This window comes from Burkholderia arboris, from assembly GCF_902499125.1.
GTDB lineage: Bacteria > Pseudomonadota > Gammaproteobacteria > Burkholderiales > Burkholderiaceae > Burkholderia > Burkholderia arboris.
Map to the genome: position 1 here is coordinate 54,525 of NZ_CABVPX010000025.1, position 55,496 is coordinate 110,020.

The following is a 55,496-nucleotide window of genomic DNA, read 5'->3' on the forward strand; positions in this document are numbered from 1 at the left end:
CGCGGTTTCTTCGAGGATCAGCTGTGCCGCTGGCGCGTGTGCGACGGCCACTGGGGCAAGGATCCCGCGTGCCCGAGCGCCGCCCAGTCGGAGACGCGGCAGTAACGCGTCCTGCGTATGCCGCCCGGTCTTGTCCGCGCCGCCCGTTGGGCGGCGCGTTGCTTTGGGGGCAGGGAAGCTGCCGGTATGATGCGGCCTGAGACTGTCACGCGTGCGTCACGCCCGTCGGGCATACGTCTCCTTTCCTTTCCCGGCGCGGGCTCGCGACCCGCGATGCGCGGCGCGGCGCGCGCCGCACGACCTTCGACACGATGGACCTGATCGTACAGACTTACGGCGCGGATACGTCCGGCATGGTGTGCGGATTCCGCTTCGTTCCGGGCGGATCCGGCGCGATGCTCGATGCCGACGCGGCCGCCGCGTGGCTGCGCACGTGCCGCGAGCACGGCGCGGGCGCATCGGGCGATTTCGTCTGGCTGCACTTCAATCTCGCGCACGGCGCGAGCGAGCGCTGGATGCGCACGCATCTCGGGTTGCCCGACAGCTTCTTCGAATTCCTTCACGAAGGCTCGCGTTCGACACGCATCGAGCAGGAAGACGGCGCGTTGCGCGCGATCGTCAACGACGTGATGTTCAACCTCGAGCTGACGCCGTCGGAGATCGCGACGCTGTTCGTCCACGTCGAGCGGCGCATCATGGTGACCGCACGGCTCAAGCCGTTGCGTTCGGTCGACACGCTGCGCGCGTGCGTGCGCGACGGCGAGCAGTTCCGGTCGCCCGCGGAGCTGCTCGTGCACCTGCTGCGCGACCAGGCCGACCTGCTGAGCCAGATCATGCGGCGCACGAGCGTCGACGTCGACCGCATCGAGGATCGCTTCCTGTCGCAGCGGCTCACGTCGAGCCGCATCGAACTCGGCGCGATGCGCCGCACGCTGACGCGCCTGCAGCGCATGCTCGCGCCGGAGCCCGGCTCGATCTTCCGGCTGCTCGCGAAGCCGCCCGCGTGGCTGCATATGGAAGACGTGCAGGAGCTGCGCGAATCGACCGAAGAGTTCTCGCTGGTGCTCGCCGATCTCGCGGGACTCAACGAGCGGATCAAGCTGCTGCAGGAAGAGATCGGCTCGCGCCTCGACGAGCAGAACAACCGGACGCTGTTCACGCTGACGCTCGTGACCGTGATCGCGCTGCCGATCAACATCGTCGCCGGCTTCTTCGGGATGAACGTCGGCGGCGTGCCGTTCTCGGAGAACAAGCACGGCTTCTGGATGATGGTGCTGCTCGTTGCGGGCTTCACGGCGCTGGCCGCATGGTGGGCGTTCCGGCGCCGCAACGACCGCTAGCGCAAGCGCCGCATCACCGTATCAACGCAGCAACGCGATCGCGCGTTCGCCGATCACCATCCCGAGCAGGCCGACGAGCGCAACGAGCGGCGGGGCCGGCGAGCGCACGTGCAGCAACGCGTACAGCACGCCGACGCCGAGGCCCACCGCGAGCGAGGTCACGTAATCCATCATGGCGGTCTCCCGTGCGGTCCGGCGTCAGGGCTTGAGGATCACGCGCTCGCGCGCGCCGGCCAGCACCGCGCGGTAGGCGTCGCGCGCGCGCTCGAGCGGGTACACGTAGTCGTCGCCGATCGGGAACGGACGCAGCGTGCCGTTGCCGAAGCCGGGCGCGAGCGTGTCGAGGATCTGCGCGACCGCGTCGCCGCCGAGCTGCAGCGAATCGATCCCCACGAACGTATGCTGGCCGCGATAGAACGCGAAGATGTCGAACGGTACGCTGCGCTCGATCGTCGAGATGAAGATCTGCCGCGCGCCGATCGCCATCGATGCGTTCGCGGCTTCGAAATACGGGCTGCCGACCGTGTTGTAGACGATGTCCGCGCCGTGGCCGCCGGTGGCCGCGCGTACCGCGTCGGCCACCTGTTCCTTCGACGCGTCGATCATATGCACGTCGCCCGACGCGTGGCCGCGATAGCCGCCGGCACTGCGCTCGACGCCGATCACGGTCGCGCCGCGCGCGCTCGCGAGCTGGATCGCGGCCTGGCCGACCTTGCCGTTCGCGCCGAACACGAGCACGACGTCGCCGGCCGCCGGCATGCCGGCGCGGCGCAGGCCCTCGTACGCGGTGACGAACGGCACGCCCACGCCGGCCGCTTCGTCGAGCGTCAGCACGGCCGGCTTGCGGCGCACGTGTGCGGCATCCAGCACGAGCCATTGCGCGTGCGAGCCGTCCCGCCCGACGCCGAGATCGCCGCCCGAACCCCACACCGGCGCGCCGATCCAGCCGTCCGGGCCGCTGCGCACGATGCCGGCCCAATCGCGCCCGGGCGTACGCGGCCACACCGCGTGCGGCATGCGGCCGAGCGCGGCCTTCACGTCGCTCGGGTTCACGCCGGCCGCGCGCACCTCGATCAGCATCTGGCCGCCGGCCGGTACGGGCGTGTCGATTTCCCGGACCCGGGCGTCGAGCGACTCGATGTCGGCGGCGGGGGTGTCGAAGCGGATGCTGCGCATGATGATCTCCGTGACGGATGGCTGCCGCGCGGCCCGGCAGGCCGGCGCGTGCGGCGGATGAAAACGATGCATGCAGTCTAGTAGGCCCGGTTTGACGCGGAAACGTGCAAAGGCGGATGATTGTTTTGCGTTTTCCGCATAGCCCAAACCGAAGGTCACGAATGGACGACTTCCTTTCCCCGCACCTGGCGCTGTTCGTCGACGTGGTCGACCAGCAGAGTTTCTCGGCGGCGGCGCGCCGGCTCGGCGTCGCCGCGTCGTCGGTCACGCGGCGCATCGATCGCCTCGAAGCGCAGCTCGGCATCCGCCTCCTGCATCGCACCACGCACGCGCTGCGGCCGACCGAGGCCGGGCAGCTGCTGTACGGGCGCGCGACGCGCATGCTGGCCGAACTGCGCGGCCTGCAGGAGGATCTGCACAGCCAGCACGACGAGCCGGGCGGGCTGCTGCGCGTCGACTGCCCGGCGCCGTTCGGCCGGCGGCACCTGATGGCCGCGCTGGCCGCGTTCATGCAGCGTCATCCGGCGCTGCAGGTCGACCTGGTGCTGACCGACAGCATGGTCGACCTGCAGGGCGCGCGGCTCGGCTCCGACGTTGACCTCGCGGTGCGCATCGGCCCGCTCGAGGACACGCGCTTCGTCGCGACGACGCTGGCGCCGCAACGGCGCGTGCTGTGCGCGAGCGGTGCGTACCTCGCGCGGCGCGGTGCGCCCGAATCGCCGGACGCGCTCGCCGGTCACGACTGTCTCGCATGGCATGGCACGCCGCCGCCGGGCGCGTGGCGCTTCGGCGAGCGTCGCCACGTGCCCGTGCAGCCGCGGTTTCGCAGCAATCACTCGGAGGCGTTGCTCGAAGCGGCGATCGACGGGCTCGGACTCGCGCACCTGCCGACCTGGCTCGCCGGGGACGCGCTGCGCGACGGACGGTTGCATGCGGTGCTGCCGCAGTACGCGGCGGCGCCCGAAACGGCGACGATCCACGTGTTGCGCCAGCAGGCGCGCGGCAGTGCGCGCACCTCGCGGCTCGTCGCGTTCCTCGCCACGTGGTTCGCGCAGCCGGCGTGGGACGCCGCGTGGGCGTGACGGCGAGCGGGCGCCGCGCGGAAATAAAAAAGGGCCTCGCATGCGAGGCCCGTCAAAGGTCGGAGAAGCCGGTACGCCGGCCGGCGCCGCGGGCTGCGCGGCACCGGCCGGAGGCGCACCGTTACTGCGTCACTACCTTGCGCGGCTTGAAGACGCCCTGATAGTGCAGTGCCGGGCGTTCCTTCGTCGTCAGCTCGACGCCGCCGAAGGTCGGCGTCTGGCGCAGCTTCATCGCGGCCGGCGAAGCGACCGAGCCGATCGACGTCGAGCGCGAGGCCGGCGCGAGGTTGTTCGCGACGAGCAGCGCGGCTTCGCTCTTCAGGTTCGACAGCAGCACCGGATCGGTCGAGCCGTTGACCTGCGTGAGCAGCCCGCTCCAGGCCGCGTCGCTGTAGTTCACGACGTAGTAGTCGAGACCGCTCGGGTCGGCGACCACGCCCGTGCAGCCGTCGATCCGCGTCTGCGTCTGCGTGTCCTTCAGCGCGAGCGTCGTGCGTTTCGCGAGACCCTGGCCGTACGCGAGCGTGATCGGCACCGTCCACTGCACGCCCGGATACGCGTTCTTGTTCGGGAACGGCTGCTGTTTCAGCGTGATGACCGTCTGGTTCTTCGTCAGGTCGCACTGCGTATCGAGCGAGATCAGCGGCACGCCGGTCTGGCGCACGAAGCTGTCGCCGATCGGGCCGATCGCCTGGCCGCTTTCCTTCGACAGGGCATCCCACAGGCGCTTCGGCGTACCGTTGCCGAACGAGTAGTCGACCAGGTACTGCTGCAGGCCCTTGCGCAGCGTCTGCTCGCCGAGATAGTTCTCGAGCGTCTTCAGCACGTGGCCGCCCTTGTCGTACGTGAACGCGCTGGCGCTCAGCACGAAGTCGTTCGACGCCCAGCCGTTGAAGTTCGGCGCGACCGGGAACGCGTTCGGACCGATGTCACGATTGATCACGCGGTACTTGTTCTTCACCTGGTCGAGCCAGCTGAACTCGTTGGGGAAGAACTGGATCGTCGTCTTCGTCTCGAAGAACGTCGCGAACGACTCGTTGAGCCACACGTTGTCCCACCAGTCGGCCGTGACGAGATCGCCGAACCACTGGTGCGCGACTTCGTGCGTCAGCACCTCGTTGCCGTAGTGCGACATCGGCTGGCCCGGCTGCGGGAGGATGTCGTCGGCGAACTCGAGAATCGATCCCCAGTTCTCCATCCCGCCGAAGTTCAGGTCCTTCTGATCCTTGAACGCGTCGTTCGCGGCCACCGTGTCGAACTTCGTCAGCGGCAGCGCGATGCCCGTGTAGCGGTAGTAGAAGTCGAGGGCCTGCTTGGTGCGGTCCATCGCCGGCTTCGCCCAGTCGCTCATGCCCGGCGGCGTGAACACGCGCAGGTGCAGGCCGCCCTTGCCGCCCGGCAGCGGGCTCGTGAAGTCGTCCTCGTAGGTGTCGAACAGGCCGCCGCCGAAGAACAGCAGGTACGACGGCATCGGCGGTGTCTTGTCGAACTGCACGAGCTTGTAGCCGCCGCCGACGTTGGTCGACGGCTTCTCGGCCGCGTTCGACACGACACGCCAGCTCTGCGGCACTTCGGCCGTCACTTCATAGGTCGGGCGGAAGGCCGGCTCGTCCCAGCCGGGGAACCACTGGCGCGACAGGTTGGTTTCGCCCTGGGTCAGGATCGCGCCGCTCGTCTTGCCGTCGGTGCCTTTCAGGTCGACGCGGAAGATGCCTTCCGCGGCCGAGCAGCCCGGATACGGATCGTCGCCGCAGCTGCCGCCCGTCTTCGCGACCGGATCGTCATACGACTTGAAGTTGATGATGCCCGACCACTCCATGTGCAGCGAATAGTTACCCGGCGAGATCGTGCCGCTCACGGGGCGCAGCTGATAGAAGTCGCCCTTGTCCTGCGGGGTCGCGATCAGCTGGATGTTGCCCGGCTGCAGCGTGATGCGGCCGTTCGTGAACTTGATCCGGTGGCCGGCGATCACGATGTTGTTGACCGGCTTCAGCACCTTGATTTCGACATCGGCGCGGCCGTCGAACGCGTTCAGCGCTTCGTTCGGGCGGAACCACAGCCGGTAGTTCACGGGCACCACGGTGTCCGGCAACTCGACAGGCGACACGCTCTTGTCGACGTTGGACGCGCTCGGCGGCGCGGTGACGGCGGGCGACGAGCCCGTATGCGGCGCGCCGGCGGAGCTGAGCGCGGAAGCGGAGCCTGCACCGCCGTCGTCGCCGCCGCACCCGGCGAGTGCCAGTGCGGCGACGAGCGGCAGATAACGCATCTTGCGAATATGAATCGACATGACTGAAACCTCGATTGTAGAAAGAATCGTTCAGTGCTGCGAAAACGCCGGCAAAAGCAATCCCCTCGCCGTTAATCGACGGCGAAAAAATGGCAATGACGGATTATTCGAAAAGACGGTAGCCGACTACGTGAAGGTAATCATGGTTTACTGCCCCCTCTGGATTTCCGGATATTGGTTAACTTGCCGGTTCAAAATGGCCGGGCGCGTGTTGTACTGAATTGATTTCGCGCGCACGACACCGGGCCGCACGCCCGGCGCGGGCGCGCGATCCCTTTGAACCGACGACCTACGGGGCTGGCCGGGCCAGTCCGCAGGACGGAAGGAAGGCGTGTCGCCGTTCCGTAAATTCGCCGTCATGCGGCTTCAAGGTTTGTCGGCTTGCTCCAAGGATGCGTAAATATACTTGATGGTTTTGGGTAAAGGAAACGAAAAATTTAGAAAGAGCATCTATCGAATTCTCCGTGCTTCATTGAATGCTGGAAGTCATTAATTCGCTTTCCGTTTAGCTGGCGATTTCGTAGTTTTAATCTATTAACGATCTGGCGTCGCGGCGAAAACTACGAAATCCGGCGTGAGGCGGCGTGCTCGGTACAATGCCTCGACGACCCGCTCACCGATCGCCGCGAGGAGGCCTTCCCATGCCACGTGCCCTGTTCCGTATCGCGCTGCTGCGCGCCATGCCGCTGCTGTTCACCGCCGTGTTCCTGCTCGGCGGTTGCGCGGGGCTGACGCGCGCGCCGTTGAGCGTGACGGTCGTCGGGCTCGACCCGCTCGTCGGGCAGGGGCTCGAGATGCGTTTCAGCCTGAAGTTGCGCGTGCAGAATCCGAACGATGCCCCGATCGACTATGACGGCATTTCGGTCGCGCTCGACCTGAACGGCACGCCGTTCGCGAGTGGCGTCAGCGATCGCACGGGCACCGTGCCGCGTTTCGGCGAGGCCGTGCTCGACGTGCCCGTTTCGGTATCGGCTTTCGCCGCCGCGCGGCAGGCGTGGAACCTGCCCGGCGCGGCCGCGAACGGCGAGCTGCCGTATGCGCTGCGCGGCCGGCTCGCCGGCGGCGTGCTCGGTACCGTGCACTTCAACGACGCGGGCACGCTGCGTCTGCCGGCGATGCCGGGGTGGGGCGGGTAGTTCGTGCGGTCGCGTTCAACATCGGCCAAATATTGCCGAAAATTGACTAATTGACGATCTTCAACGTTCATTCTGATGCGATCTCGATTTTTGCCGACGATGCCCATAGACTGGCCGGTGTCCGAGGGCCGGACATTCTTCCAGGAGAAAACCATGGCGGCAAAATTCGAGATCAAGCAAGCCACGAACGGTCAGTACTACTTCCACCTGAAGTCGGCGAACGGCGAGATCATCCTCGCGAGCGAGCGGTACCAGGAGAAAAGCGGCGCGAGAAACGGGATCGCGTCCGTGCGTGAAAATGCACCGCTGGACCATCGCTACGAGCGCAAGCTCGCCCACAACGGTGAGCCGATGTTCAACCTGAAGTCCGCGAATCACCAGGTCATCGGTACCAGTGAAACCTACTCGAGCGTGCAAGCACGCGAGAACGGCATTGCGGCCGTCAAGCGCGATGCGCCCGTTGCGGAAGCGTTCGATCTGGCCTGATCGCCGGTTGCGCCGCGACGGGCGCCTTCGGGCCCGCGTCGCGGCGCCTGTTTTGCCGGGTCGGGCAAAGCGCGGTATGGTGTGGTCCGCGCGGTGAATTCCCGCCGCCGTTGAAGCCAACCGTAACCGAGTTCGCGTGACCGATTTCCCCGTTTTCCACTGGGCCGACGCCGACGGCGCCGATCATGCCGTGCGCTGGCGCTCCGAAGCCGGCGTGCAACCGCCGAAGCGTGCGGTGCCCGCCGACGACCGCCTCACGGCCGACGTGGCCTACCGCCTTGCATGCGAGGGCACCGCGCTCGTCTGGCAGGGCGATTTCCAGAATGCGCGCCAGCTCGTGCAGGCGATGGCGCGCCGTGTCGAACGCAAGCCGAAGAAGGCGAAAACCGCGGCCGGCGTCGATGCATTCAACCTGCATCGCCTCGCGCAGTCGCAGCGCGCCCGTACGCTCGGCATGCTGCTGATCCCGCTCGACGCCGATTACACGATCCCGCTGCGCCGCGCGCCCGACGTGCGCGCCGCCTGCGAGGAAGCGTACGGGCCCGGCGGCGCGCCGTCGGTCGTGTCGCTGCGCGAACTGCTCGGCCTCGTCGGCGCGCATGAGTGGCGCAAGAAGGGGGTGCCGATCCCGGCGCTCGGCGGTGCACCGATTCACCCGCACTACGGCGTGTTCTCGCCGGTGCGCGGCGAATACGTCGAGCTCGTGGCGCGTGCCCCGCTGCCGGCGACGTCGCTCGCGTTCGACATCGGTACCGGCACGGGCGTGCTGGCGGCCGTGCTCGCATCGCGCGGCGTCGCGCGCATCGTCGCAACCGACCAGGATCCGCGCGCGCTGGCCTGCGCGCGCGAGAACGTCGCGCGGCTCGGTCATGCCGGCCAGGTCGACGTCGTCGAGGCCGATCTCTTTCCGGCCGGCCGTGCGCCGCTCGTGGTCTGCAACCCGCCTTGGGTGCCGGCCCGGCCGAGCGCGCCGATCGAATACGCGGTCTACGACCCCGACAGCCGCATGCTGCGCGGCTTCCTCGCGGGGCTCGCCGCGCACCTCGAGCCGGGCGGCGAAGGCTGGCTGATCCTGTCCGATTTCGCCGAACATCTCGGCCTGCGGCCGCGCGACACGCTGCTGCAATGGATCGACGAAGCGGGCCTCGTCGTGCTCGGCCGCGACGACATCCGTCCCGCGCACCCGAAATCGACGGACGCCGACGATCCGCTGCACGCGGCGCGCCAGGCCGAGGTCACGTCGCTGTGGCGGCTCGGCGCGCGAGTCCGAGCCTGACCGCGCATTTTCGGTAAACTGTCGCCATTCCTCACGAATTCCCGCCGCCGGGCCGTGGTCGACCGACCGTGGCCCGGCGCCGCATCACGATGTCGAACCAGACCCACGAAATCCGCCCGGAGCAGTCCGTCGAACTGCTGAAGGAACTGCACATCCTGACCCGCGACGGCAAGCTGAACCAGGACAGCCGCCGCAAGCTGAAGCAGGTCTATCACCTGTTCCAGTTCATCGAGCCGCTGCTCGCCGGCGTGCAGGCCGAAAAAAGCAACGTGACGCTCGTCGATCACGGTGCCGGCAAGTCGTATCTCGGCTTCATCCTGTACGACCTGTTCTTCAAGCAGCAGCCGGGGCACGGCACGCCGGCGTTCGCGTCGCACGTGTACGGGATCGAGACGCGCGAGGCGCTCGTCACGCGCTCGATCGAGCTGGCCGCGCGGCTCGGGTTCGACGGCATGTCGTTCCTGAACCTGTCGGTCGCCGATTCGATCACGTCGCCGCAGCTACCCGAAACCGTCGATGTCGTCACCGCGCTGCATGCCTGCGACACGGCGACCGACGACGCGATCCGCTTCGCGCTCGCGAAGCGCGCGCAGCACATCGTGCTGGTGCCGTGCTGCCAGGCGGAAGTCGCAGGCGTGCTGCGCAAGAACAAGGGCAAGTCGCTCGCGAATGCGCTGACCGAGGTGTGGCGGCATCCGCTGCATACGCGCGAATTCGGCAGCCAGATCACCAACGTGCTGCGCTGCCTGCAGCTCGAAGCGCACGGCTACCAGGTCAGCGTGACCGAACTGGTCGGCTGGGAGCATTCGATGAAGAACGAGCTGATCGTCGCGCAGTACAAGAACCTGCCGCGCCGGCGGCCCGGCGAGCGGTTGAACGAGATCCTCGGGATGTTCGGCCTCGCCGAACTGAACGAGCGCTTCTTCGTGGCGCAAGCCGCGGCAGCGGGCGGCGACGCCGTCGAGCCGGCCGAAGGCTGACGCGCAGCCCGCGCGCCCGCGCAGCGCGTCAGACGTCGTCGCCCGGCCGGCGCATCCATTCGCGCCAGCCGTCGTGGCCGAGGCGGCGCAGTGTTTCCTGATTCTTTTCGTAGATCGCGGACGCGTCCGGGAACGCGTCGACCGCGCGCGCGATGCTGTCTTCGCGCAGCAGGTGCAGGATCGGGTACGGCGCGCGGTTCGTGTAGTTCTCGATGTCGTCGGGCCCGGTGCCTTCGAACCGGTATTGCGGATGGAAGCTCGCGATCTGCAGCACGCCGTCGAGCCGCAGTTGCTGCACGAGCCGCTCGGCAAAGAACAGCGCATCGTTGTAGTCGACGAAATCGGCGAACGCATGCGGGAAGATCACGAGCGTCGTGTCGACCTGCTGCGGGTCCGCTGCGTCGAGCGCGCGTAGCTCGGTTTCGAGTTCGGCGAGTGCGTCTTCCAGCGTCGTCGCTTCGCTGATCGCGTAGCGCACCTGTTCCTTCACATAGACGCTTTTCGCGAACGGGCACAGATTGAGCCCGATCACCGCGCGCGCGAGCCAGTGCCGCGTGGCGGCGAGGATGTCGTCGTGCGATTCGGGGCGGGTATCGGTCATGGTGAAACCAGTCGGGCGGAGGAGCGGCGAGGGCCGCATTGTAGCGGGCCCGCCGCGCTCGGGCGCATGCGCCCGGTCAAGCGCACGCGGCTTCGATCAACTGCGTGACGAGCGCCGGCGCGGTGCCGATCGGCGTTTCGCCGTGCCGGTAGGTCTGGCTCGCCGCGTAGATACCTTCGACCACCAGCGCGAGCGCGTCGGCCAGCGCCTTCGGTTGCCGCGCGCCGGCGCCCTCGCATAGCGCGACGAGCCGCTTCATCAGCTGTTCCTTGTTCTGCGCGACGCGCTCGCGCGCCGGGTGCGACGCGTCCGGAAATTCGGCGGCGACGTTGACGAATGGGCAGCCGCGATAGTCCTTCTGCGTCGCGCGCTCGGCAAGGTCGACGAAATACTGGATCAACTGCGCCTTCGGCTGGCCCGGATGTTTCGCGGTGCTCGTGTCGAGGCGCTCGAAGAAACACGCATCCATCCGCTCCAGATACGCGAGGATCAGCTCGTCCTTCGACGAAAACTGGCGGTACAGGCTCATCTTGTTGACGCCCGCGCGCTCCACGACGGCCTCGACGCCGACCGTGCGAACCCCTTCCTTGTAAAACAGCTCCTCGGCGGCGCGCAGCAGGTGCTCCTGCGCGGTGGCGCCGTCCATCGGCCGGCGCGTGCGGCGCGCCAGCGGTTTGGCGATCTCGATGCCCGACATGATGACCCTCGGCTGCATAGTGAATTGCTTGACATGTTACCGACTGGTAACTACGATCGCAACACACTTGTGACCGGTCGGTAACAATCGCGGCCGGATCAACAGACAAATGCCAAGCGTCGGCCCGGGTCAGCCGATGTTGAAATGTGCGGCGGAGGTGGCCTGGTTGGGGCGGAGCGGGCGCGATGGCGCCGGAACCGCCAACTGGAGAACGCGAAGATGAACTGGGCAGTGACACGAATCGGCGGGCGCTTCCATTACGGATGGCTCGCGGCGGCGGTGGTATTCCTGATCTTGCTGGCGGCAGCCGGCACGCGCGCGACGCCGAGCGTGCTGATGGTGCCGCTCGAGCGCGAGCTCGGCTGGAGCCGGGCGGCGATTTCGCTGGCGATTTCGGTGAACATCGCGCTGTATGGCCTGACGGGCCCGTTCGCGGCCGCCGCGATGCAGCGCTTCGGGCTGCGTCCGACGATCCTCACCGCGCTCGTGACGATGAGCGTGGGTGTCGCGCTGTCGTCGATGATGACGCAGAGCTGGCAGATGGTCGTGATCTGGGGCCTGATGGTTGGCTGCTCGACGGGCGTCGTCGCGCTGACGCTGTCCGCGACCTTCGTCACGCGCTGGTTCCATGCGCGGCGCGGCCTCGTGATGGGGATCCTGACCGCGAGCACGGCCACCGGCCAGCTCGTGTTCCTGCCGATGCTCGCGGCGATCGCGCAGCACCACGGCTGGCGGCCGGTCGTGCTGGGCGTCGCGGTGGCGGCTGCGATCGTGATTCCGCTCGTTGCCTTCCTGCTGCCCGAGCGGCCGGCCGACGTGCAACTGCGCCCGTACGGCGAACCGGCCGATGCGCCGGCCGCGCCGGACGCGTCGAAGGAGAACCCGCTCGCGGTTGCGTTCCGCACGCTGCTGATGGCGAGCCGTTCGCGCGATTTCTGGCTGCTGTTCTTCAGCTTCTTCATCTGCGGCGCGAGCACCAACGGGTATGTCGGCACGCACCTGATCGCCATGTGCAGCGACTACGGGATGACCGAGGTGCAGGGCGCATCGCTGCTCGCGGCGATGGGCGTGTTCGACCTGTTCGGCACGACGCTGTCGGGCTGGCTGTCCGACCGCTACGACAACCGCGTGCTGCTGTTCTGGTACTACGGGCTGCGCGGTCTGTCGCTGATCTACCTGCCGCATGCGTTCGGGATCGACTTCTTTGGGCTGCCGCTGTTCGCGATGTTCTACGGGCTCGACTGGATCGCGACCGTGCCGCCCACCGTGCGGCTCGCAACCGACGTGTTCGGCAAGGCCGCGGCGCCGGTCGTGTTCGGCTGGATCGTCGCCGGCCACCAGCTCGGCGCGGCATTCGCGGCGCTCGGCGCAGGGCTGCTGCGTGCGAGCCTCGGCACCTACACGATCGCGTCGATGATCTCGGGCGGACTGTGCATCGTCGGCGCGCTGATCGTGCTGCGGATCAACCGCGGTCCGTCGCGCGCGGCTGCGCAGGCGGCCTGACCACGATGAGCCCGGCCGGCCGCACACGCTGCGGCCGGCCAATGCAGGCACGCAGATTTGCATAGCGCGGGAGGATCGGGCGCGCAGCCGCTCAAGCGGGTATGCTTGCGGTTCGCCGGGCGTTCGCGCCCCTTCATCGATGTCAGCGAGGAACCGCATGTCCGTCAAACCTGCTCCCACCACTGTTTCGATTCACGATCTGATCGCAGGCCGCTGGAGCCCGCGCGCCTATTCGGACGAGCCCGTCAGCGCCGGCGATCTGCACGCAGTACTCGAAGCCGCGCGCTGGGCCCCGTCCGCGTATAACGCGCAGCCCTGGCGTTTCGTCGTATTCGATCGCGCGCAGGACGAAGACGCATTCAAGCGCGCGTTCGCGACGCTGGTGCCGTTCAACCAGGGCTGGAATGCGCCGGCGCCCGTGCTGATCGCGGTGACCGCGCACACGCTGACGCCGAAGGGCGAGCCGGCGCCGACCGCGTCGTACGACGCGGGTGCCGCCGCGATGTCGCTGGTGCTGCAGGCGCACGCGCTTGGCCTCGCCGCACACCAGATGAGCGGTTTCGACGCGAAGGCGTTTCGCGACGCGTTCGCGATTCCGGCCGACGTCGCGATCCTGTCGATCATCTCGCTCGGCCACTACGGCAACGTCGACAAGCTCGATCCGGTGCTGCGCGACCGCGAAAAGGCGCCGCGTACGCGCCATGCGATCGGCGAAGTTGTCTATGCGGGCGCGTGGAAGAAGAGCTTCGACGCGGCAGCCTGACCGCGCAAGCGGGCGGGCTGCATCGTGCATCCCGTTCGCATGTGTCCCCGGCGCGCCGCACCGCGCGCCGTCGCCATCGGCGCGCGTCGAGCGGCACCGGTGGCCGGCCCCGGTTGTGATCCCGCGGGCTTCATGTTAAAAAGCCCGTCCTTTCCGTTTTCGCGCCGGCCCTGCTGCGGCAACTTCCCATGACTTACTGCGCGATCGATTTCGGCACGTCCAATTCCGCCGTGGCGCTGCCCGACGGCGACGGCATGCGCCTCGCGCCCGTCGAGGGCGACCACCTGACGCTGCCCACCGCGATCTTCTTCAACAACGACGAAGAGACGGTCGAGTACGGCCGTGCGGCGCTGGCTTCCTATATCGACGGCTTCGACGGCCGGCTGATGCGCTCGATGAAGAGCATCCTCGGCTCGCCGCTCGCGGAGACGACGACCGATCTCGGCGACGGCAGCGCGATCGCGTACACCGAAATCATCGCGCGCTTCCTGACGCACCTGAAGCGCAAGGCCGAAGCGCGCGCGGGCGCGCCGATCGGCCGTGCAGTGCTCGGCCGGCCCGTGTTCTTCGTCGACGACGATCCGCGCGCCGACCGCCTCGCGCAGGATCAGCTCGAGGCGGCCGCGCAATCGGTCGGCTTCGCGGACGTGCACTTCCAGTACGAACCGATTGCCGCCGCATTCGACTACGAATCGCGCCAGCAGGCCGAGCGCCTCGTGCTGGTCGCCGACATCGGCGGCGGCACGTCCGACTTCTCGCTGGTGCGCGTCGGGCCCGACCGGATGGCGCGGCTCGAGCGCAAGGACGACGTGCTGGCACACCACGGCGTGCACGTCGCGGGCACCGACTACGACCGGCGTGTCGAACTGGCGGCGATCCTGCCCGTATTCGGCTACCGTTCGCTCGATCCGGAAGGGCGCGAGTTGCCGAACAAGATCTACTTCGATCTCGCGACCTGGCACCTGATCAACACGGTCTATACGCCGAAGCGGGCCGGCGAGCTGACGCTGATGAAGCACCTGTACCAGGACGTGCGGCAGTACGACCGGCTCACGAGCGTGGTCGAGCAGCGGCTCGGGCACGCGCTGATGGCGCGCGCGGAAGAAGCGAAGATCGGTGTTGCGGCGGGCGGGGAGACGATGATCAACCTGAACGACGTGGAAGAAGATCTGCTGATCGCATTCGACTCGGACCGTCTCGTCGATGCGAGCCGCGACGACACCTCACGCATCGTCGACGCCGCGCGCGAGACGGTGCGGCTCGCGGGCGTTGCGCCGCGCGACGTCGGCGCGCTGTATTTCACCGGCGGTTCGACCGGGCTCGCGTTCCTGTCGGGCGCGCTCGCCGGCGCATTCCCGGATGCGCAGCCGGTATTCGGCGACCGCCTCGCGAGTGTCGCGACGGGGCTCGGTATTCACGCACTGCGATTGTTCGGCTGAATGGCGGTCGGCGGTATGGCGTAGCCGCCATGCCGCACCGACGCCCGAAAACAAAAAAGCCCCGCCGAAGCGGGGCTTTTTTACACGAATTATCGCGCCAAGCTTAGACCGGACGGATGTTCGCAGCTTGCAGACCCTTCGGGCCCGTCTTCACTTCGAATTCAACCTTCTGGTTTTCTTGCAGCGTCTTGAAGCCTTCGACGCGGATTTCCGAGAAGTGCGCGAACAGATCGTCGCCGCCGCCTTCCGGGGTGATGAAGCCGAAGCCCTTTGCGTCATTGAACCACTTGACGGTACCGGTTGCCATGTTACTTGTTCCTAAAAAGATAAAACGGGGCCGAGGCCCATGGGGTGCGGAAAATCAAGGAAGGGGTAATAGGACCAACCGGAGTACCGTTGATGGGCGAACTACGAAAGAACCAATTCACTCGCCACTTGAAATCCTGCGAAGTCCTTTATACGGCCAATCGCGTTCATGGTCAACCGTATTCCCATACTCTCAGGGTTATTGCGGAGATCGGGTTTACAAAGCTTGCAAGCGATGCGAATTTTTTGTAGGGGCCGAACGATTTTGGCGGCACGTTTGAGGTGCAACCGTTAAACTACGCGCCGCGTGGACGGGTTGCCCTGATCGGGTGACGCGTCCCCCCAAGAATGCGTGCGCGGTGCTGTCCGAGCCGATCCCGGACCGCAGGCCGACCATGCTTTTTGAGACACAGGAGAGGATGTGAAGAGTTCTATTCAACGGAACATCGGCCCGTTTGCATTGATGCTGACGGGACTGGGTTCGATTATCGGCTCGGGCTGGCTGTTCGGCGCCTGGAAAGCCGCGAAGATCGCCGGTCCGGCGGCGATCTGTGCATGGATTATCGGCGCGGTCGTGATTCTCGCGATTGCACTGACGTACGCGGAACTGGGCGCGATGTTCCCCGAGTCGGGCGGGATGGTGCGCTATGCGCGCTACTCGCACGGTTCGCTGGTGGGCTTCATCAGCGCATGGGCCAACTGGATTGCGATCGTATCCGTGATCCCGATCGAGGCCGAGGCGTCGATCCAGTACATGAGCACGTGGCCATATCCATGGGCGCATGCGTTGTTCGTGAACGGCGAGTTGACCACACCAGGCCTGTTGCTGTCGGCCGTGCTGGTCGTCATCTACTTCCTGCTGAACTACTGGGGCGTGAAGGCCTTTGCGCGTGCGAACACCGCGATCACGATCTTCAAGTTCCTGATCCCGGGCGCCACGATCCTCGGCCTGATGCTGACGAGCTTCCATTCGGAGAACCTCGGCACCGCATCGAATGCGGCCTTCGCGCCGTACGGCTGGTCGGCGGTGCTGACCGCGGTCGCGACGAGCGGCATCGTGTTCGCGTTCAACGGTTTCCAGAGTCCCGTGAACCTGGCGGGCGAAGCGCGCAATCCGTCGCGCAGCGTGCCGTTCGCGGTGATCACGTCGATCCTGATCGCGCTCGTGATCTACGTGCTGCTGCAGATGGCGTACATCGGCTCGGTGAATCCGGCTGACGTCGCGAAGGGCTGGGCGCACTTCAACTTCTCGTCGCCGTTCGCGGAACTCGCGATCGCGCTGAACCTGAACTGGCTCGCGATCCTGCTGTACGTCGACGCGTTCGTCAGCCCGAGCGGCACCGGCACGACCTACATGGCGACGACCACGCGGATGATCTACGCGATGGAGCGCAACAACACGATGCCGAAGATGTTCGGCAACGTGCACCCGATCTACGGTGTGCCGCGCCAGGCGATGTGGTTCAACCTGCTCGTGTCGTTCATCTTCCTGTTCTTCTTCCGCGGCTGGAGCTCCCTCGCGGCCGTGATCTCGGTCGCAACGGTGATCTCGTACCTGACCGGCCCGATCAGCCTGATGGCGCTGCGCCGCGCGGCGACCGACATCGAGCGTCCGCTGTCGATTCCGCTGATGAAGCTGATCGCACCGTTCGCATTCGTGTGCGCGTCGCTGATCCTGTACTGGGCGAAGTGGCCGCTGACGGGCGAAATCATCCTGCTGATGGTCGTCGCACTGCCGGTGTACTTCTTCTTCCAGGCGAAGTCGGGCTGGAGCGGTTGGGGTGCCGACCTGAAGGCGGCATGGTGGCTGGTTGCGTACCTGCCGACGATGGCCGTGCTGTCGCTGATCGGCAGCAAGGAATTCGGCGGTCACGGCTACCTGCCGTACGGCTGGGACATGCTGGTCGTTGCGGCGATCGCGTTGGTGTTCTACTTCTGGGGCGTGAATACCGGCTACCGGACCAAGTATCTCGACGAGCGCGAGTCGCACGACGAGATCCTCGAAGGGATCGGTGCCTGACGCCTGACCTGTTGCCGGATTCGGCGGCGGCAGGATGCAACAACAAAAAGCCCGCCCGAGCATCGCTCGGGCGGGCTTTTTGCTGGCGTCGACGATTGCGTCGCGGCTCAGGCGTCGGCGCTTGCGAACACGTAGTTCGTCATCGCGAGTACGCGCTGGTAGGTGCCGAGCGACTGGATGCCGAGCTGGTAGTCGTCGTCGGCCGCGCCGAGCGCCGTGAAGACCGGCAGCAAATGCTCGTCGGTCGGATGCATCAGCGCCGCGTGCGGCGCCTGCCGGCGGTAGTCGAGCAGTGCATCGACGTCGCGTGCGGCGAGCTTCGCCTCGAACCAGTCGGTGAATTCCGCGACACGCGGGTCCGCATCCTCGGGTGCGGCGCCGAAATCGGCCGCGCGCAGGTTGTGCGTGATCTGGCCCGAGCCGATCACCATCACGCCTTCGTCACGCAGCGGTCGCAGTGCCCGGCCGAGCGCGAAGTGATGCGCGGAATCCGCGCGCGGCTGGATCGACAGCTGCGCGACCGGCACATCAGCCTCCGGGAACATCAGCAGCATCGGTACCCACGCGCCGTGGTCGAGGCCGCGCTCCGTCGTCGCGGTCGCGATGCCGGCCGCGTCCAGCAGCGTGGCCGCGCGCTCGGCGGCATCGGGCGCACCCGGAGCCGGATAGCGGATGTCGTACAGCGCCTGCGGGAAACCGTAGAAATCGTGGATCGTTTCCGGATGCGCGGTGATGCTCGCGACCGGCCGTTGCGTGCCCCAGTGTGCGGACAGCATCAGCACCGCGCGCGGGCGCGGCAATTCGGCGCCGAGGTGCGTGAATGCGCCGGACGGCAGCGTCGGGTCGATCGGCAGCGTCGGGGCGCCGTGGGACAGGTACAGCGAAGGCAAGCGGTTCATGGTGGTGGCCTGCGAAAAGGGTTTGCCTGTGACTATAGGCGCGCACCGTACATTGATAAATCGGTATCCATGAATTTGATTGGTGCCTGTTTGTTGATAATCGACGCAATGCAATGCCTGTCGGCGCGGGTGGCCGTCAGTGTGCTGGAAATCGAGTGAATTGCCGTTTGAATCGGCGAAGATGCGCGAAGAAGGGGGGCTGACGCCGCTTACTGCGCGTGCCGGATACCGGCCCACGGTGTCGTCTGCGGGGCGCTGAGCGCGAACAGGTCGAGCACGCGCGTGACGGTCTGGTCGACGAGTTCCTCGATCGTCTTCGGCATCGCGTAGAACGCGGGCAGCGGCGGAAAGACGATGCCGCCCATTTCGGTGACGGCGGTCATGTTGCGCAGATGCGCGAGGTTGAACGGCGTTTCGCGCACCATGAGCACGAGACGGCGGCGTTCCTTCAGCGTGACGTCGGCTGCGCGCGTGATCAGGTTGTCGGACAGCCCGTGCGCGACGCTCGCGAGCGTCTTCATCGAGCAGGGTGCGATCACCATCCCGTCGGTCGCGAACGAGCCCGACGCGATCGTCGCGCCGACGTCGCGCACCGAGTGCACGACGTCCGCGCGGCTTTCGACATCGGCTTTCGGCAGCTTCAGTTCATGCTGGATGTTGAGCCAGCCGGCGTTCGAAATCAGCAGATGCGTCTCGACGCCGCCAGCGGCGCGCAGCAGGTCGAGCAGCCGCACGCCGTAGATCGCGCCGGTGGCGCCGGTGATCGCGACGATCAGCCGGCGTGGCGGCGCGCTGGGAGATGCCATCGACAGGGGAGCGTTACGCGGCGGCGAACAGTTGCTGCAGTTCGCCCGACTGGTACATCTCCATCATGATGTCCGAGCCGCCGACGAATTCGCCCTTCACGTAGAGCTGCGGGATGGTCGGCCAGTTCGAGAATTCCTTGATGCCCTGGCGGATTTCGTCGTCCTCGAGCACGTTGACCGTCTTGAACTGGTCGACGCCGCAGGCTTTCAGCACCTGCACGGCGCGGCCCGAGAAGCCGCACATCGGGAATTGCGCGTTGCCCTTCATGAAGAGCACGACCTGGTTTTCGTCGACGATTTGCTTGATACGTTGTTGGGTGTCCATGACTGACCTTGCGTTTGCGGGGCGTTAGATCGAAATGATAGCGGATTTCAACCGGGCGGGCCGGGCATCAGCCCGGCAGGCGGCCGCCGGTCGTGCGTTCGATGGCGGCGAGATCGGCGAGCGATTCGACCGCGACGAAGCCGTGCGACGCGAGGATCGCACGGACGGCTTCGGCCTGATCGTAGCCGTGCTCGATCCAGAGCGTGCCGCCCGGTTTCAGACAGGTGCCGGCGCCCGCGACGATCGTGCGGATCGCGCTGAGGCCGTCGGCATCGTCGGTGAGCGCGCCGCGCGGCTCGAAACGCAGGTCGCCCTGCGCGAGGTGCGGATCGTGCTGCGCAATGTACGGCGGGTTGCTGACGATCGTGTCGAACACGAGCGCCGGATCGAGCGCCGCGTACCAGTCGCTTTGCAGCCACTGCAGCGGGCCGCCGGGGCGACGTGCGTCGAGCAGCTTGTCCGCGTTGCGTTGCGCGACGGCGAGCGCGGCCGGCGAACGGTCGAGCGCCCACACCCGCGCATCGGGACGCTCGGCCGCGATCGACACGGCGATCGCGCCGCTGCCGGTGCCGAGATCGAGCACGGCCGGATGCGGCAGTCCGTCGATCGCATCGAGCGCGGCTTCGACGAGCAGTTCGGTTTCGGGGCGCGGGATCAGCACGTCGGCGGTCACGTCGAACGGGCGGCCGAAGAACTCGCGCATCCCGACCAGCTGTGCGACGGGCTCGCCGGCGACACGGCGCGCTTCGAGCGCGCGGTAGCGCTCGACCGCGGCCGCATCAAGCGGTGCGTCGCCGCGCGTGATCAACTGCGTGCGGGTCCAGCCGAGCGCATGCGCGAGCAGCACGCGCGCATCGACCGCGTCGAGCGGCGACGCGCGCAGCAGGTCGTCGGCGGTGGTGTCGGACATCGCGGCCTCAGTCGGCTTCGCCGAGCGACGCAAGCAGCTCGGCTTGGTGCTCGGTGACGAGCACGCCGATCAGTTCGTCGAGATCGCCGTCCATGATCGCCTCGAGCCGGTACAGCGTCAGGTTGATCCGGTGGTCGGTCATCCGGCCTTGCGGGAAGTTGTACGTGCGGATCCGTTCCGAACGGTCGCCGGAGCCGATCAGGCTCTTGCGCGTCGCGGCTTCCTTCGCATGCTGTTCGTGATACTGCTTGTCCTTGATGCGCGCGGCGAGCACCTTCAGCGCGCGATCCTTGTTCTTGTGCTGCGAGCGGTCGTCCTGGCATTCGACGACGATCCCGGTCGGGATGTGCGTGACGCGCACCGCCGAATCGGTCTTGTTGATGTGCTGGCCGCCCGCGCCGGATGCGCGGAACGTGTCGATGCGCAGATCGGCCGGATTGATCTCGACTTCGCCGATTTCGTCGGCTTCCGGCATCACCGCGACCGTGCACGCGGACGTATGGATGCGCCCTTGCGTCTCGGTGGCCGGCACGCGCTGCACGCGATGGCCGCCCGATTCGAACTTCAGGCGCGAGTACGCGCCCTGGCCCGCGATCCGCACGATCACTTCCTTGTAGCCGCCGAGATCCGACGCGCTCTCCGACATCATTTCGACCTGCCAGCGCTGGCGTTCCGCGAAGCGCAGGTACATGCGCAACAGGTCGCCCGCGAACAGCGCCGATTCGTCGCCGCCGGTGCCCGCGCGGATTTCGAGGAAGATGTTGCGGTCGTCGTTGGGATCCTTCGGCAGCAGCATTTTCTGCAGCTCGGTCTCGAGGCGCGCCATGCCGTCGCGCGCACTGCGGATCTCGTCTTCCGCGAAGTCGCGCATCGACGGATCGGAGAGCAGCTCCTGTGCGGCCGTCTCGTCGCTGCGCGACTGGCGCCACAGCGCGTACTGCTCGACGACCGGGCCGAGTTCCGCATGTTCACGCGTCAGCTTGCGGTATTGGTCGAGGTCGGCCGTGACGTTTTCGCGGCTCAGCAGATCGTTCAGTTCGGCCAGCCGTGTGGACAGCTGGTCGAGCTTGCGTTGCATGCTCGTCTTCATGGTGTGGAGCGGCGCTCCCGGGCAAAGGGGTATTCGGAAAGGATAGGCCGGCTCGCGGCCGGCGGCAGGGCGACCGGGCGGCGCTAGTGGCCGGACTGGTCGTTCGAGCGCGGCGCGTGTTGGTAGAAGCCGCGCATCAGGTCGATCAGCGAATCGCGATCGGCGCCGTTCACGCGGTTGAGCGCGCTCGTCGGGCCGTGGATCAGCTTGTTGGTCAGCGCCTGCGACAGGGCTTCGAGTACGGCAGCCGGATCATCACCGCGTGCGAGCAGTTTCTGCGCCTTGTCGACTTCGGCCCGGCGCAGCGCATCGGCCTGCGTATGCATGTGACGGATCACGGGCACGACGCTGCGCGTGTCGAGCCATTGCATGAAATTCTGCACGCGCGTCTCGATGATCGCTTCGGCCTGTGCAACCGCGGCCTGGCGCGACGCGTTGCCTTCGCGCACGATCGCGCCGAGATCGTCGACGGTGTAAAGGAACACGTCCTTCAGCTTGCCGACTTCGGGCTCGATGTCGCGTGGCACCGCGAGGTCGACCATGAAGATCGGCCGGTGGCGGCGCGCCTTCACCGCGCGCTCGACCGCGCCGAGGCCGATGATCGGCAGCGTCGACGCGGTGCACGACACGATGATGTCGAATTCGTGCATGCGGGTGGGCAGGTCCGCCAGCGGCATCGCGCGGCCGTTGAAGCGTTCGGCGAGCCGCTGGCCGCGTTCGGCCGTGCGGTTCGCGACGACGAGCTCACGCGGGCTTTGCGCGGCGAAGTGCGTCGCGCACAGCTCGATCATTTCGCCGGCGCCGATGAACAGCACGCGCTGATCGGACACCTTTTCGAAGATCCGCTGCGCGAGGCGAACTGCAGCGGCGGCCATCGACACCGACTGCGTGCCGATTTCGGTCGTGCCGCGGACTTCCTTCGCCACTGCGAACGTGCGCTGGAACAGCTGGTTCAGATAGGTGCCGAGCGCGCCGGCTTCCGTCGCGGTGCGGACGGCATCCTTCATCTGGCCCAGAATCTGCGTTTCGCCGAGCACCATCGAATCGAGGCCGGATGCGACGCGGAACGCGTGCCGGACCGCTTCCGACTGCGGCAGCGCATAGACGTGCGGCGCGAGCTCGTCGACCGGAATCCGGTGATATTCCGACAGCCAGCGGACCGCCCCTTCGCGGGCCGCACGGTCGTCGGTCGCGCAATACAGCTCGGTGCGGTTGCAGGTGGAGAGGATCGCCGCTTCAGGCGTATTGGGTGCCTGGGGGCCGAGAAACACGTTCTTGAACGTGACGAGAGCCGGCTTGATTTGCTCGAGCGGAAACGCCACGCGTTCGCGCAGGGCGACAGGCGCAGTGTGGTGGTTGATTCCGATCGTGAGGAGTTGCATATCGAGGGCTATCGTTTAGCCCCATATTATAGCGTTTCAGCGATTTCCTCACTCGACGCATACCGGGCATCGGCGTGGCGGGGCCGCGAATTTGGGGGTTCGATCGGCACGCGGTCGAGCTGATAACCGAAGCCGTAGATCGGCAGCAGCCGGTAGCCGCGCTCGGGAAGCAGCTGCAATTTGCTGCGCAGCCGCGACGCGTGCGTGTCGAGCGTGCGCGACTTCATGTCGCGGCGGCGTGCCCACACCGTTTCGAGGATATGGGCGCGGGATATGGGGCGCGACAGGTTCGCGAACAGCAACTGCGCGAAGCGGAACTCCTTCGGCGTGAGTGAAACGATTGCGTCGCCGAAGCGCACGAGGCAATGTGTGGCATCGAATGCGTATTCTCCATACGTTTCGCGCGAGCGGGTCGGCGGCCGGCGTACGCCGGCGCGCCGGCTCAGCGCGTTGACGCGCGCGAGCAGCTCGGGCCCGCTCACGGGGCGCACCAGGCAATCGTCGGCGCCCGCGTGCAGGCACGAGACGATTTCGCTCTCTCGCGGCGATTGCATCACGGCGATGGCCGGCAGTCCGGGCAGGACTGCCTGTGCGCGCGGAATGACTTCCTGGGCTGGCTGGTCGCCGGCCCAGTGGCCGGTGACCAGCATGTCGCAGGTGTTGTCGGCGGCGAGCCACTCGAAGAATGCGGTGCTGGACGGAAACGCGTGGCACACGTGACCGCCCGCGAAGAGCAGGCGGTTCAGGAGTGCGACATGACGCGATTCCGGATCGATCAGAGCGATTCGCATGAGAATTTCTTCAATACGGCAGCCGGTGTGCGCTTGCCATAACGTCGAGTCGGCCCCTACACTCGAATGTTCGCGGCGCCCGGCTGGTCTCGGGTTCGATGGATGAGTCGATGCTAGCCGCTGGCAACGTTCACGCCTATGGGACGAATCTGAATTTATAGAAGGCGTCGAATGAACTGGTTTGGAATCCTTGTCCTGGGAGCGGCCGTCGGGCTGTTCGGCCGCTGGCTGCATCCGATGCGGCGCACGGGCCGGCCGGCGTGGTGGATCGCGGTGCTCGCCGGCATCGTCGGGGCGGTCGCCGCCCGCATGGCCGGCAATCTCTCTGGACTGTTTTACGATGGCGAGACGCTCGAATGGCCGGTGTGCACCGGCGTCGCGTTCCTCGCCGTAGCCGTGACGGTCGCGCTGTCGGCCCGTCGCTGAATGCCCTCAGGTGAAATCATGAATGCCCGTCTTCCCGAAGTCTCGCCGGTGCCGGCCCGCCTCGCGCTGCTGCGCGACGCCATGGCCCGCGAGGACCTGGCCGCCTATCTCGTGCCGTCCGCCGATCCCCATCTGTCCGAATACCTGCCCGAACGCTGGCAGGCGCGCCGCTGGCTGTCCGGCTTCACGGGCTCGGTCGGCACGCTGGTCGTGACCGCGGATTTCGCGGGGCTGTGGGTCGACAGCCGCTACTGGGTGCAGGCCGACGCCGAACTGGCCGGCACGGGGGTGCAACTGATGAAGATGACGGGCGGGCAGCAGAGCGCGCCCCACGTCGACTGGCTCGCGCAGAACGTGGCCGCGGGTGCGACGGTCGGCGTCGACGGCGCTGTGCTCGGCGTCGCGGCCGCGCGCGGGCTGACGGCCGCGCTGAGCGCGCGCGGCATCGCGCTGCGGACCGATCTCGACCTGCTCGATGCGATCTGGCCCGAGCGGCCGGGGCTGCCCGGCGACGCGGTGTTCGAGCACGTCGCGCCGCAGGCCGACACGACGCGGGCGAGCAAGCTGGCCGATGTGCGCCGCGCGATGCACGCGCAGGGCGCGCAATGGCATTTCGTGTCGACGCTCGACGATCTCGCGTGGCTGTTCAACCTGCGCGGCGCCGACGTCAACTTCAATCCCGTATTCGTTGCGCACGCAATGATCGGTGCCGATCGCGCGACGCTGTTCGTCGCCGATGGCAAGGTGCCGCCGGCGCTGGCCGCGTCGCTTGCCCAGGACGGCGTCGACGTTCGCGCATACGACGCCGCGCGCGCGTCGCTCGCGGCGCTGCCCGACGGCGCGACGCTGCTGATCGATCCGCGCCGCGTGACGTTCGGCACGCTCGAGGCCGTGCCGGCCGGCGTGAAGCTCGTCGAGGCCGTGAATCCGTCGACGTTCGCGAAGTCGCGCAAGACATCCGCCGAGATCGAGCACGTGCGCGTGACGATGGAACACGACGGCGCCGCGCTCGCGGAGTTCTTCACGTGGTTCGAGCAGGCCGTGAACCGCGAGACGATCACCGAGCTGACGATCGAGGAGAAACTCACGGCCGCGCGCGCCCGGCGGCCCGGCTATGTGTCGGCGAGCTTCGCGACGATCGCGGGCTTCAACGCGAACGGCGCGATGCCGCACTATCACGCGACGCGCGAGTCGCACGCGACGATTGCCGGCGACGGCCTGCTGCTGATCGATTCGGGCGGCCAGTACGTGACGGGCACGACCGACATCACGCGCGTCGTGCCGGTCGGCACCGTCAGCGACCTGCAGCGGCGCGATTTCACGATCGTGCTGAAGTCGATGATGGCGCTGTCGCGCGCACGCTTCCCGCGCGGCATCCGCTCGCCGATGCTCGACGCGATCGCGCGCGCGCCGATGTGGGCGGCCGGGCTCGACTATGGGCACGGTACCGGGCATGGCGTCGGTTACTTCCTGAACGTGCACGAAGGCCCGCAGGTCATCTCGCACTACGCGCCGGCCGAGCCGTACACGGCGATGGAAGAGGGCATGATCACGTCGATCGAGCCGGGCGTGTACCGCCCGGGCAAGTGGGGCGTCCGGATCGAGAACCTGGTCGTGAACCGCGCGGCCGGGAAGACGGAATTCGGCGATTTCCTCGCGTTCGAGACGCTGACGCTGTGTCCGATCGATACGCGCTGCGTGCTGATCGAGATGCTGCACGACGACGAGCGGGCGTGGCTGAACACGTATCACGCGACGGTGCGCGAGCGCGTCGGCCGCCACCTGAGCGGCGATGCGAAGGCGTGGCTGGACGCGCGCACGCAGCCGATCTGACGGAACATGCGATAACGGCCGGACCACGGCCGGACGACAAAACCGAGGGCAGCCAATGACGGACACCGCAGTGATCGTGATCGACATGCAGCGCGGGCTGGTGGAGCGGGCGCAGCCCGCCTACCGGCTCGACGACGTCGTGTCGGGCATCAACCGGCTGACGGCGGCAGCGCGCGCGGCGAACGCGCCCGTCTGCTTCGTGCAGCACGACGGCGATGCGGACGACGACATCGTCCCCGGCACGCCGGGCTGGGAGCTGCATGCGGGGCTGGTCGTCGGCACCGACGACTGGCGCGTGCGCAAGCAGATGAGCGATTCGTTCCACGACACGCCGCTCGCGGCGCAGCTCGACCGCCACGGCATCCGTTCGGTGCTGATCTGCGGTTATGCGACCGAGTTCTGCGTCGATTCGGCTGCACGCCGTGCCGCGCTGCTCGGCTACCGGACGACCGTCGTGTCCGACCTGCACACGACGAACGAGCGCGCGCACCTGTCGGCCGCGCAGATCGTCGCGCATCACCACTTCATCTGGAACAACAACTCGCTGTCGGGCAACGCGGTGACGCCGCGTCCGCTCGCGGAAGTACTGACTGTGGAGTTCGCATGACGATCAAGGCTGTGGTGTTCGATTTCGGCGGCGTGCTGATCGACTGGAGCCCCGAGTACCTGTACCGTGAACTGATTCCGGACGACGCCGAGCGTCGCTGGTTCCTCACGCACGTCTGCGCGATGGACTGGGTGATCCGCCAGGACGGCGGGCAGACGATCGAGGAAGGCACGGCCGAGCTCGTCGCGAAGTTTCCGGCGCACGAGGCGCCGATCCGCGCGTTCTATGCACGCTGGCACGAGATGATCGGCGGCGTGCTCGAGGAGGGCGCCGCGCTCGTCGACCGGCTGGAGGCGCAGGGGATGCCGCTGTTCGGTCTGACGAACTGGTCCGCGCAGACGTTCCCGTATGCGTGGGACAACTTCCCGGTGTTGCAGCGCTTCAAGGAGATCGTCGTGTCCGGCCGCGTGAAGCTCGTGAAACCCGATCCCGCGATCTATCACGAGATGCATGCGCGGATCGAACCGCACCTGCCGGGCATCGCGCCGCACGAGCTCGTGTTCATCGACGACAACCCGAAGAACGCGGCAGCCGCGACGGCGCTCGGCTGGCACGGCATACACCACACGAGCGCGGCGTCGACCGAGGCGCGGCTGCGCGAACTGGGCGCGCTCGCGTAAGCGTCGGGCCAGGGCCCGGCAGATAAAAAAAGCGGGCCATTGGCCCGCTTTTTCCTTGTGCCGCTCCGGAAGTGGCCCCTTCGGCATCCGGCCCCGCGTTGCCGCAGTGCCGGGCGCCCGGGCCGCGCCGCTCAGCGGCTGATCGGCTTGTAGCGCAGACGCTTCGGCTTCGCGGCTTCCTCGCCGAGGCGCGCACGCTTGTCGGCCTCGTACTCCTGGTAGTTGCCGTCGAAGAACGTGACCTGCGAATCGCCTTCGAACGCGAGGATGTGCGTCGCGATCCGGTCGAGGAACCAGCGATCGTGCGAGATCACCATCACCGAGCCCGCGAATTCGAGCAGTGCGTCTTCCAGCGCGCGCAGCGTTTCGACGTCGAGGTCGTTCGACGGTTCGTCGAGCAGCAGCACGTTGCCGCCCGAGATCAGCGTCTTCGCGAGGTGCAGACGGCCGCGCTCGCCACCGGACAGGTTGCCGACGATCTTCTGCTGGTCGCCGCCCTTGAAGTTGAAGCGGCCGATATACGCACGCGACGGCGTTTCGTACTTGCCGACCGTCAGCACGTCGGCGCCGCCCGAGATTTCCTCGAACACCGTCTTCGAGCCGTCGAGCGCATCGCGGCTCTGGTCGACGTACGCGAGCTTCACCGTCGGGCCCATCACGACTTCGCCCGAATCCGGTTGCTCCTTGCCCGTGAGCATCCGGAACAGCGTCGACTTGCCGGCGCCGTTCGGGCCGATGATGCCGACGATCGCGCCGGCCGGAATCTTCAGGTTCAGGTTGTCGATCAGCAGGCGATCGCCGAACGCCTTGCTGACGTTCTTGAACTCGATCACTTCATTGCCGAGGCGGTCGCCGACCGGAATGAAGATTTCCTGCGTTTCGTTGCGCTTCTGGTATTCCTGGCTGCTCAGTTCCTCGAAGCGCGCGATACGTGCCTTCGACTTCGCCTGACGGCCCTTCGGGTTCTGGCGCACCCACTCCAGTTCCTTCTTGATGGCCTTCTGGCGTGCCGATTCCGACGCTTCTTCCTGCTTCAGGCGCTCTTCCTTCTGGTCGAGCCAGCTGCTGTAGTTGCCCTTCCACGGAATGCCGTGGCCGCGGTCGAGTTCGAGAATCCACTCGGCGGCGTTGTCGAGGAAGTAGCGATCGTGCGTGACGGCGACGACGGTGCCCGGGAAGCGCACCAGGAACTGCTCGAGCCAGTCGACCGATTCGGCGTCGAGGTGGTTGGTCGGTTCGTCGAGCAGCAGCATGTCCGGCTTTTCGAGCAGCAGCTTGCACAGCGCGACGCGGCGCTTTTCGCCGCCGGACAGGTGTTCGATCTTCGCGTCCCACGCCGGCAGGCGCAGCGCGTCGGCCGCCACTTCGAGCTGCTGCTCGGGGCTGCCGCCGTCGCTCGACGCGAGGATCGCCTCGTACTTCGCCTGTTCGGCCGCGAGCGCGTCGAAGTCGGCGTCCGGCTCCGCGTAGGCCGCGTAGATTTCTTCCAGTTTCTTGTTGGCCTGGAACAGGTCGCCGAGGCCTTCCTCGACGGCTTCGCGCACGGTCTTCGTCGGATCGAGCTGCGGCTCCTGCGGCAGGTAGCCGATGTTCAGGTTCGGCATCGGCGTGGCTTCGCCTTCGATGTCCTTGTCGACGCCCGCCATGATGCGGATCAGCGTCGACTTGCCCGAGCCGTTCAGGCCGAGCACGCCGATCTTCGCGCCGGGAAAGAACGACAGCGAGATGTCCTTCAGGATCTGGCGCTTGGGCGGCACGATCTTGCCGACCCGGTTCATCGTGAAAACGTATTGGGCCATTTCGGTGTGAAAGTCAGAAGTGGTTGAGACGGCCGCGCAGCGCGCGGGCGTGGCGGCGTCGGGGGATTCGGTACGGAGCGTGCCGCGCGGGGCGCGGCGGCGTCGCCGCGTGTCGGCGGCGCGAGCGGGTATTGTACTTCGCCGCAGGCTGCCGCTGGCGCGGCGCAGCCATCCGGATGCGCCGCGTTACAGCCACGCGGCGACGCCGCCATGCCCCGAGCACGTGCCGCGCCGGTGGCGGCTGAAGCTGTACGTGCCGTCGCGGCAGCGCGCACTCGCGCCGTCCGGCACGCGGCCCGATTTCGAATGCGCGGGCGCATGCACGGTTTCGCCGTCGCGGTTGCGATACGTGTCGTGACGGTCGAGATCGGCTTCGTTGCCGTAGCCGGGTGACGTGCGATAGGCGTGCGCAGCATGGGGCAACGCGGCGCACGCGACGAAGAGCGCGGCGGATAGGGCCGCGATGTGCGTCGCGCGGCGGAGCAGGGCAGGCATGGTCTCTCCCGGTCGGTCTGTTGTTATCGATGCCGGGCCGATGGCCCGCGCCGCATGTTAGCGGATCGGCGCCGGACAGCCAGGCGACACTACGCCGCGCCGGTCATCGACGCCGCGCCGTCGGCCTGCGCGGCGTCGAGGATCCACCGGCGGAACGCCGCGACCTTCGGCCGTTCGGCGTGATGCGGCGGATAGACGAGGTAGTACGCGAAATCGTCGAGCCACGCGACGTCGGCCAGCTGCACGAGCCGGCCGCTGGCCAGTTCGCCGCGCACCATCGCGGCCGGCAGCAGCCCGGCGCCCTGGCCGGCGACGATCGCCTGCAGCAGCAGGCCCGAGTCGTCGAACGCGGGGCCGCGCGGCGGCCCGAAATCGTCGATCCGCTGCGCGCCGAACCAGATGTGCCAGCCCTTGCGCTCGGCGTCGTGCAAGTGCGGCCAGCCGACGAGGTCGGCCGGCGTCGCCGGCATGCCGAGCCGCGCGACGAGATCGGGCGCCGCGAGCGCGACGATTTCCACCGTCAACAGGCGCTCGCCGCACAGCCCGATGTAGCGCCCGAGGCCGTGGCGGATCGCGACATCGACGCCGTCGCGCGAGAAATCGGCCAGTGCGTGGCTCGTGACGACCTGCAGGTCGACGTCCGGACACGCGTGCCTGAACTGCGCGAGGCGCGGGACGAGCCACGCGGACGCGAAGAACGGCGTGACGCTTACCGTCAGCACGCCGCTGTCGGCGGCGCCCGATACACGCTGCGACGCGTCGGCGATCTGCCGGAATGCGTTGCGCACCGGCGGCAGGTAGTCGCGGCCGGCGGCCGTCAGCAGGATGCCTCGGTTCACGCGCTCGAACAGCTGCACGCCGAGGTGTGTCTCGAGCGTGCGGATCATCTGGCTCACCGCGCCGGGCGTGACCGACAGCTCCTCGGCGGCCGACTTCACCGACAGATGGCGGGCGGCCGCTTCGAACGCGCGCAGTGCATTGAGCGGCGGCAGGCGGGAACGATTCATTTAGTTTTTCTAAAGCGAAAGGCCGACGAAATATCGTTTGAGGCGATGCATGTGCGCGAGTACCGTTGACGCATCGAGTCGCGTGCTGCGTGGCCGTCCTTTGACGGCCGATGCGATCAACATAGTTCATCTATATCCATGAGGCAATCCGGACGCCGCCCGGCGGCCGGTCGAACCTGAGAGGAGCATCGTCATGAACCGCCCGGGCGCCTCGCGCCTCTTCTACGGCTGGTACGTGGTCGCGGCCGCGTTCGCCGTCACGTTCGTCGGGTTCGGCAGCGCGTATACGTTCAGCGCGTTCGTCGAGTCGCTGCAGCGGGATTTCGCCGCGTCGCGCGGGCAGATCTCGCTCGTGTTCTCGCTCGCCGGCTTCCTGTATTTCGGTTTCGGCATCGTCAGCGGGCCGCTGGCCGATCGCTTCGGCTCGCGGCGGCTCGCCGTCGCCGGGATGCTGCTGACGGGCGCCGGGCTCGCGGCCGCCGGCGCCGCGCAGTCGCTGCTGCAGGTGTATGTCGCGTACGGTCTCGGCGTCGGTCTCGGGGTCGGCTGCGCATACGTGCCGGCCGTCGGCGCAGTGCAGCGCTGGTTTGTGCGGCGGCGCGGCTTCGCGTCGGGGCTCGCGGTCGCGGGGATCGGCGTCGGCACGCTCGTGATGCCGCCGCTCGCGTCCGCGTCGATTGCGCATGTCGGCTGGCGCGGTGCGTATTTCACGCTGGCCGCAATCGCTGTCGTGCTGGGCGCCGGCATGTCGCTGCTGATCGAGAACGACCCGCGCGGGCGCGGATTGTTGCCGGACGGCGATGTCGCCGGCGACGGTGGCCGGCATGCCGGTGCTGCGTCGGCCGGCGCGAACGTGCGGGCCGGCGCGACGGTGCGCGAAGCCGTCACGTCGCGGCCGTTCGCGAGTCTTTATGCGGCCTGCCTCGTCTGCTCGTTCGGCGTGTTCGTCCCGTTCGTTCACCTCGTGCCGTATGCACTCGATCATGGCGTCGCGCCATCGACGGCCGTGCTGCTGCTCGGCGCGATCGGCGTCGGCAGCACGGCCGGCCGCTTCTTCCTCGGGGGGCTCGCCGACCGCTTCGGCCGCCGCGCGTCGCTGCTCGCGATGTTCGCCGGCATGGCCGTGGCGCTCGTCGCGTGGGCGGGCGCCGGCACCGTAGCGACGCTGGCCGCGTTCGCGCTCGTGTTCGGCGTGTTCTACGGTGGCTGGGTCGCCGTGCTGCCGGCCGTCGTGATGGACTACTTCGGCGGGCGCAACGTGAGCGCGATCATCGGCATCCTGTACACGAGCGTCGCATTCGGCACGCTGATCGGGCCGGCGGCGGCCGGTTTCATCTACGACGCGGGCGGCGGCTATCTGGTGCCGATCCTCGCGAGCGCCGTCGCGAATGCGATCGCGTTTGCGATTGTCGCGACCACCGGACGGGCGCCGGCGGCCGCGCGCGCAACCGGCGGATAGGCGCACCCGACTGGGCGCATCGTGCGATTTCCGGTAGGGTGGCCGGACCGTCAACCATCGGCGAACGGTCGGGGAGGCATCGTGACATTCGACGAAGTCCGGCAGATCGCGCTCGCGTGGCGCGGTGTCGAGGAGGGCACGTCGTACGGCACGCCCGCGCTCAAGGTGAAGGGCAAGATGCTCGCGCGGCTGCGCGAGGACGGCGACACGCTCGTCGTGAAGGGTGTCGGTCCCGACGAACGCGCATGGCTGATCGAATCGGAACCCGGCGTGTATTACGTGACCGATCACTATGCCGGCTGGCCGATCGTACTGGTGCGCCTGTCGGCCGCGCATCCCGACGCCGTGAAAAGCCTGCTTCTGCGAGAATGGCACGCGATCGTACCTGCGAAGTGGCGGGACGAAGCCGCACGCGACGCGAACTGAGTGCCCTGCGCGCAATGCGGCCGGCATGCCCGTGACGAGCGCACCGGCGCGCGAGCCGTCGCCGAACCGCAGCAAGCGTTGCATCGTTTCGCATCGATGCAACAAGTGGTTCCATCGAAATTCTTCAATTGGTTCTTAGTGAAGAACCGTTTGATGCTTACACTCCTTCGCTTCGAAGGCGGCTGACGACAGCCGACGGAAAGGGCGTACGCGATGCGCCGGCGCCTGGTGCGCTGCATCGCACCCGCAGCTTCGCAGACTGCGCGGGCACACCGATCCGAACGGCCCCATCCGGCCTCATGCCCGCGTGCGACGCACGCGCGGTCGCAGCCGGATTCAAGAACGACAACTCCCCGCGCCGCCTTCACGCGACACCCGGTCGTACCGGAACCGTTTTTTGGAGAGAGACAGATGAGTGGAAGCAACACAGGCCTCGGCACGGGCCTGAAGCAGCGTCACGTGACGATGATGTCGATTGCCGGCGTCATCGGCGCGGGCTTGTTCGTCGGCTCCGGCCACGCGATCGCGGAAGCCGGGCCGGCATCGATACTCGCGTATGCGATCGCGGGCGTGCTGGTCGTGCTGGTGATGCGCATGCTCGGCGAAATGGCCGTCGCGCATCCTGACAGCGGGTCGTTCTCGACCTATGCCGATCGCGCGATCGGCCATTGGGCCGGCTTCACGATCGGCTGGCTGTACTGGTGGTTCTGGGTGCTCGTGATCCCGATCGAGGCGACGGCCGCCGCGACCATCCTCAATGCGTGGTTCCCGGGCATCGCGACCTGGATCTTCGCGCTCGGCATCACGCTGCTGCTCACGATCACCAACCTTTTCTCGGTCAAGAACTACGGCGAATTCGAATTCTGGTTCGCGCTGATCAAGGTCGTCGCGATTGTCGTGTTCCTGTGTATCGGCGGGGCGGCGATCGTTGGAATCATCCCGGCGCCCGCCGTATCGGGGGTGTCGAACCTGTTCGCGCATCAGGGCTTCATGCCGAATGGCGCCGGCGCGGTGCTGGCGGCGATGCTGACGACGATGTTTTCGTTCCTCGGCACCGAGATCGTAACGATCGCGGCCGCCGAATCGGATAACCCGCAGCGCCAGATCGTGCGCGCGACGAATTCGGTCATCTGGCGTATCACGCTGTTCTATCTCGGCTCGATCCTGATCGTCGCGGCCATCGTGCCGTGGAACGATCCGCTGCTGCCGAAGCACGGCTCGTATCAGCGTGCGATGGAACTGATCGGCATCCCGAACGCGAAGGCGATCATCGACGTGATCGTGCTCGTGTCGGTCGCGAGCTGCCTGAATTCGGCGCTGTACACGGCGTCGCGGATGCTGTTCTCGCTGTCGAAGCGCAAGGATGCGCCGGCATTCCTGCATCGCACCGATTCGACCGGCACGCCGCGTGCGGCCGTGCTCGCGTCGACCGCATTCGGCTTCGTGACCGTGATCGCGAACTACCTGATGCCGGAACAGGTGTTCGGCTTCCTGCTCGCAACGTCGGGTGCGATCGCACTGCTCGTGTATCTGGTGATCGCGATCTCGCAACTGCGGATGCGCAAGACGCTCGAATCGACCCGCGCCGACCTGACGCTGCGGATGTGGCTGTTCCCGTGGCTCACGTGGCTCGTGATCCTGTTCATCTGCGGCACGCTGACCGTGATGTTCGTCAGCGAGGATCACCGGATGGAGGTCGGTGCGACGGCCGTGCTGGCGTTGATCGTGCTGTTCGCGTCGTGGCTGAACAAGCGCGGTCGCGATGCGCAGGCGAACGCGGGGCGGCGGGTGTCGGCAACGTGATGCAGTAACGTGACAGCGGGGCGGGGAGCCCCGGTCATGAAAAATGGCCCGATCGGCGTTTGCCGGTCGGGCCATTTGTCTTTTTTGCGGTGCGGATGTCGTTGCGGGGGGAGGACGGCGAGATAGGGTCGAAATTTAAGGGCGAAGAATCGAACTCGTCTGATTTCATTGTCGACGGCCCCTGCATACATTGACCACTTCGACAGCCGGAGTGAATCGATGGCGCAATCGATTTGGTGGGCTTTGTTGTGTGCTCAAGTTTCGAAGCGAGCCAAGTTGCGCGTCATCGCACATGACGCACATCCCTGCCCCGGTGCATTGAGGTCCGGGCAATGACCGGACCACCGACTGCCCGGGTACGTGTCGAGTTTCACGCCGTTGACGGGTACGCGCTTCGAGGAACCTATTTTCCGGCGGAGGCCGGTTCCCGCTCTCCCGTACTCGTCTGTCCTGCTACCGGATTGCGTCAGTCCTTCTATTTCGCATTTGCGGAGTGGCTACGCAATGGTGGTTATCCGACATTCGTATTCGACTATCGGGGGATGGGTGCGTCGCTGAATGGCTGCCACGTCCGTCGATCACGCGTCCGCAAACAGGATTGGGGGCAGCTCGACATGCCTGCTGCGCTCGATTGGCTCCTTGGCGCAACCGGTGCACGTGATGCCCATCTGATTGGGCACAGCGCGGGTGCGCAACTGGTCGGCCTGATGCCGAACCACGCATCGATCCGTTCGCTATGCGCAATATCAGCTTCATCTGGATACGTCGGCAACATCCGGGGGGCGACGCGCATTGCCGCGCTGTTGCTGGCTGATCTCTACGTTCCGGTGACCGCTCGCCTGCTTGGCTATGTCCCCGCCAGGGTGCTCGGCTGGGGCGAGGATCTGCCTGCGCGCGTCGGGCTTCAGTGGGCTCGGTGGTGCCGAAGCCCCGGATACATGGCGAACGAGTTCGGGGTCGGCGTTGCGCATCACTACTACAACGAATTCTCTGCTCCTGTCACGGTAGTCGCAGCGACCGATGACCCCCTTGCGACGCTGGCCAATATCGAGGACTGGCTGCGGTGGTTGCCGAACGCCAGCCGCCACGTCCATTTCATCAGCCCGGAAAACTGTGATGGCCGGGCAATCGGTCACGTCGGCATGTTCCGCCGCACGCATTCGTCGCTGTGGCCGGAACTCACCAGAGGATTGCAGGGTTGACGCTCGGGCGTGCTCGCGTCCTCGTATCAGGAGACCTGGATGGACGATTCAATCGATTTGAAAGCGCGTTTCAAGGCAGTGCGAAATGAGGCGAAGGAGACACGCGCGTCGCTTTACCACCTCACGAATCAATGCAATCTGCGCTGCAAAGGGTGCTGGTTCTTTGAGAACGCGTTCGACGTCGCATCGGATGAGTTGAACGATTCGTCGCGGCTGGAGGCTCGTGTGCAGGACGAGGCCGCACGCGGAATCAATGCGCCATTGCTGATAGGTGGCGAGCCCGCACTGTTTCTCGATCGGATCAGGATATTCCGGAAGCACATGCCGAAGGTGTCCGTTTCGACGAACGGTCTCCGTCGAATTCCTTTCGAGGGTTTCGAAGATATCACCATCGCGATCTCCGTATTCGGCGGCGGGCCGCTCGATGACGAATTGCGCGCGATTGGCCCGAACGGAAAGCGTTTCACAGGTCTGTTCGACAAGGTACTTGCGAATTATCGCGACGACGAGCGGGCTGGTTTCGTCTATGCCGTCTCGATCGACGGCATTGCCTATATCGAAGAAACGGTACGCAGGATTCGGGATAACGGAAATCGGCTGCTGTTCAATTACTACAGTGCCTACGATGTTGCAGGACCCCTTCGCCGGCAAGGTGAGGAACAACTCCTGAATGTATTGCTCGCATTGCAGGCGAAATACCCGGAAACCGTGGTGAGCCATCCGTACTATCTGGCCGCACTCATGCGTGGCGAGACCCACTGGGGAACATTCGGTCATGCGAGTTGCCCGAGTGTCAGCGAAGATCATCCGGAGAACGAGGCGCGGTTCGCTTCGGGATGGCCCGCGTTGCCGAAATTCAACGCGTATCGCGCGGACTTCCAGACGCTGGCGCGCTGTTGTACTTCAGGAGAGTGTACGAAGTGTCGCGACAGCCAGGCCGTGATGTCGTGGTTGCTGGTCAACGCGAGACACGTGCTGCAGGAAGACGGTGGGCTCAGGACCTGGACCGAAGTGGCAGAGAGCTACTTCAGTCAGTTCGTCTGGTCGAGTTACCATCCACGCAACCGCGCCGGGCACATGCTGGATTGCCAGGTGCAGTGACGCGATGCGGTCGCCGGAATAAAAAAGCCCGCGAGTGCGGGCTTTTTGAATGCGTATCGAAGCAACACTACACGTTGAACAGGAAGTTCATCACGTCGCCGTCGTGCACGACATATTCCTTCCCTTCGGCGCGCATCTTGCCGGCTTCCTTCGCGCCTTGCTCGCCCTTGTACGTGACGTAGTCGTCGAACGCGATCGTCTGCGCGCGGATGAAGCCGCGCTCGAAGTCGGTGTGGATCACGCCGGCCGCCTGCGGCGCCGTATCGCCGATATGGATCGTCCACGCGCGCACTTCCTTCACGCCCGCGGTGAAATACGTCTGCAGGCCGAGCAGCTTGAAGCCCGCGCGGATCACGCGGTCGAGGCCCGGCTCTTCCATGCCCATGTCGGCGAGGAACGCTTCCTTGTCCGCGTCGTCGAGATCGGCGATTTCCGCTTCGATCGCCGCGCACACGGCGACCACCGGCGCGTTTTCGCTTTCCGCGTACTTGCGCACTGCATCGAGGTGCGGGTTGTTCTCGAAGCCGTCGTCCTTCACGTTGGCGACGTACATCGTGGGCTTCGCGGTGATCAGGCAGAACGGCTTGAGCAGCACCTGTTCGTCGTCCGACAGCGCGAGGCCGCGCACGGCCTTGCCCTGGTCGAGCTGCGCGCGCACTTTCTCGAGCACCGCGACGAGCTTCGCCGCTTCCTTGTCGTTGCCCGACTTGGCAGCCTTCGAATAGCGCGTGAGCGACTTCTCGACGGTGCCGAGGTCGGCCAGCGCGAGTTCGGTGTTGATCACTTCGATGTCGTCGATCGGGCTGACCTTGCCGGCGACGTGAATGACGTTCTCGTCTTCGAAGCAGCGTACGACGTGCGTGATCGCGTCGGTTTCGCGGATGTTCGCGAGGAACTGGTTGCCGAGGCCTTCACCCTTGCTCGCGCCTGCGACGAGGCCCGCGATGTCGACGAACTCGACGACGGCCGGCACGACACGCTCCGGCTTGACGATCTCCGAGAGCGCCTTCAGGCGCGTATCGGGCACTTCGACGACGCCGACGTTCGGCTCGATCGTGCAGAACGGGTAGTTCTCGGCGGCGATGCCGGCCTTGGTCAGCGCATTGAACAGGGTGGACTTGCCGACGTTGGGCAAGCCGACGATGCCGCATTTGAGACTCATGGAATCCTTCGGACGGGTAAGGCGGCGCGGCCGGACAGGGCACGGCGGCGCGGGAAAAAAGGGCGGCCGGCGCGGGGAGCGCGGCGGGCCGACGGTCAAAGACGCTATTGTACCGTGCCGGCGCCCCGGATTCCGGGGTTGCGCCGAACGGCCGATGCGGCGGGCCGCCGCGCCGCATCGGCCGCCTGCGATTCTGCTGATTTCCCGCAAAGTCCGGCCGCGTAAGGGTTTGGCCCCGCGGCTATAATGCCCGCCATGACTGCCCACCACACCTTCGACGTCGCCGTGGTCGGCGGCGGGCTCGTCGGCAAGACGGCCGCGCTCGCGCTGACCCAGTCCGGCTACAAGACTGCCTTGCTCGCCCAGCCGGCCACGCCGCGCCCCGCCGATCTCGCGTTCGACACGCGCGTCTACGCGCTGTCCTCCAGTTCGCAGGCGCTGCTCGAGCGGCTGCGGGTCTGGCAGGCGCTCGATCACAGCCGGCTCGCGCCCGTCTACGACATGCGCGTGTACGGCGATGCGCACGCGGAACTGCATTTCTCCGCTTACCAGGCCTCCGTGCCGCAACTTGCATGGATCGCCGAATCGTCGCTGGTCGAGGCGTCGCTCGACGCCGCGCTGCGGTTCCAGCCGAATCTCACATGGTTCGAGGCGCGCGCCCAGGGCTTCGACGTGCGCGACGACGCGGCCGTCCTCACGTTGTCGTCGGGGCAGGTGCTCGAAGCCGACCTGATCGTCGGCGCCGACGGCGCGCATTCGTGGGTACGTTCCCAAATGGGGGCCAAGGTCGAACGGCGCGATTACCGGCAGACGGGCGTCGTCGCGAACTTCAAGGCGTCGCTGCCGCACCGCGAGACGGCCTGCCAGTGGTTCCACGAAGGCGAGATCGTCGCGCTGCTGCCGCTGCCGGACGGCCACGTGTCGCTCGTGTGGTCCGCGCACACTGCGCATGCCGATGAATTGCTCGCACTCGATCCGGCGCAGCTCGCGGCCGAGGTCGAGCGCGTGTCGCACGGCCAGGTCGGCACGCTCGAATGCGTGACGCCGGCCGCCGGCTTCCCGCTGGCGCTGCAGACGGTCGACAAGCTGATCGCGCCGCGCGTCGCGCTGGTCGGCGATGCCGCGCATCTGATCCACCCGCTCGCGGGGCAGGGGATGAACCTCGGGCTGCGCGACGTTGCGGCGCTCGCCGACGCGATCGCGGGCAAGGAAAGCTTCCGCAACCTCGGCGATACGGTGCTGCTGCGCCGCTACGAGCGTTCGCGCCGCGAGGACATCCGCGCGCTGATGGTCGCGACCGACGGCCTGCAGCGGCTGTTCGCGGTGCCGGGCTCGCTCGCGAAGGCGGTGCGCAATGCGGGCATGGCCTTCGTCGGCGCGCAGCCGTTCGTGAAGCGCTGGCTCGTGTCGGCCGCACTCGGCTGATCGAACCTTCTGCCGCTTCGCCGGTCGGAGTCGGTTCCGTTACGGCGTACACTGTGCCGTGGACACCGATTGAGCTGAAGGAAGATTTCGATGAAAAAAACGATCCGCATCGCGTCGCTGGCGCTGGCCGTCACGATGGCGACGCTTGGCTGCACCGCCCAGGCCGACCAGACCACCGACAAGCTGAAAGCCACGCTGCAAGCCCGTCTCGGCAACGACGCGCCGATCAAGAGCGTATCGAAGTCGCCGGTCGCGGGCCTCTACGAAGTGAACCTCGGCTCGCAGATCATCTATAGCGACGCGGCAGGCGATTACGTGCTGCTCGGCGATCTCGTCGACACCAAGACGCACAAGAACCTGACCGACGCACGCCTGTCCGAAATCAACAAGATCGACTTCGCGAGCCTGCCGTTCGCGAATGCGATCAAGGTCGTCAAGGGCAACGGCGCACGCAAGATCGCGGTGTTCTCCGATCCGAACTGCCCGTACTGCAAGAAGCTCGAGACGACGCTGCAGTCGATCGACAACGTCACCGTCTACACGTTCCTGTACCCGGTGCTGTCGCCGGATTCGACCGTGAAGTCGAAGGCGATCTGGTGCGCGACCGACCGTGCGAAGACGTGGGAGGGCTGGATGCTCGACCACCGCGCGCCGTCCGGTGCCGGCACCTGCGATACCAGCGCGCTCGACAAGAACCTCGCGCTCGGCCGCGGGATGAACGTCACGGGCACGCCGACGATCTTCCTGCCGGACGGCCGCCGCCTGCCGGGCGCGGTCTCGGCCGACCAGCTCAACCAGGCGCTCGCCTCGAGCAAGTAACCGACCGATACGCCGGGCCGCATGGCCCGGCCAGCGAGGGGCGCCCGCATGATCTGCCGGCGCCTCTCTTCGTTTTCGCCGCCGTATTCGACCGACCGATTGCCACGATGACCCAGCCGATTCGCTATTCGATTGCCCCGAAAGATCTTGCCGCGCACCTGTTCGAAGTGTCGGTGACGGTTACCGATCCCGATCCCGAAGGCCAGCGCTTCTCGCTGCCGGTGTGGATTCCGGGCAGCTACCTCGTGCGCGAGTTCGCGCGCAACATCGTGACGCTCGGTGCGTTCAACGACGCGGGCCGCAAGGTGCGCGTCGCGAAGACCGACAAGCACACGTGGCAGGCCGCGCCCGTGACCGGCGCGCTGACGCTGCGCTACGACGTGTACGCGTGGGACCTGTCGGTGCGCTCCGCGTATCTCGATGAGTCGGGCGGCTTCTTCAACGCGACGGCCGTGTTCCTGAGCGTCGCCGGGCGCGAGGATGCGCCGTGCGAAGTCGACATCGCTAAACCGGCCGGCGCGGCGTTTCGCACGTGGCGCGTCGGCACCGCGCTGCCCGAGGCGCGCGGTACGAAGCGCTACGGTTTCGGCGCGTATCGCGCGGCCAACTACGACGAGCTGTCCGATCATCCGGTGACGATCGGCGAATTCGCGCTCGCGACGTTCGACGCGCACGGCGTGCCGCATGACATCGTGGTCGCGGGGCGCGTGACGCAGCTCGACATGGAGCGGCTGCGTACCGACCTGAAGCGCGTGTGCGAAGCGCAGATCGCGCTGTTCGAGCCGAAGTCGAAGAAGGCGCCGATGGACCGCTACGTGTTCATGACGCTCGCGGTCAGCGACGGCTACGGCGGTCTCGAGCATCGCGCGTCGACTGCGCTGATCTGCAACCGCACCGACCTGCCGGTGAAGGGGCGGCCGGAAACGACGGAAGGCTATCGCACCTATCTCGGTCTCTGCAGCCACGAGTACTTCCACACGTGGAACGTGAAGCGCATCAAGCCGGCGGCGTTCGTGCCGTACGACCTGACGCGCGAGAACTACACGTCGCTGCTGTGGCTGTTCGAAGGTTTCACGTCGTATTACGACGACCTGATGCTGGTGCGCAGCGGGCTGATGTCGCAGGACGAATATTTCACGGCGCTGGGCCGCACGGTCGGCGGCGTGCTGCGCGGTACGGGCCGGCTCAAGCAGAGCGTCGCGGAAAGCTCGTTCGACGCGTGGATCAAGTACTACCGTCAGGACGAGAACGCGACCAACGCGATCGTCAGCTATTACACGAAGGGTTCGCTCGTCGCGCTCGCGTTCGATCTCGCGATCCGCGCGCAGACGCGCAACCGGAAGTCGCTCGACGACGTGATGCGCCTGCTGTGGCAACGCTACGGCCGCGATTTCTACCGCGGCAAGCCGGCCGGCGTCGAGGAGAACGAAGTCGACGCGCTGATCGAAGAGGCGACGGGCGTCGCGCTCGGCCGCCTGTTCACCGACGCCGTGCACGGCACGCGCGACCTGCCGCTCGCCGAGTTGCTCGCGCCGTTCGGGGTGACGCTCGCACCCGATGTCGCACTCGGCGCGGCCGCGAAGCCGACGATCGGCGCGCGCCTGCGCGGCGGCGCGGACTGCACGTTCGCGGCGGTCTACGAAGGCGGCGCCGCGCATCGCGCGGGGCTGTCGGCCGGCGACACGCTGATCGCGGTCGACGGGCTGCGCGTGACGGGCACGAACCTCGATGCGTTGCTCGCGCGCTACCGGCCGGGCGACAAGGTCGAGGTTCACGCGTTCCGCCGCGACGAGCTGCGCACCGCGAAACTCAAGCTCGACGGCCCGGAAGTCACGCGCTACCGGCTGACGGCGGCCGCGAAGCCGGCGGCGGTCGCGAGGGCCCGGGAAGCCTGGCTGAAGGGGTGAACGTAAGGAAGCGGGTATCGGGGCGCGATCGAGTATTGTTCTGCTGCTGCAACAATCCGTCGCCCTGAACCCGCTTTTTCGCGGTCATGCGGCCACGCACAATGGGGTCACTCGCGCTACCGAAGCGCAACCCTACTGGAGCCTGACATGACGACCATTCTGCAAATCAATTCCGCTGCACGTTCGCAAGGTGCGCAATCCACGCTGCTGGCTAACGAACTGACGGCAAAGCTGCAACAATCGAATCCCGGCGCGAACGTCGTGGTTCGCGACTTGCTGGCCGATGCGCTGCCGCACCTCGACGAATCGGTGCTCGGCGCGTTCTTCACGCCGGCCGACAACCGCACCGCGGAGCAGAATGCGATCGTCGCGAAGAGCGATGCACTGATCGCCGAGCTGCAAGCCGCCGACATCATCGTGATCGGCGCGCCGATGTACAACTTCGGCATCTCGTCGCAACTGAAGACGTACTTCGACTGGATCGCCCGTGCCGGCGTCACGTTCCGCTACACCGAGAACGGTCCGGAAGGCCTGATCAAGGGCAAGAAGGTTCACGTCGTGACGGCCCGCGGCGGCAAGTACGCCGGCACGCCGAACGACAGCCAGACGCCGTATCTGCGCACGTTCCTCGGCTTCGTCGGCATGACCGACGTGAGCTTCATCTTCGCGGAAGGCCTGAATCTCGGCCCGGATGCGCAAAGCGCCGCGCTGGCCAGCGCACGCGAAGCGATCGCCGCCGCGTAAGGCCGATGCAGGTGCGACGCACCTGCTGCCTCACCTGATAAAAAAAACGCCGCGCCCCCGAAAGGGGCGCGGCGTTTTTTTGCGTGTCGGCCGGATCCGGGGAAGGAACCGGCGCGGCGCGTTACGCCAGCGTTTCGGCTACGTCCGGTAGGCGCCAGTCGATCGGTTCGCGGCCTGCATCGACCAGATAATCGTTCGCGAGCGCGAAATGGCGGCAGCCGAGGAAGCCGCGATGCGCGGACAGCGGCGACGGATGCGGCGCCTCGAGCACGCAATGCGCGTTCGCGTCGAACAGCGCGCGCTTCGCCTGCGCGTGTGCGCCCCACAGCATGAACACGAGCCCGCGATGGCGGCCGGCGAGTTCGCGGATCAGCGTGTCCGTGCATTGCTCCCAGCCGCGCTTAGCGTGGCTCGCGGCCGCGCCGCGCTCGACCGTCAGCACGGTGTTGAGCAGCAGCACGCCCTGGCGCGCCCACGTGTCGAGACAGCCGTGACGCGGCGTGTCGTGACCGAAGTTCGCGGCGATTTCCTTGAAGATGTTGCGCAGCGACGGCGGCGTGCGAACGGCCGGCGGCACCGAGAACGCAAGCCCGTGCGCCTGCGGCGTGCCGCGATCGTCGCCGTGGTACGGATCCTGGCCGAGAATCACGATCTTGACGTCGTCGGGGCTCGTCAGGCGCAGCGCGCGGAACACGTCGGCCGGGTAGACCGTCTTGCCGGCTGCGCGCTCGTCGTCGACGAAGCGGCACAGCGGCGCGTATGCGTCGCTGTCGGTGAACGGTTTCAGCACGTCGCGCCAGACGGTCGGCAGCGCGTCGAATTGCGCGGCGAGATGCGGCACGTCGGCGGCAGCGGGCCGCGGCGGTACTGCGGCGGCTGGAGCCGCCGGTTCAGCCGCTTTCTTCGCGGGTTTGCGTCCGGCCGCGGGCGCTTCGGGGGCCGGGGACGGCGTATCGGCCGGTGCCGTTTCCGGCACGGGATCATCGAACAGCGACGCCTGTTGCGGCGCGCGGGAAGTCTTGCGGGTTGCCATGCGTGATGCGTGTTTATTGCGCGCGCAGCCGATAGCCGCGCTGCGCCTTGCTGATGTTTTCGGGAACGAGGCCTGGCAGCGCTTGCTGCAGTTCGGCGGCGAGCGTCGCGAGCGCCGCTTCCGGGCCGTCGATCAGTTCGAGTTCGATTTCGCTGATCGGTTCGCGGCGCGTTTCGTGTTCCGCCTGGACGACGATCTCGCCGAGGTCCACCGCGGCTTCGACGGTTGCGCCGCCGATTGCGATGCGCCACAGCGTACGCGAAAAATCCGTGCGGAACAGCGCAGATAGCGCGCCGGCCGCATCTTTCAGCGCGGCGGCGGCTTCCGGCACGTCGCAGGCCGCGACGAGCGCGTCGATTTCGAGCGCGTCGCCGGCGACCGGCAGTTCCCATTCATGGCGGCGATGCAGGCCGCCTTCCGCGCTGCCGACCGTCTTGAACGTCTGCAGCCAGCCGTGCGGCGCGCGCCGCACGCGCACTGCGCTCTTCGAGCGTGCCAGCGCCAGATCGGGCGTGTCGTAATAGACGTTCGCGAGCGTGATGTCGTGACCGGGTTCGCCGGTCAGCGTCTCGAAGAAGTGTCGCGCGGCGTCGGCCTGGCCGGCCGGCAGCGTGAGCTTGATTTCCTTTTCGATCGCCATCAGAAGAACATCCGCGCGAGTTCCTCGCCCGGCTGCTCGGCGCGCATGAACGCTTCGCCGACGAGGAACGCGTTCACGTTCGCCGCACGCATCGTGTCGACGTCGGTGCGCGACAGGATGCCCGATTCGGTCACGACGATGCGGTCCGCCGGAATCATGTCGAGCATGTCGAGCGTGGTCTGGATCGACGTCTCGAACGTGCGCAGGTTGCGGTTGTTGATGCCGAGCAGCGGCGTCTTCAGCGTCAGCGCCTGTTCCATCTCGTTGCGGTCGTGCACTTCGACCAGCACCGCGAGGCCGAGCGAGTGCGCGTAGGCCTCGAGATCCTGCATCAGCGGCGTGTCGAGCGCGGCGGCGATCAGCAGGATCGCGTCGGCGCCCATCGCGCGTGCTTCGAGGATCTGGTACGCGTCGACGATGAAGTCCTTGCGCAGCACCGGCAGCGTGCAGGCCGCGCGCGCCTCTTCGAGGTAGCGGACGCTGCCCTGGAAGAACTGTTCGTCGGTCAGCACCGACAGGCACGCGGCGCCGTGCGCCGCATACGAGCGCGCGATGTCGGCCGGCACGAAATGCTCGCGCAGCACGCCCTTCGACGGGCTGGCCTTCTTGATTTCGGCGATCACGGCGGCGTTGCCGGCCGCGTGCTTCGCACGCAGCGCGCCGACGAAGTCGCGCAGGTCGCGCGCCGATGCGTCCAGCTTCAGTGCCTCGAGCGGCGTGCTGCGCATGGCCGCCGCGACTTCTTCGCGCTTGACGGCGATGATTCGGTCGAGAATGTCGCTCATGTGGGTTCCTGCTTGATTCGTAAGGGGAGTCAGCGCTTGAATTGCTGCGTGAAGCGCACGAGTTCGTCGACCTTCGCGCGCGCCTTGCCGCTCGCGATCGCTTCGCGGGCGAGCTGGATGCCGTCCGCGATCGACTCGGCGACGTTCGCCGCATAGAGCGCGGTGCCCGCGTTCAGCGTGACGATTTCGCGTGCGACGCCCGGCTGGTTGTCCAGCGCGCCGAGCAGCATCGTGCGCGATTCGTCGGCATTTTCGACCTTCAGCGTGCGGTTCGACACCATCTGCAGGCCGAAGTCTTCCGGATGGATCTCGTATTCGTGCACCTTGCCGTCGCGCAACTCGCCGACGAGCGTCGCGGCGCCGAGCGACACCTCGTCCATGCCGTCCTTGCCGTACACGACGAGCACGTGCTGAGCGCCGAGGCGCTGCATCACGCGCACCTGGATGCCGACGAGGTCGGGGTGGAACACGCCCATCAGCTGGTTCGGCGCGCCGGCCGGATTGGTCAGCGGGCCGAGGATGTTGAAGATCGTGCGCACGCCGAGCTCGCGGCGCACGGCCGCGATGTTCTTCATCGCCGGGTGATGGTTCGGCGCGAACATGAAGCCCATGCCGGTTTCGGCGATCGACGCGGCGACCTGCTCCGACTGCAGGTCGATGTTCACGCCGAGCGCCTCGAGCACGTCGGCGCTGCCTGATTTGCTCGACACGCCGCGATTGCCGTGTTTCGCGACCTTCGCGCCGGCCGCGGCCGTGACGAACATGGACGCGGTCGAGATGTTGAACGTGTGCGAGCCGTCGCCGCCGGTGCCGACGATATCGACGAAGTTCGAGTTGTCCTGCACCTCGACGTGATGTGCGAATTCGCGCATTACGGTCGCGGCGGCGGCGATCTCGCCGATCGTCTCCTTCTTCACGCGCAGCCCGGTGATGATCGCGGCCGCCATCACGGGCGACAGGTCGCCGCGCATGATGAGCCGCATCAGGTGCAGCATTTCGTCGTGGAAGATCTCGCGGTGTTCGATCGTGCGCTGCAGCGCTTCCTGCGGGGTAATCGTCATCGTGAGGCTCCCGTCAGGCGGCTTGCGCGGCCGCGGCGCGGGCCAGCTTCAGGAAATTCTCGAGCAGCGCATGGCCGTGCTCGGACAGGATCGATTCCGGGTGGAACTGCACGCCCTCGATCGGCAGTGTCTTGTGGCGCACGCCCATGATTTCGCCGTCGTCGGTCCACGCGGACACCTCGAGGCAGTCGGGCAGCGATTCGCGCTCGATCGCGAGCGAGTGGTAGCGCGTGACGTCGAAATGCTTCGGCAGGTCGGCGAACACGCCGAGGCAGTCGGTTTCGATCCGGCTCACCTTGCCGTGCATGATGGTCGTCGCGCGCACGACGCGGCCGCCGAACGCTTCGCCGATCGCCTGATGGCCGAGGCAGACGCCGAGGATCGGCTTCTTGCCCGAAAACTCACGCAGCACGTCGAGCGTAATGCCTGCGTGTTGCGGATTGCTCGGGCCCGGCGACAGGCAGATCGCGTCGGGATTCAGGCGCGCGATCTCGTCGAGCGTGATTTCGTCGTTGCGGTAGGTACGCACGTCCTCGCCGAGTTCGCCGAAGTACTGGACCAGGTTGTAGGTAAACGAGTCGTAGTTGTCGATCATGAGCAGCATGGTCAGTCTCCGGTCAGAAGTCGCTATCGAGGCCGTCCTGGACCTGTTCGGCCGCACGCAGCACCGCACGCGCCTTGTTCTCGGTCTCTTGCCATTCGGATTCGGGCACCGAATCCGCGACGACGCCGGCCGCCGCTTGCACATACAGGTTGCCGTTGTGGATCAGGCCCGTGCGGATCGCGATCGCGAGATCCATCTCGCCCGAGAACGACAGGTAGCCGACCGCGCCGCCGTACAGCCCGCGCTTGACCGGTTCGAGCTCGTCGATCAGCTCCATCGCGCGCACCTTCGGCGCGCCGGACAGCGTGCCGGCCGGGAACGTCGCGCGCAGCACGTCGTAGTTTGTCATGCCGGGCTTCAGCTTGCCTTCGACCGAGCTGACGATGTGCTGCACGTGCGAGTACTTCTCGATCACCATCTTGTCGGTCACCTGCACCGAGCCGATTTCCGCGATGCGGCCGACGTCGTTGCGCGCGAGGTCGATCAGCATCACGTGCTCGGCGATTTCCTTCGGATCGTTGAGCAGCTCGGTCGCGAGCTCCGCATCGCGCTCGGGCGTGTTGCCGCGCGGGCGCGTGCCGGCGAGCGGACGGATCGTCACGATCTGGTCTTCGCCGCGCTTTTCCTGGCGCACCAGGATTTCCGGCGACGCGCCGACCACGTGGAAATCGCCGAAGTTGTAGTAGTACATGTACGGCGACGGGTTCAGCGAACGCAGCGCGCGATACAGCGACAGCGGATTGTCGCGATACGGCTTCGTCAGCCGCTGGCCGACCTGGATCTGCATCAGTTCGCCGGCCGCGATGTATTCCTTCGCCTGGCGTACGGCGGCCAGATAGTCGTCCTTCTTGAACTCGCGGAACGTCTCGGTGCGCACGCTCGCCGACGTGACGGGCGGCTGCACGGTCGTGCGCAGGCGCTGCTTCAGCTCACGCAGGCGGTGTTTCGCCTTCGCATACGCTTCGGGCTGGCCCGGGTCCGCGTAGATGATCAGGTACAGCTTGCCGGCGAGGTTGTCGATGACCGCGACTTCCTCGGTCAGCAGCAGCTGGATGTCGGGCAGGCCGAGATCGTCGCGCGGCGCGGTGTTCGCGAGCTTCTTCTCGATATAGCGCACCGCGTCGTAGCCGAAGTAGCCGGCGAGACCGCCGCAGAAGCGCGGCAGGCCCGGGCGCTGCGCGACCTTGAAGCGCCCCTGGAACGATTCGATGAACTGGAACGGGTCGCCGTCGTGCGTCTCGACGACCTGGCCGTCTCGCACGACTTCCGACACGCCGTTGCGGGTGCGCACGAGCGTACGGGCAGGCAGGCCGATGAACGAGTAGCGGCCGAAGCGTTCGCCGCCGACAACCGATTCGAGCAGGAACGAATTGGCGCCCGCGCGTTCGGGCTGGGCCAGCTTCAGGTAGAGGGACAGCGGCGTTTCGAGATCGGCGAGGGCTTCCGCGATCAGCGGGATGCGGTTGTAGCCTTCGTTCGCGAGCGATTGGAATTCGAGTTCGGTCATGTTCCGGTCCTGTTCGGGACGAGCGGCGCGTGCGCCAGGGATCACGTGACGCTGCGCGGGTTGCCGTCGGCGAAAGGGCGGTCGATCGAGAAGTGCCTGTTGCCGGCCGGCACTCCGGGCGTGAACGTCGCGAGCCTGCGGCCGATCCTGAACGCAAGCGTTCGGGCGCGGTGGAACTCGAGGTGGTGCGACGGTCGGCGCGCGGATGCGCAGCGAGATAAAAAACGGCGCTGAAGACGTGCTTCAGCGTACCTCATCGAAGAGGTTAGCGCGACCAGCGACGCCAGGGCCAGGCTCCCCGGTCGATGCTGCTCAGACTCCGTTTTTTATTCAGAAACATGCAGATGGAAGAAATAATCAGAGGGTTGGCCGGCCGGCGTTGTGCGCGGAAATGGCGCGAGCCGCGACCAGCAACGAATCGACTATACCATCCGAATTTATCGTTTGTATAGCTTTGCCGTGGTTGTAGCCATACGGCACCGTCAGCGTCGCCATCCCGGCCGCGCGGCCTGCCAGCGCATCGTTTTCCGAGTCGCCGATCGCGACCGCCGCGTCCGGTGCGACGCCGAGCGCATCGCAGGCCGTCAGCATCGGCAGCGGATCGGGCTTCTTGCGCGCGACGCTGTCGCCGCCCAGCACGACGCCGAAGCAGCCGGCCAGCCCGTATTGCTCAAGCAGTTCCACCGCGAAGCGGTGCGGCTTGTTCGTTACGCACGCGAGCCGGATGCCGGCCTCGCGCAGCGCGTCGAGCCCGGCTGCCACGTCCGGATAGAGGCGCGTGTGGCGGCCGTTGATCTTCGCGTATTCGGTCTGGTAGATCGCCAGCGCGTCGTCGAAGCGCGCATGCGCTTCGTCGGCCGGGAAGCGCGGCTTCAGCACGCTCTGGATCAGGTGCTCGGAGCCCTTGCCGACGTAGCCGATCACCTCGTCGCGCGACGTGGCCGGCACGCCGAGCTGCGCGAGCATTCCGTTCAGGCCGGCCGTGAAATCGTCGGCCGTGTCGACCATCGTGCCGTCGAGGTCGATCAGCGCCGCGTCGATGCGCGGTGCGGCGAAGCGGATCGGGGCGGCCCCGGCCGGCGCGTGGCCGGCGAACGACGATTCGGCCACGGCGTCAGCTCCGCTCGACGGTGGCGAGCGCGGCGCGCATCTCGTCGATCACCTTGCGATAGTCGGGCTTGCCGAAGATCGCCGAACCTGCGACGAACGTGTCGGCGCCGGCCGCCGCGATTTCCGCGATGTTGTCGGTCTTCACGCCGCCGTCGACTTCGAGCAGGATCTCGCGGCCCGTGCGCTCGGTGTACGCGTCGATGCGTGCACGTGCTTCGCGCAGCTTGTTCAGCGTCTCCGGAATGAACGACTGGCCGCCGAAGCCCGGGTTGACCGACATCAGCAGCACGAAGTCGAGGCGATCCATCACGTGGTCGAGATAGTTCAGCGGCGTGGCCGGGTTGAACACGAGGCCGGCCTTGCAGCCGTGGTCGCGGATCAGCGACAGCGTGCGGTCGATGTGATCCGAGCCTTCCGGGTGGAAGCTGATCAGGTTCGCACCGGCCTTCGCAAAATCGGGCACGATCCGGTCGACCGGGCGCACCATCAGGTGCACGTCGATCGGCACCTGCACGTGCGGGCGGATCGCCTCGCAGACGAGCGGGCCGATCGTCAGGTTCGGCACATAATGGTTGTCCATCACGTCGAAGTGGATCCAGTCGGCGCCGGCGGCGACCACGTTGCGGACTTCTTCGCCGAGCCGTGCGAAATCGGCCGACAGGATGCTGGGAGCGATGCGGAATTGAGTCATGACAGGGGACCGGGGACGGTGCGGCGCAAAACCGCCATTCTACCGTCCGGCGACCCGGTGCGCGGCGGCAGGCCGTGCGGTTGCGGCCCGATTGCGCATAGAATGCCGAACCAATGCGGCGCGCCCGCGGCCCGGCCGCTCGAGTCGGCGCGCGCGGTTACCTACAGCGGAAACACCATGAGTCAGTATCAGTTCACCGTTTCGGTGAAAACCAGCTACTTGCCGGAACAATCCGACCCCGATCACCGTCAATACGCATTCGCGTACACGCTGACCATCCGCAACACGGGGCAGGTCGCGGCGCAGCTGATCGCACGTCACTGGATCATCACGGACAGCGAAAGCCACGTGCAGGAAGTGAAGGGGCTCGGCGTCGTCGGGCACCAGCCGCTGCTGCAGCCGGGCGAGCACTTCGAATACACGAGCTGGGCCGTGATCGCGACGCCGGTCGGCACGATGCGGGGCGCCTACTTCTGCGTGGCGGAGGACGGCGAGCGTTTCGAGGCGCCGGTCGACGAGTTCGCACTGCACATGCCGCGCACGCTGCATTGAGCGTGCGAAGCGCGTCAGCGCGGCTGGCGGTCGTTGTTGCTGCGGGCGTGCTTCTTTCTGCCCGACGACGTCCACACGACGATGAAGATCAGCAGGGCGAGCGCTACGAAGGCTTCGAGCGCGAAGATGAGCATCGGATATTGGTCGAGAAAATCTGACATGGCGGTTTCCATCAAGAACGGACATTGTATGTGGTTTGGGCCCCGGTTGGCCGGGTGGGTGGCGGCGGCGGCTGCGGCGGCGCTGCTTGCCGCGTGCGGCAGCGCACCGACGCGGACGTCGTCGCTGAAGCCGCCGACCGGCGCGGCGATCGTGCCGGGGCAGATCGCCGCGAAGCGGCTCACGCCGGTCGCGTGGCAGCAGGTGCCGGGCTGGCAGGACGATGCGCTGATCGGTGCGACAGCCGCGTTGCGGCAGAACTGCGTGCGGCTCTCGCGCCAGCCGGCCTGGGCGCGCGCCTGCGCGGCTGCCGACCGGCTCGACGAGCTCGACGTCAGCAGCGCCCGCGCATTCTTCGAAACGTATTTCACGCCGTTCCAGCTCGCGAATACCGACGGGACGCTCGACGGGCTCGTGACCGGCTATTACGAGCCGCTGCTGCATGGTTCGCGCGTGCGCCGCGGCCCGTATCAGTACGCGCTCTATCGCTGGCCTTCCGGCTATCGCGCGGGCGCCGCGCTGCCGGTACGCGCGCAGCTTGAGCGCGCGGGCATCCTGAACGGCAACGAACTCGTGTGGGTCGACGACCCGATCGAGGCGTTCTTCCTGCAGGTGCAGGGCTCGGGGCGCGTGCTGCTCGACGACGGTTCGGTGATGCGGGTCGGCTTCGGCGGCACCAACAACCAGCCGTACCGTTCGATCGGCAAGTGGCTGCTCGATCGCGGCGAGCTGACGCCCGCCCAGGCGACGATGCAGGGCATCAAGGCGTGGGCGAAGGCGAACCCGACCCGTGTCGACACGTTGCTCGACACGAATCCGCGGTTCGTGTTCTTCCGCGACATGCCGACCAAGGAAGATGCGCCGCATGGCGGCGCGGACGGTCCGATCGGCGCGCTTGGCGTGCCGCTGACGCCGGAGCGTTCGATCGCGGTCGATCCGTCGTCGATTCCGCTCGGTACGCCCGTGTTCCTGCAGACCACGCGTCCGCTGACGAATACGCCGATGAACCGGCTCGTCTTTGCGCAGGATACGGGTTCGGCGATCAAGGGCGGCGTGCGGGCCGACTATTTCTGGGGGCTCGGCGACGACGCGGGCGACCAGGCCGGCCGGATGAAGCAGGTCGGCCGGATGTGGCTGCTGTTCCCGAATTCGTGATGCACGGCGGCTGTGTTGGCCGCCCGCGTGCCGCAGCGCAGGCGGTCGAAGTGCAGTAACTGACGTGATGCGACGGGGCCATGCCCGAAACGAAACAGCCCGACCGGTTTTGGCCGATCGGGCTGTTTTCATCGGGTGCGGCGGATTGGCTGGCTTCGCGCGGGCGATGCCGGGCGTCAGCCCTTGCGCTTGTCGACGACGCGGCGCGCCTTGCCGACCGAGCGCTCGATCCCGTTGACGGGCAGCACGTTGATCACGGCCGTCACGCCGATCAGCGACTTGATGTCGTACGCGAGCGCCTGTTTTGCCGCATGGATCGCCGCGGTATCGGGCGCGGTCTCGGGGCAAGGCTCGACGTTGAGCGTCAGCACGTCGAGCGGGCCTTCCTTCGTCAGCACGATCTGATAGTGCGGCGCGAGCGCACGCTGCTTGAGCAACTGCTCCTCGATTTGCGTCGGGAACACATTGACGCCGCGCACGATCATCATGTCGTCCGAACGGCCGGTGATCTTTTCCATCCGGCGCATCGTGCGGGCGGTGCCCGGCAACAGGCGCGTGAGGTCGCGGGTGCGGTAGCGGACGATCGGGAGCGCTTCCTTCGTCAGCGACGTGAACACGAGTTCGCCAAGTTCGCCGTCCGGCAGCACTTCGCCGGTTTCAGGATCGATGATTTCCGGATAGAAGTGGTCTTCCCAGATGGTCGGGCCGTCCTTGGTCTCGACGCATTCGGACGCGACGCCGGGGCCCATCACTTCGGACAGCCCGTAGATGTCGACGGCATCGATGCCCATGCGCTGTTCGATCGCGACGCGCATGTCGTTGGTCCACGGCTCCGCACCGAAGATGCCGATGCGCAGCGAACTCTGCACCGGGTCGAGGCCCTGACGTTCGATTTCATCGGCGATCGACAGCATGTAGCTCGGCGTGACCATGATGATGTCGGGCCGGAAATCCTGGATCAGTTGCACCTGCTTTTCGGTCTGGCCGCCGCCGAACGGGATCACGGTCAGCCCCGCGCGTTCGGCGCCGTAGTGCGCGCCGAGCCCGCCGGTGAACAGGCCATAGCCGTAGCTGATGTGCACCTTGTCGCCGCGGCGCGCACCGGCGGCGCGGACCGAGCGCGCGACCAGATTCGCCCACGTGTCGATGTCGCCGGCCGTATAGCCGACGACTGTCGGCTTGCCGGTCGTGCCCGATGACGCGTGGATGCGCGAGATCTGGTCCTGCGGCACCGCGAACATCCCGAACGGGTAGCTGTCGCGCAGGTCGCCTTTCGTCGTGAACGGGAAGCGCGACAGGTCGGCGAGCGTCTTCAGGTCGTCCGGGTGCACGCCCGCGTCGTCGAACTTTCGGCGATAGACGGGCGAGTGGTCATACGCATGCCGGAGCGACCACTTGAGGCGCTCGAGCTGCAGCGCGGTCAGCTCGTCGCGTGAGGCGGTCTCGATCGGCTCGAGCGGTAGCGGGGTAGTCATGCCTGTCTCCAGTGTTTGTTATGTGCGAGCCGTCGACGTCAGCGGTCTTCCGGGATGACCGTGCCCTTGATCTGGGCGGATTTGCCGCGAAACATCGCGACCGTTTCGCCCGTCTGATTCGTGACGCGGATGTCGTAGATGCCGTGGCGGCCGGCGCGCGCCTGTTCGATCGCCTCGGCCGTCAGCTCGTCACCGCCGTGCACCGGGCGCAGGAATTCGATCGAGCAGCCGGCCGCGACCGTATTCAGGTTGTACGAATTGCATGCGAATGCGAACGTCGAATCGGCGAGCGTGAAGATGATCCCGCCGTGGCAGGTCTGGTGTCCGTTCAGGAATTCGGGGCGCACGCGCATCTGCAAGCGGGCGTAGCCGGCGCGGACTTCGGCGATTTCCATGCCGAACGCGCGACTGCAGGCGTCGGCGTCGTACATGGCCTGCGCCGTGGCGCGGGCCAGCGAATCGGGATCGAGCGTGGCGGTGGCGTTCGTCATGTCAACGCCCCTCGAAGCGCGGCGCGCGCTTCTCGATGAATGCCCGCACGCCTTCCGCGTAGTCGTGCGACTGGCCGAGCTTGCGCTGAAGGTCGCGTTCCTGGTCGAGTTGCTGGTCGAGCGTGTTCGTGACGCTGTCGCGCATCGATTGCTTGATCGACGCGATCGCGAGCGTCGGCTGCTGCGCGAGCTGGGTAGCGAGCTGACGGACCGTCGCGACGAGCGCGTCGTCGTCGACCGCGCGCCAGATCAGGCCCCATTGCTCGGCCTGTTCGGCACCGAGCTTGTCGCCGGTCAGCGCGAGCCCCAGCGCGCGTGCCATGCCGACGCGTTGCGGCAGGAACCACGTGCCGCCTGAATCCGGTACGAGCCCGATCTTGACGAAGGCCTGGATGAAACTGCTCGAGCGGGCGGCGAACACGAGATCGCAGGCGAGTGCGAGATTCGCGCCGGCGCCGGCCGCCGTGCCGTTGACGGCGGCGATCACCGGAATGGGCAGGCGCTGCAGGCGGCGGATCAGTGGATTGAAGTGCTCGTCGATCAGCGTGCCGAGGTCGGTGGACGCGCCTGGCGTGAAGTCGAGATCGGCCAGGTCCTGGCCTGCGCAGAAGCCGCGCCCCGCACCCGTCAGAATCAGCGCGCGTGCGCCGGCTGCTTCGACTTCATCGAGCGCCGACTGCAGTTCGCGATGCATCGCCCGCGTGAAGCTGTTCAGCTTGTCGGGGCGGTTGAGGGTGATCGTGGCCACGCGCGCGGCCTGATCGATATCCAGCTGAATCGCCTGATAGGACATGCAGTGTCTCCTTCATGACTTCGTTATAGGCGCGCGGCGCGTCGGTTACACACGTTCGATCGCGATCGCGATGCCCTGGCCGACGCCGATGCACATCGTACAGAGCGCGAAGCGGCCGCCCGTACGCTCGAGTTGATGAAGCGCCGTGGTCACGAGCCGTGCGCCCGATGCGCCTAGCGGGTGACCCAGGGCAATGGCGCCGCCGTTCGGATTCACGCGCGGGTCGTCGTCGGCGACGCCCAGCATGCGCAGCACGGCGAGGCCCTGCGACGCGAATGCCTCGTTCAGCTCGATCACGTCGAACTGGTCGATGGTCATGCCGAGCTGGCGCAGCAGTTTCTGTGTGGCCGGCGCGGGGCCGATGCCCATCACGCGCGGCTCGACGCCGGCGGTTGCCATGCCGACGACACGCGCGCGACGGCGCAGGCCATACTGGTCGGCGGCCTGCGCATTGGCGAGCAGCAGCGCGCACGCGCCGTCGTTGACGCCCGATGCATTGCCGGCCGTGACCGAGCCGTCCGGTCGCACGACGCCCTTCAGCTTCGCGAGTGCTTCGAGCGACGTCTCGCGCGGGTGTTCGTCGCGCGACACGACGATGGCGTCGCCTTTCTTCTGCGGAATCGTGACCGCGACGATTTCGTCGGCCAGCGTGCCGTCCTGCTGTGCCCGCGCGGCTTTCTGCTGGCTGCGCAGTGCGAACAGGTCCTGGTCGGCACGGCTGATGTTGTGGTCGACCGCGACGTTCTCGGCCGTTTCCGGCATCGAGTCGACGCCGTACAGCTGTTTCATCAGCGGATTGACGAAGCGCCACCCGATCGTCGTATCGAAGATGTCGGCCTGGCGTGCGAATGCGCTCGCGGCCTTGCCCATCACGAACGGCGCGCGCGTCATGCTCTCGACGCCACCCGCGATCATCAGGCGCGCTTCACCCGCCTTGATCGCGCGCGCGGCCGTGCCGACCGCGTCCATCCCGGAGCCGCACAGCCGGTTCAGCGTCGTGCCCGGCACGTCGGTCGGCAGGCCCGCGAGCAGCGCCGACATGCGCGCGACGTTACGGTTGTCCTCGCCGGCCTGGTTCGCGCAGCCGTAGATCACGTCGTCGATCGCCGCCCAGTCGACGTTCCGGTTGCGCTCGATCAGCGCCTTGAGCGGCACCGCGCCGAGGTCGTCGGCGCGGACGTCTTTCAGGGCGCCGCCGTAGCGGCCGATGGGGGTGCGAATCGCGTCGCAGATGTAGGCGTCTGTCATGGGCGTATCGATGAGCAACGAACCCGCCGGGTGGCGGATTCGTTCATGGTAGAGAACGT

55 protein-coding genes (1 of these 55 only partly in view) are annotated in these 55,496 nt (G+C 66.8%); 26 read left to right on the plus strand and 29 right to left on the minus strand.

The genetic code is table 11. The annotated features are described in order from the left end of the window. Together BLA15945_RS26565 and BLA15945_RS26570 are read left to right on the plus strand one after the other, a co-directional pair. Positions 1-105, plus strand: partial view of a phage tail protein gene (locus tag BLA15945_RS26565; protein ID WP_174993776.1) — the 3' end only. It extends 876 nt beyond the left edge of the window; the window shows 105 of its 981 coding nt (coding positions 877-981); its start codon lies off the left edge, out of view; the stop codon is at positions 103-105. A gap of 206 nt (positions 106-311) precedes the next feature. After that, positions 312-1,340 (plus strand): transporter, encoded by a 1,029-nt coding sequence (locus tag BLA15945_RS26570; protein ID WP_059236436.1) that lies wholly within the window; start codon positions 312-314, stop codon positions 1,338-1,340. Positions 1,341-1,361: 21 nt separating this feature from the next. Here the strand turns inward: BLA15945_RS26570 and BLA15945_RS26575 are convergent, their stop codons facing one another. Together BLA15945_RS26575 and BLA15945_RS26580 are read right to left on the minus strand one after the other, a co-directional pair. Continuing rightward, entirely contained in the window at positions 1,362-1,514 is a 153-nt protein-coding gene (locus tag BLA15945_RS26575; protein ID WP_081051886.1) for a DUF1427 family protein, read from the minus strand. A 24-nt stretch (positions 1,515-1,538) separates the two neighbouring features. Then, complete coding sequence (locus BLA15945_RS26580; RefSeq protein WP_174993777.1) at positions 1,539-2,516, minus strand: quinone oxidoreductase family protein; 978 nt, start codon at positions 2,514-2,516, stop codon at positions 1,539-1,541. 161 nt (positions 2,517-2,677) lie between these two features. Here BLA15945_RS26580 and BLA15945_RS26585 point away from each other — a divergent pair, with 161 nt between their 5' ends. Continuing rightward, positions 2,678-3,598, plus strand: coding sequence for a LysR family transcriptional regulator (locus BLA15945_RS26585; protein ID WP_174993778.1), 921 nt, complete (start codon positions 2,678-2,680; stop codon positions 3,596-3,598). A gap of 121 nt (positions 3,599-3,719) precedes the next feature. Here BLA15945_RS26585 and BLA15945_RS26590 read toward each other — a convergent pair whose 3' ends face one another. Then, a complete protein-coding gene (locus BLA15945_RS26590; RefSeq protein ID WP_059236432.1) occupies positions 3,720-5,888 on the minus strand; it encodes a M1 family metallopeptidase in 2,169 nt (722 codons plus the stop codon). 641 nt (positions 5,889-6,529) lie between these two features. On the opposite strand from BLA15945_RS26590, the gene BLA15945_RS26595 reads away from it, so the two are divergent. The 4 genes from BLA15945_RS26595 to BLA15945_RS26610 all read left to right on the plus strand — a co-directional run bounded on the left by BLA15945_RS26595 (position 6,530) and on the right by BLA15945_RS26610 (position 9,766). Beyond that, complete coding sequence (locus BLA15945_RS26595; RefSeq protein ID WP_059236430.1) at positions 6,530-7,024, plus strand: LEA type 2 family protein; 495 nt, start codon at positions 6,530-6,532, stop codon at positions 7,022-7,024. Positions 7,025-7,177: 153 nt separating this feature from the next. Continuing rightward, positions 7,178-7,510, plus strand: a complete 333-nt coding sequence (locus tag BLA15945_RS26600) for a YegP family protein (RefSeq protein WP_059236428.1) — start codon at positions 7,178-7,180, stop codon at positions 7,508-7,510. Between the two features lie 136 nt (positions 7,511-7,646). Further along, complete coding sequence (locus tag BLA15945_RS26605) at positions 7,647-8,786, plus strand: methyltransferase (RefSeq protein WP_174993779.1); 1,140 nt, start codon at positions 7,647-7,649, stop codon at positions 8,784-8,786. A gap of 89 nt (positions 8,787-8,875) precedes the next feature. Beyond that, on the plus strand, positions 8,876-9,766 hold the full coding sequence (locus tag BLA15945_RS26610; RefSeq protein ID WP_174993780.1) for a class I SAM-dependent methyltransferase: 891 nt from the start codon (positions 8,876-8,878) through the stop codon (positions 9,764-9,766). 28 nt (positions 9,767-9,794) lie between these two features. Here BLA15945_RS26610 and BLA15945_RS26615 read toward each other — a convergent pair whose 3' ends face one another. Next, positions 9,795-10,367 (minus strand): DUF1415 domain-containing protein, encoded by a 573-nt coding sequence (locus BLA15945_RS26615; RefSeq protein ID WP_059236425.1) that lies wholly within the window; start codon positions 10,365-10,367, stop codon positions 9,795-9,797. A gap of 76 nt (positions 10,368-10,443) precedes the next feature. Then, entirely contained in the window at positions 10,444-11,064 is a 621-nt protein-coding gene (locus BLA15945_RS26620; RefSeq protein ID WP_174993781.1) for a TetR/AcrR family transcriptional regulator, read from the minus strand. A gap of 219 nt (positions 11,065-11,283) precedes the next feature. On the opposite strand from BLA15945_RS26620, the gene BLA15945_RS26625 reads away from it, so the two are divergent. The 3 genes from BLA15945_RS26625 (at position 11,284) to BLA15945_RS26635 (ending at position 14,769) form a co-directional block, all read left to right on the plus strand. Beyond that, the gene (locus tag BLA15945_RS26625) at positions 11,284-12,567 is read left to right on the plus strand and encodes an MFS transporter (protein ID WP_174993782.1); all 1,284 of its coding nucleotides are present in this window, start codon (positions 11,284-11,286) and stop codon (positions 12,565-12,567) included. 157 nt (positions 12,568-12,724) lie between these two features. After that, positions 12,725-13,330, plus strand: coding sequence for a nitroreductase family protein (locus BLA15945_RS26630; protein WP_059236419.1), 606 nt, complete (start codon positions 12,725-12,727; stop codon positions 13,328-13,330). Between the two features lie 188 nt (positions 13,331-13,518). After that, positions 13,519-14,769, plus strand: a complete 1,251-nt coding sequence (locus tag BLA15945_RS26635; RefSeq protein ID WP_174993783.1) for an Hsp70 family protein — start codon at positions 13,519-13,521, stop codon at positions 14,767-14,769. 103 nt (positions 14,770-14,872) lie between these two features. Here the strand turns inward: BLA15945_RS26635 and BLA15945_RS26640 are convergent, their stop codons facing one another. Continuing rightward, positions 14,873-15,076: a cold-shock protein gene (locus BLA15945_RS26640; protein WP_006477070.1), complete on the minus strand. Its 204-nt coding sequence runs from the start codon at positions 15,074-15,076 to the stop codon at positions 14,873-14,875. 420 nt (positions 15,077-15,496) lie between these two features. On the opposite strand from BLA15945_RS26640, the gene BLA15945_RS26645 reads away from it, so the two are divergent. Continuing rightward, positions 15,497-17,095 carry an APC family permease gene (locus tag BLA15945_RS26645; RefSeq protein ID WP_059236415.1) on the plus strand — a complete coding sequence of 533 codons (1,599 nt, stop codon included), beginning with the start codon at positions 15,497-15,499 and terminating at the stop codon, positions 17,093-17,095. Positions 17,096-17,202: 107 nt separating this feature from the next. Here BLA15945_RS26645 and BLA15945_RS26650 read toward each other — a convergent pair whose 3' ends face one another. The 7 genes from BLA15945_RS26650 to BLA15945_RS26680 all read right to left on the minus strand — a co-directional run bounded on the left by BLA15945_RS26650 (position 17,203) and on the right by BLA15945_RS26680 (position 23,298). Continuing rightward, entirely contained in the window at positions 17,203-17,994 is a 792-nt protein-coding gene (locus BLA15945_RS26650) for a DODA-type extradiol aromatic ring-opening family dioxygenase (RefSeq protein ID WP_174993784.1), read from the minus strand. Between the two features lie 209 nt (positions 17,995-18,203). Continuing rightward, entirely contained in the window at positions 18,204-18,800 is a 597-nt protein-coding gene (locus tag BLA15945_RS26655; protein WP_059236411.1) for a UbiX family flavin prenyltransferase, read from the minus strand. A 13-nt stretch (positions 18,801-18,813) separates the two neighbouring features. Further along, positions 18,814-19,125 carry a Grx4 family monothiol glutaredoxin gene (gene grxD, locus BLA15945_RS26660; protein ID WP_006753626.1) on the minus strand — a complete coding sequence of 104 codons (312 nt, stop codon included), beginning with the start codon at positions 19,123-19,125 and terminating at the stop codon, positions 18,814-18,816. Between the two features lie 67 nt (positions 19,126-19,192). Beyond that, a complete protein-coding gene (gene prmC / locus BLA15945_RS26665; RefSeq protein WP_174993785.1) occupies positions 19,193-20,035 on the minus strand; it encodes a peptide chain release factor N(5)-glutamine methyltransferase in 843 nt (280 codons plus the stop codon). A gap of 7 nt (positions 20,036-20,042) precedes the next feature. Then, positions 20,043-21,125 (minus strand): peptide chain release factor 1, encoded by a 1,083-nt coding sequence (prfA, locus tag BLA15945_RS26670; protein ID WP_174993786.1) that lies wholly within the window; start codon positions 21,123-21,125, stop codon positions 20,043-20,045. Positions 21,126-21,208: 83 nt separating this feature from the next. Continuing rightward, entirely contained in the window at positions 21,209-22,507 is a 1,299-nt protein-coding gene (gene hemA, locus BLA15945_RS26675) for a glutamyl-tRNA reductase (protein ID WP_059236407.1), read from the minus strand. Positions 22,508-22,533: 26 nt separating this feature from the next. Beyond that, positions 22,534-23,298 (minus strand): response regulator transcription factor, encoded by a 765-nt coding sequence (locus BLA15945_RS26680; protein ID WP_059236404.1) that lies wholly within the window; start codon positions 23,296-23,298, stop codon positions 22,534-22,536. A 171-nt stretch (positions 23,299-23,469) separates the two neighbouring features. On the opposite strand from BLA15945_RS26680, the gene BLA15945_RS26685 reads away from it, so the two are divergent. The 4 genes from BLA15945_RS26685 to BLA15945_RS26700 are packed head-to-tail and all read left to right on the plus strand — an operon-like array spanning position 23,470 to position 26,784. Continuing rightward, positions 23,470-23,724 (plus strand): DUF1129 domain-containing protein, encoded by a 255-nt coding sequence (locus BLA15945_RS26685; RefSeq protein WP_059236402.1) that lies wholly within the window; start codon positions 23,470-23,472, stop codon positions 23,722-23,724. An 18-nt stretch (positions 23,725-23,742) separates the two neighbouring features. Continuing rightward, complete coding sequence (locus tag BLA15945_RS26690; RefSeq protein WP_059236400.1) at positions 23,743-25,557, plus strand: aminopeptidase P family protein; 1,815 nt, start codon at positions 23,743-23,745, stop codon at positions 25,555-25,557. 55 nt (positions 25,558-25,612) lie between these two features. Continuing rightward, a complete protein-coding gene (locus tag BLA15945_RS26695; RefSeq protein ID WP_059236399.1) occupies positions 25,613-26,164 on the plus strand; it encodes a cysteine hydrolase family protein in 552 nt (183 codons plus the stop codon). After that, on the plus strand, positions 26,161-26,784 hold the full coding sequence (locus tag BLA15945_RS26700; RefSeq protein ID WP_059236397.1) for an HAD family hydrolase: 624 nt from the start codon (positions 26,161-26,163) through the stop codon (positions 26,782-26,784). Before BLA15945_RS26695 ends, BLA15945_RS26700 begins: the two co-directional genes overlap by 4 nt. A 131-nt stretch (positions 26,785-26,915) precedes the next feature. On the opposite strand, the gene ettA is transcribed toward BLA15945_RS26700, so the two are convergent. The 3 genes from ettA to gcvA form a co-directional block, all read right to left on the minus strand. Beyond that, positions 26,916-28,583, minus strand: coding sequence for an energy-dependent translational throttle protein EttA (ettA, locus tag BLA15945_RS26705; RefSeq protein ID WP_059236395.1), 1,668 nt, complete (start codon positions 28,581-28,583; stop codon positions 26,916-26,918). A gap of 186 nt (positions 28,584-28,769) precedes the next feature. Then, the gene (locus BLA15945_RS26710) at positions 28,770-29,078 is read right to left on the minus strand and encodes a DUF3761 domain-containing protein (RefSeq protein ID WP_059236393.1); all 309 of its coding nucleotides are present in this window, start codon (positions 29,076-29,078) and stop codon (positions 28,770-28,772) included. A gap of 89 nt (positions 29,079-29,167) precedes the next feature. Further along, entirely contained in the window at positions 29,168-30,085 is a 918-nt protein-coding gene (gene gcvA / locus BLA15945_RS26715) for a transcriptional regulator GcvA (RefSeq protein WP_059236391.1), read from the minus strand. A 193-nt stretch (positions 30,086-30,278) separates the two neighbouring features. On the opposite strand from gcvA, the gene BLA15945_RS26720 reads away from it, so the two are divergent. The 5 genes from BLA15945_RS26720 (at position 30,279) to BLA15945_RS26740 (ending at position 36,076) form a co-directional block, all read left to right on the plus strand. Continuing rightward, positions 30,279-31,544: an MFS transporter gene (locus BLA15945_RS26720; RefSeq protein WP_174993787.1), complete on the plus strand. Its 1,266-nt coding sequence runs from the start codon at positions 30,279-30,281 to the stop codon at positions 31,542-31,544. Positions 31,545-31,625: 81 nt separating this feature from the next. Then, on the plus strand, positions 31,626-31,970 hold the full coding sequence (locus tag BLA15945_RS26725) for an MmcQ/YjbR family DNA-binding protein (RefSeq protein WP_174993788.1): 345 nt from the start codon (positions 31,626-31,628) through the stop codon (positions 31,968-31,970). A gap of 411 nt (positions 31,971-32,381) precedes the next feature. Next, the gene (gene gabP, locus BLA15945_RS26730) at positions 32,382-33,773 is read left to right on the plus strand and encodes a GABA permease (protein WP_174993789.1); all 1,392 of its coding nucleotides are present in this window, start codon (positions 32,382-32,384) and stop codon (positions 33,771-33,773) included. 332 nt (positions 33,774-34,105) lie between these two features. Next, the gene (locus tag BLA15945_RS26735) at positions 34,106-34,975 is read left to right on the plus strand and encodes an alpha/beta hydrolase family protein (protein ID WP_174993790.1); all 870 of its coding nucleotides are present in this window, start codon (positions 34,106-34,108) and stop codon (positions 34,973-34,975) included. Positions 34,976-35,014: 39 nt separating this feature from the next. Beyond that, entirely contained in the window at positions 35,015-36,076 is a 1,062-nt protein-coding gene (locus BLA15945_RS26740; protein WP_174993791.1) for a radical SAM protein, read from the plus strand. A 67-nt stretch (positions 36,077-36,143) separates the two neighbouring features. On the opposite strand, the gene ychF is transcribed toward BLA15945_RS26740, so the two are convergent. Beyond that, the gene (gene ychF / locus BLA15945_RS26745; RefSeq protein WP_059236380.1) at positions 36,144-37,238 is read right to left on the minus strand and encodes a redox-regulated ATPase YchF; all 1,095 of its coding nucleotides are present in this window, start codon (positions 37,236-37,238) and stop codon (positions 36,144-36,146) included. A 246-nt stretch (positions 37,239-37,484) separates the two neighbouring features. Here ychF and BLA15945_RS26750 point away from each other — a divergent pair, with 246 nt between their 5' ends. The 4 genes from BLA15945_RS26750 (at position 37,485) to BLA15945_RS26765 (ending at position 42,133) form a co-directional block, all read left to right on the plus strand. Beyond that, the gene (locus tag BLA15945_RS26750; protein WP_174993792.1) at positions 37,485-38,663 is read left to right on the plus strand and encodes a UbiH/UbiF family hydroxylase; all 1,179 of its coding nucleotides are present in this window, start codon (positions 37,485-37,487) and stop codon (positions 38,661-38,663) included. Between the two features lie 90 nt (positions 38,664-38,753). Next, a complete protein-coding gene (locus tag BLA15945_RS26755) occupies positions 38,754-39,482 on the plus strand; it encodes a DsbC family protein (RefSeq protein ID WP_059236377.1) in 729 nt (242 codons plus the stop codon). 107 nt (positions 39,483-39,589) lie between these two features. Further along, positions 39,590-41,389, plus strand: a complete 1,800-nt coding sequence (locus BLA15945_RS26760; RefSeq protein WP_174993793.1) for a M61 family metallopeptidase — start codon at positions 39,590-39,592, stop codon at positions 41,387-41,389. A 147-nt stretch (positions 41,390-41,536) separates the two neighbouring features. After that, positions 41,537-42,133 (plus strand): FMN-dependent NADH-azoreductase, encoded by a 597-nt coding sequence (locus tag BLA15945_RS26765; RefSeq protein ID WP_059236373.1) that lies wholly within the window; start codon positions 41,537-41,539, stop codon positions 42,131-42,133. 121 nt (positions 42,134-42,254) lie between these two features. Here BLA15945_RS26765 and BLA15945_RS26770 read toward each other — a convergent pair whose 3' ends face one another. From BLA15945_RS26770 to rpe, 8 genes are all read right to left on the minus strand, one after another. Continuing rightward, positions 42,255-43,166, minus strand: coding sequence for a uracil-DNA glycosylase (locus BLA15945_RS26770; protein WP_174993794.1), 912 nt, complete (start codon positions 43,164-43,166; stop codon positions 42,255-42,257). Positions 43,167-43,179: 13 nt separating this feature from the next. Next, positions 43,180-43,806 carry a CYTH domain-containing protein gene (locus BLA15945_RS26775; RefSeq protein WP_059236369.1) on the minus strand — a complete coding sequence of 209 codons (627 nt, stop codon included), beginning with the start codon at positions 43,804-43,806 and terminating at the stop codon, positions 43,180-43,182. After that, positions 43,806-44,591 carry an indole-3-glycerol phosphate synthase TrpC gene (gene trpC, locus BLA15945_RS26780; RefSeq protein WP_174993795.1) on the minus strand — a complete coding sequence of 262 codons (786 nt, stop codon included), beginning with the start codon at positions 44,589-44,591 and terminating at the stop codon, positions 43,806-43,808. Before trpC ends, BLA15945_RS26775 begins: the two co-directional genes overlap by 1 nt. A gap of 29 nt (positions 44,592-44,620) precedes the next feature. After that, positions 44,621-45,652, minus strand: a complete 1,032-nt coding sequence (gene trpD, locus BLA15945_RS26785; RefSeq protein WP_059236366.1) for an anthranilate phosphoribosyltransferase — start codon at positions 45,650-45,652, stop codon at positions 44,621-44,623. 13 nt (positions 45,653-45,665) lie between these two features. Continuing rightward, complete coding sequence (locus tag BLA15945_RS26790) at positions 45,666-46,256, minus strand: aminodeoxychorismate/anthranilate synthase component II (protein ID WP_059236364.1); 591 nt, start codon at positions 46,254-46,256, stop codon at positions 45,666-45,668. A gap of 13 nt (positions 46,257-46,269) precedes the next feature. Continuing rightward, positions 46,270-47,763, minus strand: a complete 1,494-nt coding sequence (gene trpE / locus BLA15945_RS26795) for an anthranilate synthase component I (RefSeq protein WP_174993796.1) — start codon at positions 47,761-47,763, stop codon at positions 46,270-46,272. A gap of 357 nt (positions 47,764-48,120) precedes the next feature. Then, complete coding sequence (locus BLA15945_RS26800; protein WP_059236359.1) at positions 48,121-48,873, minus strand: phosphoglycolate phosphatase; 753 nt, start codon at positions 48,871-48,873, stop codon at positions 48,121-48,123. 4 nt (positions 48,874-48,877) lie between these two features. Further along, positions 48,878-49,564, minus strand: coding sequence for a ribulose-phosphate 3-epimerase (gene rpe / locus BLA15945_RS26805; RefSeq protein ID WP_011883156.1), 687 nt, complete (start codon positions 49,562-49,564; stop codon positions 48,878-48,880). Between the two features lie 177 nt (positions 49,565-49,741). Between rpe and apaG the strand changes: the two genes are divergently transcribed. Together apaG and mltA are read left to right on the plus strand one after the other, a co-directional pair. Then, a complete protein-coding gene (gene apaG / locus BLA15945_RS26810; RefSeq protein WP_006477037.1) occupies positions 49,742-50,116 on the plus strand; it encodes a Co2+/Mg2+ efflux protein ApaG in 375 nt (124 codons plus the stop codon). Positions 50,117-50,197: 81 nt separating this feature from the next. Continuing rightward, positions 50,198-51,430, plus strand: coding sequence for a murein transglycosylase A (mltA, locus tag BLA15945_RS26815; protein ID WP_174993797.1), 1,233 nt, complete (start codon positions 50,198-50,200; stop codon positions 51,428-51,430). A gap of 176 nt (positions 51,431-51,606) precedes the next feature. On the opposite strand, the gene paaK is transcribed toward mltA, so the two are convergent. From paaK to pcaF, 4 genes are read right to left on the minus strand one after another with little or no spacing between them, the layout of a single operon-like run. Then, complete coding sequence (gene paaK, locus BLA15945_RS26820) at positions 51,607-52,905, minus strand: phenylacetate--CoA ligase PaaK (RefSeq protein ID WP_174993798.1); 1,299 nt, start codon at positions 52,903-52,905, stop codon at positions 51,607-51,609. 38 nt (positions 52,906-52,943) lie between these two features. After that, complete coding sequence (gene paaI / locus BLA15945_RS26825; protein ID WP_174993799.1) at positions 52,944-53,396, minus strand: hydroxyphenylacetyl-CoA thioesterase PaaI; 453 nt, start codon at positions 53,394-53,396, stop codon at positions 52,944-52,946. Between the two features lies 1 nt (position 53,397). Continuing rightward, a complete protein-coding gene (paaG, locus tag BLA15945_RS26830) occupies positions 53,398-54,189 on the minus strand; it encodes a 2-(1,2-epoxy-1,2-dihydrophenyl)acetyl-CoA isomerase PaaG (protein WP_059236353.1) in 792 nt (263 codons plus the stop codon). Between the two features lie 45 nt (positions 54,190-54,234). Then, entirely contained in the window at positions 54,235-55,437 is a 1,203-nt protein-coding gene (gene pcaF / locus BLA15945_RS26835) for a 3-oxoadipyl-CoA thiolase (protein ID WP_174993800.1), read from the minus strand. Between the last annotated feature and the right edge of the window lie 59 nt (positions 55,438-55,496).

What these genes read in the sequence shown, in the direction of transcription:
- BLA15945_RS26570 (WP_059236436.1), top strand. Translation starts at nt 312, where the DNA reads ATGGACCTGATCGTACAGACTTACGGCGCGGATACGTCCGGCATGGTG.
- BLA15945_RS26575 (WP_081051886.1), bottom strand. Translation starts at nt 1,514, where the DNA reads ATGATGGATTACGTGACCTCGCTCGCGGTGGGCCTCGGCGTCGGCGTG.
- BLA15945_RS26580 (WP_174993777.1), bottom strand. Translation starts at nt 2,516, where the DNA reads ATGCGCAGCATCCGCTTCGACACCCCCGCCGCCGACATCGAGTCGCTC.
- BLA15945_RS26585 (WP_174993778.1), top strand. Translation starts at nt 2,678, where the DNA reads ATGGACGACTTCCTTTCCCCGCACCTGGCGCTGTTCGTCGACGTGGTC.
- BLA15945_RS26590 (WP_059236432.1), bottom strand. Translation starts at nt 5,888, where the DNA reads ATGTCGATTCATATTCGCAAGATGCGTTATCTGCCGCTCGTCGCCGCA.
- BLA15945_RS26595 (WP_059236430.1), top strand. Translation starts at nt 6,530, where the DNA reads ATGCCACGTGCCCTGTTCCGTATCGCGCTGCTGCGCGCCATGCCGCTG.
- BLA15945_RS26600 (WP_059236428.1), top strand. Translation starts at nt 7,178, where the DNA reads ATGGCGGCAAAATTCGAGATCAAGCAAGCCACGAACGGTCAGTACTAC.
- BLA15945_RS26610 (WP_174993780.1), top strand. Translation starts at nt 8,876, where the DNA reads ATGTCGAACCAGACCCACGAAATCCGCCCGGAGCAGTCCGTCGAACTG.
- BLA15945_RS26615 (WP_059236425.1), bottom strand. Translation starts at nt 10,367, where the DNA reads ATGACCGATACCCGCCCCGAATCGCACGACGACATCCTCGCCGCCACG.
- BLA15945_RS26620 (WP_174993781.1), bottom strand. Translation starts at nt 11,064, where the DNA reads ATGTCGGGCATCGAGATCGCCAAACCGCTGGCGCGCCGCACGCGCCGG.
- BLA15945_RS26625 (WP_174993782.1), top strand. Translation starts at nt 11,284, where the DNA reads ATGAACTGGGCAGTGACACGAATCGGCGGGCGCTTCCATTACGGATGG.
- BLA15945_RS26630 (WP_059236419.1), top strand. Translation starts at nt 12,725, where the DNA reads ATGTCCGTCAAACCTGCTCCCACCACTGTTTCGATTCACGATCTGATC.
- BLA15945_RS26635 (WP_174993783.1), top strand. Translation starts at nt 13,519, where the DNA reads ATGACTTACTGCGCGATCGATTTCGGCACGTCCAATTCCGCCGTGGCG.
- BLA15945_RS26640 (WP_006477070.1), bottom strand. Translation starts at nt 15,076, where the DNA reads ATGGCAACCGGTACCGTCAAGTGGTTCAATGACGCAAAGGGCTTCGGC.
- BLA15945_RS26650 (WP_174993784.1), bottom strand. Translation starts at nt 17,994, where the DNA reads ATGAACCGCTTGCCTTCGCTGTACCTGTCCCACGGCGCCCCGACGCTG.
- BLA15945_RS26655 (WP_059236411.1), bottom strand. Translation starts at nt 18,800, where the DNA reads ATGGCATCTCCCAGCGCGCCGCCACGCCGGCTGATCGTCGCGATCACC.
- grxD (WP_006753626.1), bottom strand. Translation starts at nt 19,125, where the DNA reads ATGGACACCCAACAACGTATCAAGCAAATCGTCGACGAAAACCAGGTC.
- prmC (WP_174993785.1), bottom strand. Translation starts at nt 20,035, where the DNA reads ATGTCCGACACCACCGCCGACGACCTGCTGCGCGCGTCGCCGCTCGAC.
- prfA (WP_174993786.1), bottom strand. Translation starts at nt 21,125, where the DNA reads ATGAAGACGAGCATGCAACGCAAGCTCGACCAGCTGTCCACACGGCTG.
- hemA (WP_059236407.1), bottom strand. Translation starts at nt 22,507, where the DNA reads ATGCAACTCCTCACGATCGGAATCAACCACCACACTGCGCCTGTCGCC.
- BLA15945_RS26680 (WP_059236404.1), bottom strand. Translation starts at nt 23,298, where the DNA reads ATGCGAATCGCTCTGATCGATCCGGAATCGCGTCATGTCGCACTCCTG.
- BLA15945_RS26685 (WP_059236402.1), top strand. Translation starts at nt 23,470, where the DNA reads ATGAACTGGTTTGGAATCCTTGTCCTGGGAGCGGCCGTCGGGCTGTTC.
- BLA15945_RS26690 (WP_059236400.1), top strand. Translation starts at nt 23,743, where the DNA reads ATGAATGCCCGTCTTCCCGAAGTCTCGCCGGTGCCGGCCCGCCTCGCG.
- BLA15945_RS26695 (WP_059236399.1), top strand. Translation starts at nt 25,613, where the DNA reads ATGACGGACACCGCAGTGATCGTGATCGACATGCAGCGCGGGCTGGTG.
- BLA15945_RS26700 (WP_059236397.1), top strand. Translation starts at nt 26,161, where the DNA reads ATGACGATCAAGGCTGTGGTGTTCGATTTCGGCGGCGTGCTGATCGAC.
- ettA (WP_059236395.1), bottom strand. Translation starts at nt 28,583, where the DNA reads ATGGCCCAATACGTTTTCACGATGAACCGGGTCGGCAAGATCGTGCCG.
- BLA15945_RS26710 (WP_059236393.1), bottom strand. Translation starts at nt 29,078, where the DNA reads ATGCCTGCCCTGCTCCGCCGCGCGACGCACATCGCGGCCCTATCCGCC.
- gcvA (WP_059236391.1), bottom strand. Translation starts at nt 30,085, where the DNA reads ATGAATCGTTCCCGCCTGCCGCCGCTCAATGCACTGCGCGCGTTCGAA.
- BLA15945_RS26720 (WP_174993787.1), top strand. Translation starts at nt 30,279, where the DNA reads ATGAACCGCCCGGGCGCCTCGCGCCTCTTCTACGGCTGGTACGTGGTC.
- gabP (WP_174993789.1), top strand. Translation starts at nt 32,382, where the DNA reads ATGAGTGGAAGCAACACAGGCCTCGGCACGGGCCTGAAGCAGCGTCAC.
- BLA15945_RS26735 (WP_174993790.1), top strand. Translation starts at nt 34,106, where the DNA reads ATGACCGGACCACCGACTGCCCGGGTACGTGTCGAGTTTCACGCCGTT.
- BLA15945_RS26740 (WP_174993791.1), top strand. Translation starts at nt 35,015, where the DNA reads ATGGACGATTCAATCGATTTGAAAGCGCGTTTCAAGGCAGTGCGAAAT.
- ychF (WP_059236380.1), bottom strand. Translation starts at nt 37,238, where the DNA reads ATGAGTCTCAAATGCGGCATCGTCGGCTTGCCCAACGTCGGCAAGTCC.
- BLA15945_RS26750 (WP_174993792.1), top strand. Translation starts at nt 37,485, where the DNA reads ATGCCCGCCATGACTGCCCACCACACCTTCGACGTCGCCGTGGTCGGC.
- BLA15945_RS26755 (WP_059236377.1), top strand. Translation starts at nt 38,754, where the DNA reads ATGAAAAAAACGATCCGCATCGCGTCGCTGGCGCTGGCCGTCACGATG.
- BLA15945_RS26760 (WP_174993793.1), top strand. Translation starts at nt 39,590, where the DNA reads ATGACCCAGCCGATTCGCTATTCGATTGCCCCGAAAGATCTTGCCGCG.
- BLA15945_RS26765 (WP_059236373.1), top strand. Translation starts at nt 41,537, where the DNA reads ATGACGACCATTCTGCAAATCAATTCCGCTGCACGTTCGCAAGGTGCG.
- BLA15945_RS26770 (WP_174993794.1), bottom strand. Translation starts at nt 43,166, where the DNA reads ATGGCAACCCGCAAGACTTCCCGCGCGCCGCAACAGGCGTCGCTGTTC.
- BLA15945_RS26775 (WP_059236369.1), bottom strand. Translation starts at nt 43,806, where the DNA reads ATGGCGATCGAAAAGGAAATCAAGCTCACGCTGCCGGCCGGCCAGGCC.
- trpC (WP_174993795.1), bottom strand. Translation starts at nt 44,591, where the DNA reads ATGAGCGACATTCTCGACCGAATCATCGCCGTCAAGCGCGAAGAAGTC.
- trpD (WP_059236366.1), bottom strand. Translation starts at nt 45,652, where the DNA reads ATGACGATTACCCCGCAGGAAGCGCTGCAGCGCACGATCGAACACCGC.
- BLA15945_RS26790 (WP_059236364.1), bottom strand. Translation starts at nt 46,256, where the DNA reads ATGCTGCTCATGATCGACAACTACGACTCGTTTACCTACAACCTGGTC.
- trpE (WP_174993796.1), bottom strand. Translation starts at nt 47,763, where the DNA reads ATGACCGAACTCGAATTCCAATCGCTCGCGAACGAAGGCTACAACCGC.
- rpe (WP_011883156.1), bottom strand. Translation starts at nt 49,564, where the DNA reads ATGACTCAATTCCGCATCGCTCCCAGCATCCTGTCGGCCGATTTCGCA.
- apaG (WP_006477037.1), top strand. Translation starts at nt 49,742, where the DNA reads ATGAGTCAGTATCAGTTCACCGTTTCGGTGAAAACCAGCTACTTGCCG.
- mltA (WP_174993797.1), top strand. Translation starts at nt 50,198, where the DNA reads ATGAAGATCAGCAGGGCGAGCGCTACGAAGGCTTCGAGCGCGAAGATG.
- paaK (WP_174993798.1), bottom strand. Translation starts at nt 52,905, where the DNA reads ATGACTACCCCGCTACCGCTCGAGCCGATCGAGACCGCCTCACGCGAC.
- paaI (WP_174993799.1), bottom strand. Translation starts at nt 53,396, where the DNA reads ATGACGAACGCCACCGCCACGCTCGATCCCGATTCGCTGGCCCGCGCC.
- paaG (WP_059236353.1), bottom strand. Translation starts at nt 54,189, where the DNA reads ATGTCCTATCAGGCGATTCAGCTGGATATCGATCAGGCCGCGCGCGTG.
- pcaF (WP_174993800.1), bottom strand. Translation starts at nt 55,437, where the DNA reads ATGACAGACGCCTACATCTGCGACGCGATTCGCACCCCCATCGGCCGC.